Raw genomic sequence first — 52,833 nt, forward strand, 5'->3', positions numbered from 1 at the left:
CCACCCGGCCCCACCCGGCACCGGATGCCGCCGACATGAGCCCGGTCCCCGGACGAGCTCGTATCGCTCACGCCGGATGTGACGCCCGATGCCACAACAGAAGGTGCTGCGCGTACTAGGCTGAAGCTCGTCCTTTCCGCCTCCCGCGGTCCCCCGCGCAAGGAGAATCATCGTGTCTGCCACCGAGTCCTCGAAGCCGACTCCTCCCGTCCCCACTCCCCCGGCTGCGCCGCTGCCGCGGAAGCTGCCTGCAGCCGCCGCCGTCGCACCGGCTGCACCCGCGACGCCCCCGACATCGACCCCCGAAGAGGTCGCCAAGTGGGGTCGCGTCTCCGAGGACGGAACGGTCGAAGTCCTCGAAGGCGAGGCCTGGCGCGTCGTCGGCCAGTACCCGGACGGAACGCCGGAGGAAGCACTCGCCTACTTCGTGCGCAAGTACGACGACATCGCGTTCAAGGTGCACGCGCTCGAGCAGCGCCATCAGGCCGGCGGAGCGTCGGCGAGCGATCTCGCCAAGCAGGCGTCGCACGTTCTCGACGAGGCGACGGATGCTGCCGCGGTCGGAGATCTCGCCGGACTCCGTGACCGTCTGAACGCGCTCACGGCTGCTCTCTCGGAGGCGACCGCGCAGGAGGCGCAGGCGGCCAAGGAGCTCGTGGAGAAGGCGGTCGCCGAGCGCACCGCGCTCGTCGAGCGTGCTGAGGCCATCGCAGCCCGCGACCTCGGCAACGTCCAGTGGAAGCAGATCACCGCCGAACTCGGTGCACTCTTCGACGAGTGGCAGGCGCACCAGCAGAGCGCACCGCGCCTGTCGAAGGGCGTGTCGCAGCAGCTGTGGAAGCGATTCCGCGATGCCCGTGCAGTCGTCGACAAGCAGCGTCGCGCCTTCTATTCCGAACTCGACGACGCGCACAAGGCGGCTCGCGACGCGAAGACCCGCCTGGTCGAGCGTGCCGAGGCACTCGCGCCCCGTGGCGTCGACGGCATCCCTTCGTACCGCTCCCTCCTCGACGAGTGGAAGGCCGCAGGCCGCGCCGGACGCAAGGCCGACGACGCCCTGTGGGCCCGTTTCAAGGCCGCCGGCGACGCCCTCTACTCGGCACGTTCCGAACAGGCCGCCGCCGAGGAGGCGGAGTCCGCTCCCAAGATCGAGGCCCGCCGGGCGCTTCTGGAAGAGGCGAAGGCCGTCGCCGACGAGTCGAACATCAAGTCCGCTCGGGCCCTGCTCACGCGCATCCAGCGTCAGTGGGATGAGATCGGCCGCATCTTCCCCCGGGAGAAGGAGCGCGCACTCGACGACAAGCTCCGTGTCATCGAGCAGGCCCTGAAGGCTCGCGAGGACGTGGACTGGAAGAAGAACAACCCCGAGACCAAGGCGCGCGCGAATGACATGAGCTCGCAGCTGCTCGAGGCGATCGAGAAGCTCGAGTCCGAGCTCGCTGCGGCAGAGAAGTCCGGCGACAAGAAGGCCGCCAAGGCCGCGGCCGACGCTCTCGAGGCCCGTCGCGCCTGGCTCAACGCTCTGGGCGGCTGATCGGTTCTCCACAGATCACCAGCTCGCTGCTCGAACGCGGGATGCCGTGCGCCACACTGGCGTGATGCATCCCGCGTTCCTGTATCTGCCCGGTGATCGACTCACGCTCCCCGAGCTGTCGGCGGCGCGCCTGGACGGACACGTGGTCGAGCTCGGTGAGGGCTACATCCCGGCGGATCTGGTGGAGTGCGGTCCGACGCGCGCGGCATCGATCGCGTCGATCGTCCCGACGGGATGCGCAGCATCGGGTCCGACGGCCGCGTGGGTGCACGGGGCTGGTGATGCGCCTCCGATCCGATATCACGTGCGACGAGCGGTGACCCGACGCATCCGCCCGGCGCCGGATCGCCGACTGGTCTTCCATGACACGATGCTGAGGCCCGAGGCGCTGGTCATGATCGGCGGCATCCTGGTGACCGCTCCCGTTCGAACCATGATCGATCTGGCGCTCGCGAGCCTCAAGGACCCGGTGTGCCTGTCATGGATGGGCGCATTGGAGAGCGTGTGCCCAGGATGTGCTCGAGACGCGCTCACAGAGCTCGCCGCGTTGCGCCGGGTGCCGGGTGCCGCGCACGCGTCCGCAGCGCTCGCGCGCTTCGGCTCCGACACTCGCGTGCTGGGAACCCGGAGCCTGGCTCAGGACGAGGTCACGCGGTACACGTCGTAGACCGCATCGATGCGCCGCACCGCGTTGAGAACACGGTCCAGATGCACGGCGTCTCCCATCTCGAACACGAAGCGGCTGAGAGCGAGGCGTTCGTCGGTCGTCGACACCGTGGCGGAGAGGATGTTCACGTGATGCTCGCTGAGAACTCGCGTGACATCCGACAGCAGTCCTGAACGATCGAGCGCCTCCACCTGGATCTGGACGCGGAACACGCTCTTTGTCGTCGGCGCCCACGACACCTCGACGAAGCGGTCCTTGTCCTCCTCGCCGCTGAGGGCCTTGATGTTCACGCAGTCTGCGCGGTGCACCGAGACCCCGCTGCCCCGGGTGACGAAGCCGACGATCGGGTCGCCCGGCACCGGGGTGCAGCACTTCGCGAGCTTCACGAGGATGTCGGCGGCACCGCGGACGAGAACGCCGGAGTCACCGGCACGGGGCTCGCGGGTAGGTACGCTGCCCGGAAGATCGATCGCCCCGGTGTTGGTGTCGTCGGATGCGACAACGGCCGTGACCTTCTCGAGCACGGACTGCGTCGAGATGTGTCCCTCGCCGACAGCGGCGTACAGGCCGGACACGTCCTCGTACTTCAGCTGATGTGCGACCTCGGCGAAGGAGTCCTGATTCATCAGACGCTGCAGAGGCAGGTTCTGACGACGCATCGCGCGGGCGATCGCCTCCTTTCCCTGCTCGATCGCCTCTTCGCGGCGTTCCTTCGTGAACCAGCCGCGGATCTTGTTGCGCGCACGTGTGCTCTTCACGAAGCCGAGCCAGTCCTGGCTCGGACCGGCATCCGGGTTCTTCGAGGTGAACACCTCGACGACGTCACCGCTCTTCAGTTCGGACTCCAGCGGCACGAGGCGACCGTTGACCTTCGCACCCATCGTGCGGTGGCCGATCTCGGTGTGCACGGCGTAGGCGAAGTCGACCGGGGACGCTCCGGCCGGAAGACCGATCACGCGCCCCTTCGGCGTGAAGACGTACACCTCCTTGGCACCGATCTCGAAACGGAGGGAGTCGAGGAACTCGCCGGGGTCGGCCGTCTCCGCCTGCCAGTCCGAGATGTGCGCGAGCCATGCCATGTCGGCATCCGACGTGCGCACGTCGGTCTTGCCGCCGTTCATGCGCTCCTTGTACATCCAGTGCGCCGCGACGCCGTACTCGGCCTGCTGGTGCATCTCCTGCGTGCGGATCTGGATCTCCACGGTGCGACCGGCAGGACCGATCACCGTCGTGTGGAGGGACTGGTACAGGTTGAACTTCGGGGTGGCGATGTAGTCCTTGAACCGACCAGGCAGCGGGGTCCACCGTGCATGGATCGCCCCGAGCACCGCGTAGCAGTCTCGCACGGAGGCGACGATCACACGGATGCCGATGAGGTCGTAGATGTCGTCGAACTCGCGACCGCGGACCACCATCTTCTGGTAGACCGAGTACAGCTGCTTCGGCCGTCCGACGACCTTGCCGCGGATGCGCAGATCGCGCAGATCCTCGTCGATCTCCTCGACGACCTGACCGAGGTACTTCTCGCGCTGCGGGGTGCGCTGGGCGATGAGGCTGTGGATCTCGTTGTAGATCTTCGGATGCAGCACCGCGAAGGAGAGATCCTCGAGTTCCGACTTGATCGCCTGGATGCCGAGTCGATTCGCCAGCGGGGCGTATATCTCCAGCGTCTCCTTGGCCTTCTTCGCCGCCTTCTCGGGCGGGACGAATCCCCAGGTGCGCGCATTGTGCAGGCGATCGGCGAGCTTGATGAGCAGCACCCGGATGTCCTTGGACATCGCGACGATCATCTTGCGGACAGTTTCGGCCTGTGCGCTCTCGCCGTACTTGACCTTGTCGAGCTTGGTCACGCCGTCGACCAGCATGGCGACCTCGTCGCCGAACTCGGCGGTGAGATCGGCCAGGGCGTAGCCCGTGTCCTCGACGGTGTCGTGCAGCAGCGCCGCGGCGATGGCGCGCGGGCCGAGGCCGAGTTCCGCGAGGATCTGTGCGACGGCGAGGGGGTGCGTGATGTAGGGCTCGCCGCTCTGGCGCTTCTGTCCCTCGTGCTTTTCCTTGGCGACCGCGTACGCACGCTCGATCACGGCGATGTCGCCACGGGGGTGATTCGCCCGTACCGTGCGGATCAGGTTGTCGAGATCGTTGACGCGGGGCGCGCGGGAGAAGATGCGGGGAACCAGACGCCTCAGGCTCGAACCCTGCGACGATGACTGCGGTTCCGCCATCCGCCCACCTCCCCAATCAGTACATCTTACGCGCGTCCTGCGGGGCCGAGCCCCGCAGGACGCGAACGATCATGCGTCGACAGACGCCTTCTCTCGGGCTGCCAGCACCCGGGCGTCGCGCGCGGCGAGCGGCTTCTCGTTCTCGCGGAACAGCGAGTAGAGAGGGGCCGCCACGAACAGGGTCGAGTAGGTCGCCACGAGGATCCCGACGAAGATCGACAGCGAGATGTCGGTGAGCGTCTCGGCACCGAGCCAGAACGCGCCGATGAAGAGGATCGCGCCGACCGGCAGAGCAGCGACGATCGAGGTGTTGATCGAGCGCACGAGCGTCTGGTTCACGGCGAGGTTCACCGACTCCCCGAAGGTCCGCCCGGACTTCTCGCCGTCCTCGTAGGTGTTCTCTCTGACCTTGTCGAACACGACCGTGGTGTCGTAGAGCGAGTACGCGAGGATCGTGAGGAATCCGATCACGGCTGCGGGCGAGATCTCGAATCCGGCCAGCGCATACACGCCGATCGTGATCACGAGGACATCGAGCAGACCGATGATCGCAGCCGCCGACATCTTCCACGTCCGGAAGTACAGGGCGAGGATGAGGAAGGTCAGCGCGAGGAAGATCACGAGGCCCCAGAGCGACTGACGCGTGACGTTCTCGCCCCATGCCGGGCCGATGTACGAGGAGGTGACGCTGTCGGCCTTGACCTCGTAGGCCTCGGCCAGCGCGGCACCGACCTCCTGAGTCTCCGCGTCGCTCATCTGGTCGGTCTGCACCCGGATGTCGGTGCCGCTGACGACGACGACCTTGGTCGTCGCGTCGGGGACGACCGAGTGCACGGCCTCCGTCGCGGTGGACTGATCCAGACTCGCCGGGGCCTGCACCGTGAACTGGGACCCGCCGGTGAACTCGATCGAGAACTGCACGGGGCGGAAGAACGGCACGAGGGCCGATCCGACGACGAGCACGATCGCGATGATGAACCACAGCCGGCGCTTGCCGACGAACGGGAAGGAGGTCTTCCCCGAGTAGAGGTTGTTGCCGAACTCGTTCATGGAGGCCATCAGCTCTCCCCCTCACTTGCGGAGCTGGTGGGTTTGTCGCCGGCGAGGGCTTCTGCGCGCTTGCGTTCGGCGATGGTCTGGCGGCGGTCCGCCTCGCCGCGGGAGCGCGCGTTCTTGGCACCGCGCCCCGTCGACGTGGTGACGACCTCACGGAACTGCGTGCGGCTCTGGTAGACCGCGCCGAGCGCCTGCGGGTCGAGGCCCGAGAGCGGATGCCCGTTCCCGAAGAATCGCGTTCGTACGAGCAGCTGCATCACCGGGTGCGTGAAGATCACGAAGATGAAGACGTCGATCACGGTCGTGAGTCCGAGCGTGAAGGCGAATCCCTTCACCGTCGCATCGGCGAGGATGTACAGCACCACGGCGGCGAGGATGTTGATCGACTTGGAGATGTAGATCGTGCGCTTCGCTCGTCCCCAGCCGTCTTCCACGGCCGCGGTGATCGACTTGCCGTCTCGGAGCTCGTCTCGGATTCTCTCGAAGTAGACGATGAACGAGTCGGCCACGAAACCGATCGACACGATGAGTCCGGCGACTCCGGCGAGCGACAGGCGGAAGCCCATGCGCCACGCGAGGATGCAGATGACGATGTAGGTCAGCACGCCCATCACAGCGATCGAGGCGACGATCACGGCGCCGAGAGCGCGGTAGACGATCAGGGAGTAGACCGCGACGAGGGCCAGACCGATGAGGCCCGCGATGAGGCCCACCTGGAGCTGCTGGGTGCCGAGCGTCGCCGAGACGGTGCCCGAGCTCTGCACCGTGAAGCTGAGCGGCAGCGCACCGAACTTGAGCTGGTCGGCGAGGGCCGTCGCGCTCTCCTGCGTGAAACTGCCCGAGATGCTCGGGCGTCCGTCGAGGATCTGCCCGTTCATCTGCGGGGCGCTGATGACACGTCCGTCGAGCACGAAGGCGAACTGGTCGCGGGGCGTGGCTCCGGCGAGCTTGTTCTGGTAGAGGCGGGTGCTGACCTGGCCGAACTTCTCGGTGCCGTCGGCGTTCATCGTGAGCTGCACGACCCAGGCGTTGTTCTGCGGGTCGCGCCCGGCGGTCGCGTCGGTGATCGCGGTGCCGTCGAGCTCGGCCGGGCCCAGGATGTACTTCGCGGTGTTCGCGGGATCGCAGGCGATGATCGGCTCGTCCTTGGGAGCGAGAGCCGCGTCGCCGTCGTCGGCGGCGCAGTCATAGGCGAGGAACTCGGCCTGCAGTTTGTCCGTGATCCAGGCGACATCGCTCGCGTCTGTCGGCTCGGCCGTCGGAGTCGCGTTCAGGGAGTCATCCGGTGTCGGGTAGGGCGTGGTGTTCCCGTCTTCGCCGACGAAGGCGGTCGCCGCCGCAGTGGTGGCGAGAACCGCCCTGAACTCCAGCTGCGCGGTCGACGTGATGCGCTCGCGCTGTGCCGCGTCGGCCACACCGGGGATCTGGACGACGATGTTCTGGCCGCCCTCGGTGGTGATATCCGCCTCGCTCACACCCGAGGCGTCGACGCGCTGACGGATGATCGCCGCGGCCTGGTCCATCTGCTCGGAGGACGGAGCGGCGCCGCCCTCGGTCTCGGCCTGCAGGACGATCTGTGTGCCGCCCTGCAGGTCGAGCGCGAGCTCGGGGCTCCAGGAGCTCTTCTGGAAGACGGAGACGCCGAGGGCGTTGATGCCGAACAGGACGCCCGTCACCAGAAGCAGTCCGAGCAGGACCCTCCAGGCGTGACGGACCGGGGAGGAAGAGGCCACGTTGCGATCAGCTTTCTTGTAGGCCGGCGCGCCCCACGGGCGCGGATTTGCCGAAAGGAGAGGTTACTTGTCGTCCGCGTCGCGATCGAGACGCGCGCGGGTCTCTTCGGGCGTCTCGTCGATCGGAGCGGCGTCATCGGCGAGGAGCTCGTCGGAGTCCGCCTCGACGGCGTCGTCCTGGGGCTCGACGACCCGCAGGATCGCCTGGCTGTGTACGTCGATGATCGTGCCGGGCGCGATCTCGACGAGTGCGGGCTGGTCGAGGTTCTCGGGGTCGTACGCGACGATCGTCCCGTAGATGCCGCCCTGGAGCAGGACGCGAGCGCCCGGAACGGTCTTCGTCGCCTTCTCCTCCTGCTCGGCCTTCATCTGCTTCTGCCGCTTGCGGGTGTTCAGGAACATGAACACGATCAGCACCGCGAGGATCGGAAGGAGGATGAGTTCCATTAAGGAAGCCTTTCGGTGGCGCACACGCCGAGAGGGCCTGAGCATGGGGGATGAGACGGAAGTCTCCAGCGATTATAGGTTATCGAACAATGCGCCCTCGGCCTGGTGTGCGACACCCAGATGCGCGTAGGCCTCCGGCATCGCGATCCGACCGCGGGGCGTGCGCCCGAGGAAGCCGATGCGCACGAGATACGGCTCGACGACGCTCTCCACGGTCTCCGCCTCTTCGCCGACAGCGACGGCCAGGGTGCTGAGCCCGACGGGGCCGCCGCGGAAGCGCCGTACGAGGGCCTCGAGCACCGCGCGATCGAGGCGATCGAGGCCGATCGGGTCGACGTCGTAGAGGTCCAGCGCCGCGCGGACGTCGGCGATGGAGGCCGCTCCCCCGCCGTGCACGAGCGCGTAGTCCCGCACTCGTCGCAGAAGCCTGTTGGCGATACGGGGCGTCCCCCGGGAGCGGCGGGCGATCTCGGCGAGCGAATCCGCGGGCAGGTCGACGCCGAGCACCGTGGCGGAACGGGCGATGACCTGCTCGAGCTCCGACTCCTCATAGAACTCAAGGTGCCCGGTGAAGCCGAAGCGGTCGCGCAGCGGATTGGGGAGCAGGCCCGACCTGGTTGTCGCACCGACCAGCGTGAAGGGCGCGAGCTCGAGCGGGATGCTGGTGGCACCGGCGCCCTTGCCCACCATGATGTCGATGCGGAAGTCCTCCATCGCGAGGTACAGCATCTCCTCGGCGGAGCGCGCCATGCGGTGGATCTCGTCGATGAAGAGGACTTCGCCCGGTGTCAGGCTCGACAGGAGTGCGGCGAGATCGCCCGCGTGCTGGATCGCCGGCCCGCTGGAGAGTCGCAGCGGTCGACCGCTCTCGTGGGCCACGATCATCGCCAGGGTCGTCTTGCCCAGACCGGGAGGGCCGGCCAGCAGGATGTGGTCCGCCGTGCGACCCTGAATCGCGGCGGCCTCGAGCAGAAGCTGCAGCTGGCCGCGCACCTTCTGCTGACCGACGAACTCGCCGAGGCTGGTCGGCCGCAGCGCGCCTTCGATGGCGAGCTCGGTCTCGTCGACGGGCTCGGAGGCGTCGAGGGCGTCAGACACGCGCCGGTCCCAGCACGGCGAGCGTGCGGCGCAGCAGCGAGGCGACCGAGGAGCGCTCCGCTTCGGAGGCATCGGCTGCGCTCTGCGTCGCGGCCTCGACCGCGACCTTCTCGGACCAGCCAAGGCCGACCAGCGCCGCGGCGACCTGGTCGACGACATCGTCCGCGCTCGATGCACCAGACCCCGCGGGACGGCCGGAGGGCTTCACCTTGCCGGCGAGCTGGACGACGATGAGCTTCGCCGTCTTCGGGCCGATCCCCGAGACGCGGCGGAACGGTGCGTCGTCCTCCGTGGTGACCGCCTCGGCGATCTGGTCGACCGTCAGGTGCGAGAGCACGCCGAGTGCGGACTTGGGCCCGACACCGGTGACGCTGATCAGCAGACCGAAGATCTCGAGCTCGCTGCGATCGGCGAAGCCGTAGAGCGAGAGCGCGTCCTCGCGCACGATCAGGCTGGTGTGCAGCAGCACTCGCTCACCGATGCTCACCGTGTGCGCGACATCGGCAGGGACGGAGACCGAGAATCCAACGCCGCCGACCTCGATGACGACCTGATCCGACGCGGTGTGCAGCACGATGCCGTGCAGGGAGGAGATCATCGCTCCAGCCTAGACCCGTGATCGTACATACGTTCGAGCGACACGCTCGGCGTCAGCCCAGGCCTTCTGGGCAGGGGTGAGCGCGTCCGCACCTCCGGCGCCGGGGGCACCTCGACGCCAGGCGTGGCAGAGGGCAATCGCGAGAGCATCAGCGGCATCCGCCGGCTGCGGTGGGGCGTCGAGTCGCAGGATCCTGGCGATCATCGCCTGCACCTGGCGCTTGTCGGCGGAGCCGTATCCCGTCACGGCGGCCTTGACCTCGCTCGGCGTGTGGGTCGCCGCAGGAAGCCCCGCCTCCGCGGCGAGGAGAAGCGCCACTCCACTGGCCTGCGCCGTGCCCATCACCGTGTGGCTGTTCTGCTGGGCGAAGACCCGCTCGACCGCCACCGTGTCCGGTCGGTGCTCGGCGATCGCCGCACGAATGCCGGCGGCGATGAGGGCCAGGCGTTCGCCGATCGGGGCATCCACGGGTGATCGGACGACCCCCACGTGCACGAGAGTCCCTCGGCGCGACCGATCGACGTCGACGATGCCGACGCCGCACCGGGTGAGTCCGGGGTCGATTCCGAGGACACGGAGCGAGGAGGAGGTCACTCCCCCAGGCTATGCGCCGGAACGGTCACCGCCCCCTGAACGCGCCGATGCCCTCCCCTTCGAGAAAGGGAGGGCATCGGCATCCGGTTCACTCGTCGTTCTCGAGCTCCGCCTGGACCTCGGCCGTGAGGTCGAAGTTGGTGAAGACGTTCTGCACGTCTTCGCTGTCCTCCAGCGCATCGATGAGACGGAAGATCTTGCGGGCCGTGTCGGCATCGATCTCGACCTTGAGGTTCGGCACGAACTCGACGTCCGCGGACTCGTAGTCGATCCCGGCCTCCTGCAGCGCGGATCGGACGGTGACCAGATCACTCGCCTCGGTGACGATCTCGAAGCCTTCGGCGTGCGGCTCGATCTCTTCGGCGCCGGCCTCCAGAGCGGCCATCATCACGTCATCCTCGGTCGTTCCCTCCGAGCCGACCACGATGACGCCCTTGCGGCTGAAGTTGTACGCGACGCTGCCAGGATCGGCGAGTGTGCCGCCGTTGCGGCTCAACGCCGTCCGGACCTCTGCCGCCGCGCGGTTCTTGTTGTCGGTCAGACACTCGATCATGAGGGCGACGCCGTTGGGGCCATAGCCTTCGTACATGATCGACGTGTACTCGACGACCTCGCCGCCGATTCCCGCACCGCGCTTCACTGCGCGATCGATGTTGTCCTTGGGGACAGAGGTCTTCTTCGCCTTCTGAACAGCGTCGAACAGGGTCGGGTTGCCGGCGAGGTCAGCGCCGCCCAGCTTGGCCGCGACCTCGATGTTCTTGATGAGCTTCGCCCACGACTTGGCGCGGCGCGCATCGATGACGGCCTTCTTGTGCTTGGTCGTGGCCCACTTGGAATGCCCGGACATAAGTCTCCGCTCGTCGTATCGGCCCTGAGACGTATCCAGGGCGTCGTCCATTCTAAAGGACGGATGCCGTGCCGCCCCGGTCAGCCGTTCGCGTGCGCTCGCACCCAGTCGAGGAATCGCTGATGGAAGCGCACCTCTCCCGAGATCTCGGGATGGAAGCTCAGGCCCAGAAGTGCACCCTGCTCGACCGCGACCACGCGTCCGTCATCGAGTGCCGCGAGGGCGGTCGCGCCGGGCCCGACCTGCTCGATGACGGGACCGCGGATGAACGCGGCGCGCACCGGATCTCCGTCGAGGAGCGGAACGTCGAGGACCGCCTCGAAGGACTCCCGCTGTCCGCCGAAGGCGTTCCTCCGGACGTCGACGTCGAGGCCCCCGAAAGACTCCTGGCCATCGATGGAATCCAGGACACGATCGGCGAGCAGGATGAGCCCCGCGCACGTGCCGAGCACCGGCATCCCGGATCGGATCGCTTCGCGGATCGGCTCCTGCAGCCCGAACGTGCGCGACAGCTTGTCGATGGTCGTCGACTCCCCTCCAGGGATCACCAGCCCGTCGACGTGGGCGAGCTCCTCCGGGCGTCGGACACGGAGGACATCAGCCCCGAGGCGTTCGAGAAGGGAGGCATGCTCGCGCACGTCGCCCTGCAGGGCGAGCACGCCGACGCGCAGCGCTCCCGCCCTCGTCTCGGACGACTCGGCTCTCATGTCGCGCTCCGTGATTCAATGAGGCACATGGCCACTCGCTCCCTCTCTCTGCAGGACTTCGACTCCACCGTCGATGCCGACGGCATCGTGATCCTGGATTTCTGGGCCGCCTGGTGCGGTCCCTGCCGGGCCTTCGCCCCGATCTTCGAGCAGGCGTCCGAGCGGCATCCCGACATCGTCTTCGGCAAGATCGACACCGAGGCCGAGCGTGAACTCGCCGCGATGGCGCAGGTCACCTCGATCCCGACGCTGATGGTGTTCCGCGACGGGATCGGGGTGTTCTCCCAGCCCGGAGCGCTCCCGGCACCCGCCGTCGAGTCGCTGATCGAGCAGGTTCGCGCGCTCGACATGGACGAGGTCCGCGCTCAGATCGCCGCAGAGGACGCCTCGGTCTCCTGACCGCGCCTCACCAACCGCGCTCGGCGAGCCGATGCGGCGCAGGCAGATCCGAGACGTTGATGCCGACCATGGCCTCGCCGAGCCCCCGCGACACCTCCGCGATGACCTTCGGGTCGTCGTAGAAGGTCGTCGCCTTCACGATCGCCTTCGCCCGCTCCGCGGGGTTGCCGGACTTGAAGATGCCGGAGCCGACGAACACGCCGTCCGCCCCGAGCTGCATCATCATCGCCGCGTCCGCGGGCGTCGCGACGCCGCCGGCGACGAACAGGACGACCGGCAGCTTTCCCGTCTCGGCGATCTCGGCGACCAGGTCGTAGGGAGCCTGCAGCTCCTTGGCGGCGACGAAGAGCTCGTCCTTCGGCAGCGCGGTGAGCGCCGCGATCTCGCCACGGATCTTGCGGATGTGCTTCATCGCCTCCGAGACGTCGCCGGTTCCGGCCTCGCCCTTCGAGCGGATCATGGCCGCGCCCTCGTTGATGCGGCGGAGGGCCTCACCGAGGTTGGTCGCCCCGCAGACGAACGGAACGGTGAATCCGAACTTGTCGATGTGATTCACATAGTCGGCGGGCGAGAGCACCTCGGACTCGTCGATGTAGTCGACGCCGAGCTCCTGCAGGACCTGCGCCTCGACGAAGTGACCGATGCGGGCCTTCGCCATGACGGGGATCGAGACCGCGTCGATGATGCTGTCGATCATGTCGGGGTCGCTCATCCGCGACACGCCGCCCTGGGCGCGGATGTCGGCAGGGACCCGCTCGAGAGCCATGACGGCGACGGCGCCGGCGTCCTCGGCGATCTTCGCCTGGTCGGCGGTCACGACGTCCATGATGACGCCGCCCTTCAACATCTCTGCGAGACCGCGCTTGACGCGCGAGGATCCTGTGGTGACGTGCTCGGTCATGGGTGCTCCTGTCTGGACGATCACATCGGGATTTTGATCTATGTCAAACGGTAGCACTGTCCCGGACGACTACAGTGAAGACGAGGACACATGAGCGACCAGATCACAGGCAGCACGGCAGCGGAGATCTCCGACAGCGTGCGTGACCTTCGAGACCGCGGCGTGCTGCGTGCGGGAGAGGTGCTCCCCCCGGTGCGGGAGCTCGCCCTTCACCTCGGCGTCAATCGCAACACCGCCGTCGCCGCCTACCGTCAGCTCGCCCAGGCGGGAGTGGTGGTGTCGCGTGGCCGCGGCGGGACGATCATCGCGGGTGCGGAGCCCGTCGCCCAGGAGGGTTACGCGGCCGACACGGTGCTGCGTGACGTCGGCACCGGCAATCCCGACCCTCGACGAATCCCCGACCCGACCCCGGCACTCGCGACTCTCACCGGGCGTCCGGTCCTGTACGGCGAACCCGTGATCGACCGCGGACTCGAGGACTGGGCGACCGCATGGGTTGCGGCGGACCTGCCGGAGACGGACTTCCGCATCACCGTGACGAGCGGAGCCGTGGATGCCGTCGAGCGTCTGCTCGCCCAGGCCCTCACCCGAGATGACGCCGTCGCGCTGGAGGATCCGTGCTTCCTCGCCAGCATCCATACCGTCCGTCTCGGCGGATATCGGGCGATCCCCGTTCCCGTCGATGCCGAGGGCATGACCGTCGACGGTCTGCGGGCCGCGCTGGATGCCGGCGTCCGCGCGGTGATCTGCACGCCGCGGGCGCAGAACCCCACCGGATCGAGCCTGTCCGCACGCCGCGCGGCCGAGCTCAGGGCGGTCCTCTCGGAGCATCCGTACGTCCTCCTCATCGAGGACGACCATTTCTCGATGCTGTCCCGTCAGCCTTATCAGACGCTGATCGGGCCGGAGCATCGTCGTTTCGCGCTCGTGCGCTCGGTGTCGAAGTTCCTCGGACCCGACATGTGCCTCGCGGTCGCGGCGACGGATCCGACCACCGCCGAGCGTCTGGCGATGCGGCTCAGCCCGGGTACCACCTGGGTCAGCCATCTGCTGCAGCGCCTCACGCTCGCGCAGCTGACCGACGACGAGGTGCGCACCCGGATCGCGGAGGCGGCGACCCACTACGCCGCTCGCAACGACGACTTCGTCGCCCGGTTGCGCGAACACGGTCTGCAGGTCGACCCCTCAGACGGATTGAGCCTCTGGGTCGCGCTTCCGGTACCGGCACGCATCGTCACCGAACGACTCATGCGCCGGGGCTGGTTGGCTCGCACCGGCGACGAGTTCTCGCTCGACGAGCGAGCGGAACCCTCCCACCACCTGCGCCTGACGGTGCATGATCTGTCCGAGGAGGATGTGACGACGCTCGTCGCGGATCTCGTCGCAGCCGTCCGATGAACATCCACCCGCGGGCCTCGTCCCGCCTGAAGAACGAAAGGATCGAGGAATGAAGGTCCTCTCCATCCAGTCCGCCGTCGCGTACGGCCACGTCGGCAACTCCGCAGCAGTCTTTCCGCTGCAGCGCATCGGCGTGGAGGTGCTGCCGGTCTATACGGTCAACTTCTCGAACCACACCGGTTACGGTGCCTGGCGCGGGCCGCTGATCGCGCCCGCCGATGTCGCGGAGGTCATCGCAGGGATCGAGGACCGCGGCGTGTTCGGCGAGATCGACGCGGTCCTCAGCGGCTACCAGGGCGGCGAGGGCATCGGCGACGTCATCATCGACGCCGTGACCCGGGTGAAAGCGGCCAATCCGGATGCGGTGTACGCGTGCGACCCGGTGATGGGCAACGCCAAGTCGGGGTGCTTCGTGGCCCCCGCCATCCCGATCCTGCTGCGCGAGAAGGTCGTCCCAGTCGCAGACATCATCACCCCGAACCAGTTCGAACTCGGCTTCCTCACCGAGACCGAGCCAGACACTCTGGAGTCCACGCTCGCGTCGGTCGACCTCGCGATGGCGATGGGCCCGAAGACCGTGCTCGTCACCAGCGTCGAGCGCCCTGATCGCGAGGAGGGGACGATCGAGATGCTCGTGGCGGATGCCGCAGGTGCCTGGATCGTGCAGACCCCACGACTGCCCATGAAGGCAAACGGATCGGGTGACGTGACCGCGGCGCTGTTCACCGCGCACTACGTCGAGACGGGCAGCGCGAAGACGGCGCTCGAGCGCACCGCGTCGAGCGTCTTCGATCTGCTCTCGCTGACGTTGGAGTCCGGGGACCGCGAGCTCAAGCTCGTCGAGGCGCAGGAGTTCTACGCGAACCCGCGTCTGCAGTTCGAGGCCCGGCAGGTCCGCTGACCGCGCTTCGTCTCGCTCCGCTCGCTCAACGACCAGAAGAGTCCCGGTCGTTGAGCGAGGAGCGCAGCGACGGGACGAAACGCGTGCCCCTCAGGCCTTCGGCCAGGCGTTCGCGACGGCCTCTCGAACCTCACCGAGCAGCTGCGGCAGTGCCTTGGTCTTCGCGATGATCGGGAAGAAGTTCGCGTCTGACGTCCAGCGCGGCACGACGTGCTGGTGCAAGTGGGCATCGACGCCGGCACCGGCGACCGCGCCCTGGTTCATGCCCAGGTTGAAGCCGTCGCACCGCGACACCTCGCGCAGCACCCGCATCGCGGTCTGCGTGAGCGCACCGATCTCGGCGACCTCTTCAGGCGTCGCCTGGTCGTAGGTCGCGATGTGGCGGTACGGGCACACGAGCAGGTGACCGGAGTTGTACGGGAACAGGTTGAGCAGCACGTACGCCGTCTCACCGCGAGCGACCACGAGGCGCTCGGCATCAGGATGCTTCGGCGCCTCGCAGAACGGACACTCCTCGCGCAGTGGCTCCGGACCTGCCTGGATGTAGGCCATCCGGTGCGGGGTCCACAGCCGCTGGAACTCGTCGGGGACGCCGGCGAACTCGCCGGCGTCCTCCGACTCGATCCTAGTCACGCCAGATCCCCTGCCTTCAGTACAAGGGCGTGCGATGCGATCGCGGCACGGATGCGGTTCACGGCATCCGCCACCGGCACGCCGTTCTCCTGCGTGCCGTCGCGGAACCGGAACGAGACCGTGCCGGCGGCGCGGTCCTGCTCGCCGACGATGAGGATCAGCGGCACCTTGGCGGTGGTGTGGTTGCGGATCTTCTTCTGCATGCGGTCGTCCGAGTGGTCGACGTCGGCGCGCACGCCGGCCGCACGCAGTTGACCGATCACGTCGTCGAGGTAGTCGCCGTACTGCTCGGCGACCGGCACACCGACGACCTGGCTCGGTGCGAGCCACAACGGGAAATCGCCCGCGTAGTGCTCGAGCAGGATCGCGAAGAAGCGCTCCACCGATCCGAGCAGCGCGCGGTGGATCATCACCGGGCGGTGCTTCTGGCCGTCGGAGCCGGTGTACTCCAGCTCGAAGCGGTCGGGCTGGTTGAAGTCGAGCTGGATCGTCGACATCTGCCAGGTGCGGCCGATCGCATCGCGAGCCTGCACGGAGATCTTCGGACCGTAGAACGCGGCTCCACCCGGGTCGGCGACGAGCTCGAGGCCGGACTCGACGGCCACCTCACGAAGCGTGTCGATCGCGGTCGTCCACTGCTCGGGCTCGCCGAGGAACTTGGGGTTGCCCTCCTCGTTCGTCGACAGTTCGAGGTAGAAGTCGTTCAGGCCGTAGTCGCGCAGCAGGTCGAGGACGAGGTTCAGGTTGGTGGTGAGCTCCTCCTTGACCTGATCCTGCGCCACGTAGATGTGGGCGTCGTCCTGGGTCAGGCCGCGCACACGGGTGAGACCCGAGAGCGTGCCGCTCTTCTCGTAGCGGTAGACCGTGCCGAACTCCGCCAGACGCAGCGGCAGCTCGCGGTACGAGCGCCCGCGCGACCGGAAGATCAGGTTGTGGAACGGGCAGTTCATGGGCTTCAGGTAGTAGTCCTGGCCCTGACGTGTGACGTTGCCCTCGTCGTCGACGACCTCGTCGAGGTGCATCGGCGGGAACATGCCGTCGGCGTAGGTCTGCAGGTGACCCGACGTCATGAAGAGGTCCTTCTTCGTGATGTGCGGGCTGTTCACGAGGTCGTAGCCGTTGCGCAGCAGGTGCTTGCGCAGGTTCTCCTCGATCTCGTAGCGGATGATGCCGCCCTTGGGATGGAACACCGCGAGGCCGGAGCCGATCTCGTCGGGGAACGAGAACAGGTCCATCTCGCTGCCGAGCTTGCGGTGATCACGGCGCTCGGCCTCGGCGAGGCGCTCCTGATAGGCGCGCAGCTCATCCTTCGACGGCCACGCCGTTCCGTAGATGCGCTGCAGCTGCGGGTTCTTCTCGCTCCCGCGCCAGTAAGCCGCAGCGATCCGGGTCAGATCCCAACCGTTGCCGATCATGCGGGTGTTCGGCAGATGAGGCCCGCGGCAGAGGTCCTTCCAGACGACCTCGCCGTCACGGGTCGTGTTGTCGTAGATGGTCAGCTCACCCTCGCCGACCTCGACGGAGGCACCCTCGGCTGCGTCGCTCTTGCCACCCTTGAGCCCGATGAGCTCGAGCTTGAACGGCTCGTTCGCGAGCTCTGCGCGCGCCTCGTCGTCGGTGACGACCCGGCGCACGAACCGCTGGCCCTCACGCACGATGCGCTGCATCTCCTTCGAGATCGCCTTGATGTCCTCGGGTGTGAACGGCGTCTCGACGCCGAAGTCGTAGTAGAAGCCGTCGGTGACGGGCGGGCCGATGCCGAGGTTGGCCTGCGGGTTGATCCGCTGCACCGCCTGCGCGAGCACGTGCGCTGTCGAGTGACGGAGGATGCTGAGCCCGTCGGGGCTGTCGATCGTGACGGGCTCGACATCGTCGGCGTCGGTCACGGTGGCGGCGAGGTCCTTGAGCGTGCCGTTGACGCGCATGGCGACGACGGATCGGTCAGAGAACAGGGCGAAGCCGTCTTTCGGCTGGGCATCAGACACAGAGAATCTCCATCCAGGGTCGCAGTCCAGATTACTCGCTGACGCCGAGCGGCCGTCGCCGCGCCGTCACGACGGCGAGCCTGCGGCCTCGAGCGCCGGGGCGAAGATGATGATCCCGGCACCGACGAGTGCCACGGCGGAGCCGATCCAGTCCCAGGTGGTCGGAGAGAAGCCGTCGACGATGATCCCCCACGCCAACGAACCCGCGATGAAGATGCCCCCGTACGCCGCGAGTACCCTGCCGAAGTTCGCGTCCGGCTGCAGCGCCGCGATGAAGCCGTACGCGCCGAGCGCCATCACCCCGAACACGGCGAACAGCCAGCCCCTGTTCTCCTTCACGGCCTGCCAGATCAGCCAGGCTCCGCCGATCTCCGCGACTGCGGCGAGCAGGAACAGGATGCTGATGCGCAGGACCGTCATTCCTTCAGTGTGGCAGTGCGCTCGTGTCGCAGTATGCCCCGAGCGCCGTGGCAGTGCGCTCAGTCCGCGTCCGCACGGCGCCCGCGGGGACCTGCCCGATGTCGTCCGCCTCGACGGCATCCTCCTCCTCCGGAAGGAGGGGGTCGGCGCCGGATGCCGGATCCTCCTCAGGGGAGTTCGTCGAGTTCGATCGAGTCATCGTCACGTTCCTTCCGCTGTCCGTCTTCGCTGTCGGCAGGGCGATCGCCGTCGATGCTCCGAGGCGATCGTCGGCGGCTCGGAACTGCCGTCCCCGCGCGCAGGGCTGTCGTTCTCTCCTGCGGGCATTGCTCTTCCTCTCGTCGATTCCTGTCGCGATCGTGGCTGTCACTGCCGGGATCAGCCTGCGGGTCGTCGAGACGCAGGGCACGGGGCTTGACATGCCGTCGACCGCGCTGCATGGGCTCGACCACCGGCGTCGCTGCACCGCCGGGTACCGTTGCCGATATGAAGGCAGCCGCTCGCGGGGTTCTCGCGCTCCTCCTCGCCGTGGCGGGGGTCATGCATTTCACGCAGACCAGAGGCTTTCGCGTCGTGGTCCCGGACTGGGCGACCAGGGTGAGCCGTCTCGACGCAGACACGATCGTGATCGCCTCCGGAGCTGCGGAGATCGCGCTCGCCACAGGACTGGTGGCGCTCCCGAAGGAGCGCCGGCGGATCGGCTGGGCGACTGCGATCTTCTTCGCCGCCGTGTTCCCCGGCAACGTCCACCAGTGGCGTACCCGCCGCTCCGCGCCCGGTCTCGACACCGACGCACGTCGCTTCGGTCGGATCTTTCTCCAGCCCGTGCTGATCGCCTGGGCGGTCTGGTCGACCTCCGGCGCGCGTCGCTGATCCGGATGTCCCACTGTCGGAGAATGGAAACGTGACGTCCCCCTCGCTCGTCTGGTTCCGCGACGACCTCCGCCTCGCCGACAATCCCGCACTCCGGGCAGCCGTGGACCGGGGTGAGCCCGTCGTCGCTCTGTTCGTGCTCGACGAGGAGTCGCCCGGCATCCGTCCCCTCGGCGGAGCCGCCCGCTGGTGGCTGCATCACTCGCTGACATCGTTGAGCGACAGGCTCAACGAGCGCGGAGGTGCCCTGATCCTGCGCCGAGGCTCCGCATCCGAGGTCGTTCCGGCCATCGTCGCCGAGATCGGAGCCGGGGCGGTCTTCTGGAATCGCCGCTACGGCGGAGCCGAGCGCGAGGTCGACGGAGGCCTCAAGTCGTCACTGCGGGAGTCGGGCGTCGAGGTCGCCTCCTTCGCGGCATCCCTGCTCCACGAGCCGTGGACCGTCCGCACCGGAAGCGGCACGCACTTCTCCGTCTTCACCCCCTTCTGGCGTGCGTGTCTCGCCCTTCCCTCACCTCGGCGACCGCTTCCCGAGCCGAGGACCATCGACGGGTTCGCGCCGCTCCCGGCATCCGACGATCTGGGCAGCTGGGAGCTGCTCCCGACGCGGCCGGATTGGGCCGGTGGCCTGCGCGAGACATGGGAACCGGGCGAACTCGCCGCACGTCGACGTCTGCACGTGTTCCTGCACGAGGATCTGCCCGCCTACGACGAGGCCCGCGACACGCCCTCGGCCGGCGCGACATCACTCCTGTCGCCGCACCTGCGCTGGGGCGAGATCAGTCCGTTCACAGTCTGGGAGCAGGCGGTCGACGCCGACGGCGCCGGCGGGTTCCTGTCGGAGCTCGGATGGCGCGAATTCGCCTGGCACACACTGTTCCACTCCCCAGCTCTCGCGACGACCAACCTCCGCCGCGAGTACGACGCTTTCCCCTGGCCGCCTCTCGACCCCGAGCGCCTGGACGCGTGGCACCACGGCGAGACCGGCGTCCCGCTCGTCGACGCGGGAATGCGCGAACTCTGGCACACAGGATTCATGCACAATCGCGTGCGCATGGTCACCGCGTCGTTCCTCGTGAAGAACCTGCTGATCGATTGGCGGCACGGCGAGCAGTGGTTCTGGGACACGCTCGTCGACGCCGACGGTGCGAGCAACCCGTTCAACTGGCAGTGGGTCGCGGGGTCGGGTGCGGATGCCGCGCCGTACTTCCGGGTGTTCAATCCCGAGCTGCAGGCGAAGAAGTTCGACCCGCAGGGGCTATACATCTCGCAGTGGGCATCGGATGCTCCCACCGAGCCGATCGTCGACCTCGGCGAGACCCGCAAGGCCGCGCTGGCGGCGTACGAGGTCGTGAAACGCACGCCACGGGACTGACTGCCGCAGCTCAGCCGCGCAGTGCCTGAAGCGACGCTCGCGCCGCGTCCTCCTGCTCTGCAGCGCGACGAAGCTCCTCCGCTCGACGCTCCGCCTCGCCGTTCGCATCGTCGGCTGCCGTTCTCGCGGCATCCAGGGATTGCCGAGCGGTCGCGAGTTCCTGCTCCAGTTCCGCGACGCGGCGCTCGAGACTGTTCGTACGGTCGGCAGCCTCCGAGGCCGCACGCACCGCTGTGGCATGCGCACGCTCGGCGCGGACCCGCTCGCGCTCCGCATCGTGCACCGCCCGCTCGGCGCGGCGCAGCTCTCGACGCGCGGCCACCTCGTCGACCGGTGCGCTCGTCGATGCCGTTGCCGGTCCGAGATCACCGCCCGCGACCACTTCGCCTGGATCCCACGGAGCCTCCGCGCCCGGTTCGAGAGCGTGGATCAGACGTCCGGTGATGATCGCTGCGGCTGCCTGCGGATCGAAGAACGCCGCCGAGATGGTGCTGTGCACTGATTCGACAGTGGATGCCGTGACCCGCTCGCCGCGAGCCCTGGCGAGTGCCACGGCGTCCTCCGCGAGTCGTCGCGTCAGCATCCGCCGCTGCCGTCCCAGTTGCGAGAGTGCGGCGGCGTCGAGGTCGTCCTGGGCGTCGCGGAGTTCGGCGGCCAGTTGCAGTGCCTCGCCGAGTTGCGCGGCGTGCTCCTGGGCGAACACGTTCACGATCCAGGCCGCGACACTGGGCTTCCGGAGCGCCCGAACCGCAGTCGCGAGTCGCCTGTCGCTCAGCTGCGCTGCTCGCGCGTTGCGCGCAGCGGTGAACTCCGCGAGCGGGACCACATAGAGCTCGGCGGCGATGTCAGCGAGGCCGTCGGTCATGCGAGCGACCCTATCCCGGATCCGGGGTGAGGACGCACGAGAAGGTCAGCGGGGATCGATGCGCACGGTTGCCGCTCGCGTCCGGCTCGAGAGCATCGGCGGGAGGTAGGGGCTTCCTGCGTACTTCTGCGAGTAGGCCGCATCGATCCTGTCGTCGAGGTCGTCGGTCCCGTTGACGGGCGTGAAGGATACGCCGACGGTGTTGCCGTGCGAGGTGATCGTCCCTGCAGCCTGAACGGAGGCGGACCGGTACCAGCGCGAGTCGACGCCGTTGTACGCCCGCACATACACGTGCTCATCGACGACGACCGACCAGATCCAGGTCGGCGTCCCTGGTGTGCTCCCATCGTCGCGGAAGGGCGAGACGTGCAGATCGTCGTGTGTCCGGATCCAATCCAACTGCCCCGCGGTCCAGTCTCGAGGGCGATCACCGGGCGTGTGCAACGCGATGTACTCGGCATCCGACACCGGCTCCAGCCACTCGTTGCGGGCACCGTCGCCGGGAGTGATGAACGCAAGATGCGAGAACCACGAGTCGGCCTTCGCCCCGTGCCAGTGCCTTGTGCCGGCGGGCACGCGAACGACCGACCCCGGGGTCATGCTGATCGGATCCTCACCGACGGCCTGGTACCAGCCCGAACCCGCGGTGCAGAGCAGGATCTGGTCCCCTCCCCCGTCGACGCCGTGATGCACGTGCCAGTTGTTGCGGCATCCGGGTTCGAAGGTGACGTTGCTCACGGGCACGCTACCGCCGACCAGAGGCGCCAGATAGCTCTGACCGCTGAAGAAGGCAGCATACGCGTCGTTCGTCTCGCCGAGGGGGAAGATCTGGTGGAAGACGCCGTCAGTCATGGTTATTCTCCTCGGTTGCGGGAAGTGCCGTGCGAAGCGCAGCGATCGCCGCCATGGCCTTCGGCCAGCCGGCGTAGAAGGCGAGATGAGTGATCGCTTCGACGAGTTCGCCGGTGCTGACGCCGTTCTCCCGCGCGAAGGGCAGGTGGAAGGCCAGCTGCTCGGTGCTTCCGGTCGCCACCAGGGCTGCCACCGTGACCAGGCTCCGATCGCGTGCAGACAGGTCGGGCCGCGCCCGTACCTCGTCGAACAGCACCCTGTCCGTGTAGTGGGCGAGTGCGGGTGCGATGTCGCCCACCGCCCGTCGACCGCCCGTCCAGCCTTGATCCACTGCGTCCGCCATGATCGACGTCCTTTCGTCGATGACCACTCCACACCTTCGTCCCGCCGCGAGGGAGTCTCTGAGAGAGCAGGTACTGGCAGAACCTCCCTCGCGGCGGTCATCCGATCAGGGCCGTCCGGATCCCCGCCGCGTCGTACTCGTGCCGCTGATTCGCCGTGCCGATCGTCGCGATCGTCGTTGCTGCGACACCGCTGAGGATCAACGACATAGCGAGGATCGCGCCTGCCCAGCCCTGAGGCCCCCGTGCTCGCCAGAGAACCATCACCGGCAGTCGACGGGGTGGGCGTCGGAAGGTTACTGGTTCCTCCCGTGCCGGAGTCCGTGATCATCGGCGCAATGACTGCCAGTGTGGTGGTGTCGTCATCGGCTGCCTGTCATCTGACTGACATGGACTGTTGACCTGAGGGATAGGTTTCCGGCACTACTCTGAGTCTGCTCCGCCGACCTCAGCGCAGCGAACAACACGTCCGGGTACCACCCGGACTCGACAATCCTGGAGATCTTCATGTCCTTTGTGACCACGGATGACGGCACCGACATCTACTTCAAGGACTGGGGTCCCCGCGACGCCCAGCCGATCTTCTTCCACCACGGCTGGCCGCTGTCGTCGGACGACTGGGACGCCCAGATGCTGTACTTCCTCGGCAAGGGGTACCGCGTCATCGCCAGCGACCGCCGCGGTCACGGGCGTTCCTCGCAGACCAGCATCGGCCACGACATGGACCACTACGCCAGCGACGTGAACGCTGTCGTCGAGCACCTCGACCTGCACAACGCCATCCACATCGGCCATTCCACCGGTGGCGGCCAGGTCGCCCGGTACGTCGCCCAGTACGGCGAGTCCCAGGGACGGGTCGCGAAGGCCGTGCTGGTTTCCGCGGTGCCGCCCCTTATGGTGAGGACCGACGCGAACCCCGAGGGCACCCCGATCTCGGTCTTCGACGGGTTCCGTGAGGCTCTCGCGGCGAACCGCGCCGAGTTCTTCCAGGCTGTCGCCTCCGGTCCGTTCTACGGCTTCAACCGCGAGGGCGTGGAGCTCTCCGCGCCCGTCGTCGCGAACTGGTGGCGTCAGGGCATGACCGGCAGCGCGCTCGCTCACTATGAGGGCATCAAGGCGTTCTCCGAGACCGACCAGACCGAGGATCTCAAGGCCATCACCGTCCCCGTTCTCGTCCTGCAGGGCGACGACGACCAGGTCGTCCCCTACGAGGACGCCGCGCTGAAGCAGCACGAGCTCCTGCAGAACTCCGAGTTGAAGATCTACGAGGGCTACCCGCACGGCATGCTCACCACTCACGCCGACGTGATCAACCCGGACATCCTCGCCTTCATCCAGAAGTAACCCCGAAGAACCATAGGGGCGGCGGTGCCGAGAGATACTCGGAACCGCCGCCCTATCGTATGCGCTGCTCGAGCAGGTCCAACTTCTCGTCAACATACCCGCGCACGTGAACGCAGCGATGTTTCAGCAGGTTGGGAAGTGAAAGGGCGCGGACGTGCTCTGCAGCACTTACCGCGTCATGACTGTCAGTCGGTCGTCACGTTCTCGCGGCGACGGCAGACCATCACCACGACTCCGCCACCGATGCGCAGCAGGATCGCCACGGCGACGACACCGGTCCGCCCTGAGCTGGTCGGCGCTGTTGTGCGTCGCACTAGATACAGCCTCCTCGTTGACGTCCAGGAAACCTCAGAACGGCATGATGACGCCCGAGATGGACTCCGGGCGCACGTCAACACCCTTGGGATCACCCGCCCGTTGGAAGTCCGAATCCTGTCTCACATTCGAGCGTGAGCAGAGCTGACAGCTGGGGGAACACACACGAACCCTCGAACACGACGAAAGTTCAAGAAACGTCAAGTGATGTCACAAAAGTCGCCAGCAGAGTGCTGCACACCGGCGAGAAGGCCCACATATGGCCCACGGCGACACTTAATCATCCGCTATAGAACAAGAAAACCCCTGTTTATCAGGGGTTTTCTTTAAGTGCGCGATACTGGGATCGAACCAGTGACCTCTTCCGTGTCAGGGAAGCGCGCTACCGCTGCGCCAATCGCGCCCATATGGGCTATTCAGTTGAGAGAGGTGGCGACGGGATTCGAACCCGTGTAAACGGCTTTGCAGGCCGGTGCCTAGCCGCTCGGCCACGCCACCGTGTGGATTGACCCCACGTGCGTAAGGCCTTCCGAAGAAGGCCCCTGCACTTGAGCGGATGACGAGACTCGAACTCGCGACCCCAACCTTGGCAAGGTTGTGCGCTACCAACTGCGCTACATCCGCGTTGTCCCCCGGGCTTTCCGCCCCGAGCACTTGATAAACATTACCCGACGATGGGCCGATGTCAAAACCAGAACCGAATCTCGCGCGTGTCCCACCATCTGGTCATCTGGGGCTCCGAGCGTCCGGTAGTATCGGTTGACGTACCCGCAAGGTATGGGCGATTGGCGCAGTTGGTAGCGCGCTTCCTTCACACGGAAGAGGTCATCGGTTCGAGTCCGGTATCGCCCACCACACTCCCCCTCGGCCCGAGGACCCTCGCGGGCTTTGGTTTCTCGCCACTTGCCTGTGGAGTTGCGACACCGCCGAAGAACTCGTGAGGGCGGACGCGCAGCCGCTCGACGATCGCGTCTGATCGGAATGCGACCGCTTCACCGCTGGTTTCCTCCTGTCACGGAGACTCAGAGGGAGCGTGTTGCGATGCTGGCGTGGACGAGAGACGAAGCCGCAGCCGGCGGCATGAGGCTTCAGGAAGTGCCGGAGCCGATTGCGCGCCCGCATGAGCTTCTCGTGAGTGTCGAAGCCTTCGCACCCAACCCCGGAGATCTCGCGGCCCTGGCCGGAGCGGTCTCGGGGAGCATACCTGGATGGGACGGCAGCGGAGTCGTGCTCAACCCAGCCGCGGACGGGCACGGGCCGCGTGCAGGCGAGCGCGTGATGTTCATCGGCCTCGAGGCCCAGGGATGGGCGCAGCGCCGTGCCGTGCCTCACGCGCTCACTGCGGTCGCGGCGGACGACATGTCCTCGGAGCGCCTCGCCACCCTTCCCGTCGCCGCGACGAGCGCATTGCGCGCGACACGCCGCCTCGGCTCCGTACTCGGCAGAAGAGTGCTCATCGTGGGCGCGGGAGGCGCGGTCGGACGATTCGCCGTCCAGTTCGCCGCACGCTCCGGCGCCCACGTGGTGGCCATCGCGCGCAACGCCACTCAACACGGTGAGCTCCGGCGACTCGGCGCTGCGGAGACCCATACAGCCCTGGGCTCCGTCACGGCACGAGTGCACGGTGCCATCGACCTGGTCGGAGGCGAACACCTCGTCCGGGCGTACGCGCTGCTGGAGAGCGGAGCGACCGCCATCGCGCTCGGCCATTCCGCCGAATCCGACGAGCACTTCCCTTATGGCGCGTTCGTCGCGGACACGATGACGTCGAACCGCTCGATCACGAGCTTCTTCCTCGGTTCCGAACCCGACCTGGCTGCGGACATGAGCCTCATCGCCACTGATCCGACCCTGGACGTGGGAGCTCTCGACATCCGACCATGGACGGCGCTGCCCGCGTGGTTCGATGAGGGAGCGCAGCGGTCGACGGGGCGCGTCGTGTTCCGGGTCGCTGGCGCGCATGACCGGTTCCACGATCCCCTGGAGTTCGGTCGGCGCGCCGGTCAGCCGACGACACCGGTGGCCCCCACCTCCGCGAGGACATCGGGCTCGAACAGCTGATCCACGCCGATGAGCGATGCCTGAGACAGCGGAAGCGTGAGTCCGATCTCCTCCTGTGGACGACCTCACCATGGCTGGTCACGCTCAGCTTCTCGGTGCTCGGACTCGTCAAGGGCAACGGCGACGGCATCGGCTACGCGGTCTGCGCAATCGCGGGCCCAGGGTCGGATGACCCTGGGCCCGCGATCAGTGCGGCGGTGTGATCACTGGACGACGATCGCCGCCGTCACGGTGTCCTTCTCCTTCTGCGACTGCTTGACGTCGTTCACCTCGTCGAGCGAGTAGCGACGGGTCTCCTTTGCGGTCAGGGCGGAGATCACCGCGATCGCCATGAGCCCGAGACCGAGAAGGGCAGGGCCCACCCAGTCGGTGAGGTCTTCGCCGGCGAGGGCCGTCGAGGCCACCGGGCCGATCGCGCCGGCGATCGCGAAGCCGATCTGCGTGCCGATCGCGAGACCCGAGACACGCACGCGGTTCGGGAACATCTCCGCGAAGAAGGCCGGCCAGGCCGCGTTGGCGGTGGAGTAGAAGAAGCCGTTGCAGAGGATGCCGAGCACGAAGATCAGCGGCCAGTTTCCCTGGGTGATGGCCCAGAGGTAGGGAACCGTGGTGACTCCCGCGCCGACCGCGCCGATGATGAACACCGTCTTGCGGCCGATGAGGTCCGCGACGTAGCCCGCGAACGGGGTGTAGAGCAGCGCCAGCAGGCTGGCGAGAACCGGCACCCAGAGCATGGTCGTCTTCTCGAGTCCGTAGCCCGTCGTGGCGAAGGCGACCGAGAACGTCGCGAACAGGTAGCTGACTCCGGCGATCATGGCACACGCCGCGACACGGATGATCGACACCCAGTGGAAGCGAGCGGCCTGCTTGATCGGCGCGAGCTGGATCTTGACGGCCTGCGTCTCGACGAACGCGGGCGGCTCCTCGAGATTGCGCCTGATCAGGTATGCGACGACGACCACCACGGCCGACAGCCAGAACGGGACGCGCCAGCCCCAACTGAGGAGGTCTTCCTGCGGCAGCGCAGCGAACGGGATGAAGACAGCCGTTGCGAGAAGCCCGCCGGAGGCCGAGCCGCTGGTCACGAAGCTCGTGGTGAACGCGCGACGGTGTTCGGGGGCGTGCTCGAGGCTCATCGAGATCGCGCTGGCCTGTTCGCCCGAGACCGAGAGTCCCTGGATGATGCGGATGATCACCAGGAGGACCGGGGCGAGGATGCCGATCTGCTCGAACGTCGGCAGGCAGCCGATGATGAAGGTGCAGACGCCGATGCCGAACAACGTGAGCATCATGACGAACTTGCGTCCGAAACGGTCGCCGAGCGGGCCGAGGATCATCGCTCCGAGGGGGCGGACGACGTAGCCGACTGCCAGCGTCATCATGCTGAGCAGCACCCGGATCCCCTCGGGCAGCTCAGGCGGGAAGAACAACTGGTTGAGCACCAGTGCGGATGCCGTGCCGTACACGGCGAAGTCGTAGTACTCCAGCGTCGTACCGACCCAGGAGGCGATCGCCGCCTTCGCCGGTGTCTTCTTCGGGAGAGAAGTTGTGGTCATGTCGCCTCCATTGGCGGATTCTCAGCGGGCCTGTGATCGGGTGGCAGCCGGGAACCCGCTGCGGGTCTGATGTGGGGCGGCGGTGTCGCGCGCTTGCTCGAACTGTAGGGACGGGCACGTCAGCGCAACAAGCAATGTGCCAGTGATGTGCCAATCAGGCCCGATTATCCCGCGCTTTCATGGCTGGACAGCAGTTCGACGGCATCCGTTTGTGCCAACATCGTTGCCAACCGGGAGGATGCCCGCACGCTGCGCATCGGTGTGTCTCCCGGTCGCTCGCTACGGTGTGAGCATGGCCACGCGCGCACACGTCATCTCGATCCTCGACGAACTCCCCGGCCCGGTGTCCACGACGACCGCCTTCGGTGATCGGGTGTCCGTGCGCTGGCACGACGGAGCGGTGCGCGTGCTCGACGAGACGCTCGAGGAGATCGATGTCCGGCCGCTCGACGACGTCGGTGACGACGCGAGGATCCGGGCGGCGCACGGCGTGGATCTCGTGGCCATATCCTCGTCTGCCGGGCTGACGCTGATCGGCGGGCGCCGCATCACGCGCGACCGCATCACGCGCGACGACCTCCATGTCGATGCGGCGGTGTTCCTCGGCGAGCATCTGCTCGCGACCGTGCCCTCCGCCGATGGGCATCGGGTGCTCCTCATCGATCCCGCAACCGGCGCGACTCTGACCGAGCAGACGGTCGACGCCGATGATGCCACCGCTTTCCTGACCAGGCATCCGACGGAACATCTCGTCCTCGCGGAGTTCGCGATGGGCCAGGACGGCACCCGGCTCATGCGGATCGACGTCGATGGGCAGCACATGAATGCGACCGAGATCCTCACCGGACAGGATCCCGTCTTCGCGGGGTTCAGCCCGCGCGGTGATCGCATCCTGATCGCGGCGCATCCGAGCGATCCCGAGGTGATGCGCGTGCTCACCTGGCCGGAGCTCGGCGAGGTCGGACGACTCAGCGCGAGCGACCTCGACGCCGAGTACGGTCTCGGTCTCGCAGCATGCTGGGTCGATGATGAGCGGATCGCCGCCTATGCGACGCAGGACTCGCTTCTGGTGACCGACGCGAGTCTGACATGGGTGCAGCGGGTGGAACTGCCCGTCGACTTCGCCGAGGAGGGAGAGCTCGAGACCCTCACGCCCCTCGGATCCGACCGGGTGGCGGCGGGCGTCTGGACCGCGGCCGGACGTCTGACCCTGGTCATCGAGATCGCCGACGAGCGCGCATCCTGAGACCGGTACTGGCCGTACCTCCCTCCGGCGGACGGATGAGCGTAGCGTCGATCTCATGGATCACCGCAGCGAGGTCCGCGAGTTCCTCACGAGCAGGCGCGACCGCATCACCCCCGACCGCGCGGGGCTTCCTGCCTACGGCGGGAACCGCCGGGTTCCTGGTCTGCGCCGTGAAGAGGTCGCGCTGCTCGCGGGAGTGAGCGTCGACTACTACACCCGCCTCGAGCGCGGCGATCTGACCGGGGCGTCGCACAGCGTGCTCGACGGGCTCGCGCGGGCGCTTCAGCTCGACGAGGCCGAGGCCGCGCACCTTTTCGATCTCGCCCACACCGCGAACACGTCGCCGACCGCTCGCCGGCCGCGGAGGAGAGCGGATGCCGTGCGGCCCAGCGTCCAGCGGTTGCTGGACGCGATGACCGAAGCGCCGGCGATCCTGCGCAACAACTACTTCGATTACGTCGCCGCGAACAGGCTCGCCCGGGCGCTGTACTCCCCGGTCTTCACGGATCCGGCTCCGAACAGCGCCCGGTTCGCATTCCTGAACCCCGCAGCCCAGGACTTCTACCTGGACTGGGACACGAGCACCCGGGAGCTGGTGGCGACCATGCGGGGCGAAGCGGGACGCAACCCGTTCGATCGGCGCCTGACCGACCTCGTCGGCGAGCTGTCGACCAGATCCGAACGTTTCCGCACCCTCTGGGCGGCACACGACGTGAGACACCACCGCACCGGTGTGAAGAGACTGCATCATCCGGTCGTCGGCGACCTGGAACTCACGTACGAGGCCTTCGAACTCCCGGCGGACCCCGGCATGACCCTCTCGACCTACACCGCAGAGCCGGGGTCGGCCTCGGCGGACGGCCTCAGGGTGCTGGCGAGCTGGGCGGCCACCGCCGAACTGCCGGCGCCCAGCGGACACGAGATCGTCCCGCCTGCCTGAGTCGACGGGCGCCATGATAACTTAGGGTCACCTAACCAGCGTCACGATCGGAGGCTCCGTGTCGACGACGATCGACGATCCAGACGACACGATGGTCTGGCGGATCGGGACGAACACCTTCGAGCTCACCGACCGGGTCGAGTGGGAGGCGCATTCCCACCCTCACCAGCACGAGCTCCTGTGGGGGTCGAGGGGCACGCTGACCGCCGAGACCGAGGACGGATTCTTCGCGATCCCCAGCACGCTCGGGCTGTGGATCCCCGCAGGGATGAGCCACCGCGTGATCGGCACGCCCGGCACCTCGTTCCGCTGCACGTTCATCGATGCAGCGGTGTCCCCGATCGCGTCGACCACGACGGCGGTCGCGATCCCCGAAGTCGTGCGCGCCGTGCTGGACCGACTCGAAGCCCCGCCATACCTGAGCGCCACGCCGCGACTGCATGCCGAGGAACTCGCCCTCAGCCTTCTCGAGCCGGTCGAGGTGTCGACGGTCGACCTGCCGACTCCCATCGACGGACGCACTCGACTCATCGCCGACGCACTGCTCGCGAACCCCGCCGACGACCGGACGATCGAGGACTGGGGCCGCCACGTCGGCGCGAGCGCACGCAATCTCTCCCGGTTGTTCGTCGCCGAGACCGGACTCAGTTTCACCGCCTGGCGGACGCGAGCCCGCATGCGTCGCGCGACCGAGTGGCTCGCGGCAGACCATCCCGTCTCCCTCGTGAGCAGACGCTGCGGATACTCCTCACCCAGCGCGTTCGTGCAGGCGTTCCGGCGCGAGCTGGGGCGGACCCCGGGCGAGTTCGCCGCGGTACGGAACGAGGCGGCCCGGAAGTCGGCGTGAGTGCGACACCCGGTGGCCGGGGCACGACATCGGAGCCGTTCATAATTGGTTAGCCAAGCCTTAGCTAACTCCTAGCCAGACTGGTTCCTGACTGTCCCGTCATCCCACTGGAAGACCCTCCTCATGCGCACCAAGCCCCTCTTCGTCGTCGCGTTCATCGCGTCCGGACTCCTGCTCACCTCTTGCGCCGGCGCCTCGGCATCCGGTTCAGGAGGCAGTGCAGAGACCGTCGAGCTGACGACACCCACCGGCGCCGAGATCATGATGCCCGTCGAGCCGCAGTCCGCACTCGGCTTCTACACGACCGACCTCGATCTGCTCATCACACTCGGCTTCGACCTCGCCGGCACCCAGCCGATCCGTGACGACTTCACGACCTTCCCGGACTTCTTCCCGCAGGAGGAGCTCGAAGGACTCGACACGTTCGGCAACTTCCCCGAGTTCAACCTCGAGGCCGTCCTCGAGGCAGAGCCGGACTTCATCCTCAACGGCCTCGGCTACGAGAAGGACCTCGACGGCCAGCTGCAGAAGATCGCCCCGACCTACACGTACAACGCGTTCGACGGCGGCGATTGGCGCGTCGTCGCCGGGCAGATGGCGAGCGACCTCGGCCGCGAAGACGAGTGGCAGGAGTGGGTCGATCAGTACGAGGCCCGCATCGTGGACATCAAGGCCCGTCTCGATGCCGCCGACATCCACCCGGTCGTCGCCGACTCCGGATACTGGGACGGCCAGGTCACGACCTCCTGCTACGGAGTGCCGTGCCTCGTGTTCGCCGATCTCGGACTCGAGATGGCCCCGCTGATGAACGCCACAGAAGAGGGACTGCCGGCGAGCGACGAGTACGCCGAACTCAGCCCGGAGCAGCTCGGTCAGATGGACGGCATCGACGTGCTCTTCACCGGCGTCGACGAGAGTGGCACAGTGTGGGTCGAGGACGAGGAGTCGCTGCAGCAGAACCCCCTCTGGCAGAACCTCTCGTTCGTCAAGGACAAGCAGTACTTCCCGTACAACTACGAGATGATCTACGGCTCCCCCAGCGGCCAGGACGCGTTCCTCACCGTGGTCGAGAAGGCGCTTCTCGGATGACCGTCAACCTCGTCCACCGTGTCGTCGTGAGCCGCGTCGAACGACTGAGTCCCGGCATGGTCCGGGTGGTCTTCGACGGCGACGGACTCGAAGGCTTCGTCTCGAGCGGTGTCGGTGACGAGTACCTCCGGGTGTTCTTCCCGCTCGACGGGCAGACCGAGCCGAACCTCCCGTTCCCGACCGACAACGGGTACTGGGACTTCCCCGAGGGGATCGAGCCCGCCACGATGCGCACGTACACCGTGCGGGGGTGGGATGCTGCGGCGCAGGAACTCACCATCGACTTCGTCGTGCACGACGGCGGGGTCGCCGCCGCCTGGGCGCTGCGGGCGGCACCCGGTGACGTCCTGGGAGTGAACACGCCGAAGGCGCTCTATGACCCGCCTGCCGACATCGGCTGGCAGCTGCTCATCGCGGACGCGACCGGATTGCCCGCCGCCGCCCGTCTCGCCGAGAATGCACCGGCGGGCGTGCGAACCCGCGTCGTCATCGAGGTCGCATCTGCCGAGGACGAGCTCCGCATCGCTCACCCGGACGGCGTCGAACTGCACTGGGTGCACGGCGGCAACGGACACGCGCCGACCCGCATCGAGGAGATCCTGCGGGCGTCGGAGCTGCCTTCGGGCTCTGGGTACGTGTGGGTCGCCGGCGAGACGAAGGCCACACGCGGTGTGCGCAAGGTCCTGCGCAAGGAACTCGGACTCCCGGCATCCGCCTACAAGGTGATCGGGTACTGGACGGAGAATGCCGAAGCATGGCGTGAGAAGTACGACTCATTGGACGAGAGCGTGCACGCGCGTCTCATGGCGATGTGGGACGACGAGTCGCGTTCCGAGGAGGAGATCGTCGACGAGTACGAGGCCGAGCTGGAGAAACTCGGCCTGTGACCACAGTCGTCTCCCCCGCCTCGACGGAGGCGACGGTCCAGGTCTCGGCGGTGCGCCGGGGCCTGGTCGTCGTGTGCCTCGCCTCCGCTTTGGCCGTCGCGTCCGTGGCCAGCGTGTTCCTCGGGTCCCAGCGCATCGGCATCGACGAGGTCTGGGCAGGACTCACCACCGGAGCCGGCGACCCCGGCGCGATCGTGCAGGGGATGCGCATCCCACGGACATACGTCGCCCTCGCTGTCGGTGCCGCGCTCGGCATCGCCGGCGCGCTCATTCAGGGCTTCACCCGGAACCCGCTCGCCGACCCCGGCATTCTCGGTGTGAACGCCGGCGCGAGCCTCGGCGTGACCATCGGCGTCACCTTCTTCGGCCTGACCTCGGTCGGCGGGTACATCTGGTTCTCTTTCGCCGGCGCGGTCGCCGCGACCGTGCTCGTCTATCTGATCGGCTCCGCGGGGCGCACCGCCCCCGACCCGATGCGGATGACGCTCTCCGGCGTCGCGCTCGGTGCCGTCATGGGCGGCGTCGTGGCCGCCATCGGACTGCTGAACCCCCAAACCTTCCAGACGATGCGATCGTGGAACGCCGGCTCTTTGACCTCGCTGACCCCCGACGTCTTCTCGGTGCTCCCGTTCATCGGCGTCGGGCTTGCCCTCGCGTTCTGTCTCGCTCCATCGCTCAATGCTCTGGCCCTGGGCGACGACCTCGCGACCGCCCTCGGGTCCCGGGTCGCACTGACCCGCGTGCTGTCCATCGTCGCGGTCACGCTGCTCTGCGGAGCCGCCACCGCGGCCGCGGGACCGATCGCCTTCGTCGGGCTCATGGTTCCGCACGCCGTCCGATGGTTCGTGGGACCTCACCAGGGCTGGATCCTCCTCGGCACCCTGTTTGCGGCGCCGCTCCTGTTGCTCACCGCCGACGTCGTCGGCCGCCTCGTCCTGCGCACGGGCGAGATGCCGGTGTCGGTCGTGACGGCGATCATCGGCGCCCCCGTCCTCATCGCCCTCGTGCGCCGACGCAAGGCGAGCGGGCTGTGAACGTCGCGAGCGCGCTTTCGGAGGTCGATGCAGGACGACGCACGTGGACCGTGCAGACCGCGACGTTCTCTCGCCGTATCGGCGTCCGTCCGACACTCGTCGCCGCCTGTGCGCTCACCGCCGCTCTCGCCGTCGGCGTGTTCGCGCTCACCATCGGCGATGCGACCTTCACCCCGGGAGAGGTCCTCGCTACCCTCTTCGGACTCGGCGAGCCTCGCGCCGAACTGGTGATCATCGAGTGGCGACTGCCACGGGTGCTCGGGGGACTCCTGTTCGGACTGGCCCTGGGCATCGGCGGCGCGATCTTCCAGTCGCTCACGCGCAACCCGCTCGGCAGCCCCGATGTCATCGGCTTCGATGCCGGTGCCTACACGGGTGCGCTGCTGGTCATCACCACGGTCGGAGTGAGCGTCGCCTCCACCGCAGCGGCGGCGCTCATCGGCGGAGCGGTCACTGCACTGGTCGTCTACCTGCTCGCATTCCGTCGCGGGTTCACCGGGTTCCGGCTGATCATCGTCGGCATCGGCGTCGCCTCAATGCTCGCCTCCGTGAACACCTGGATAATCCTCAATGCCGATCTCAATGTCGCTCTGTTGGCGAGTGCATGGGGCGCCGGCTCTCTCAACCTGATCACCGCAGAGCAGGTGGGGGTTGCCGCGTGCGTGATCGTTCCCCTCACGATCGCCGTGGCCATGCTCGCCGATCGGATGCATCTGCTGGAGCTCGGCGACGATGCCTCGGCCGCACTCGGTGTGCGCACGGGAGGCCTCCGCCTCTCCCTCGTGATCCTCGGGGTCGGGCTCACCGCGGTCGTGACGGCCATGGCCGGCCCGATCGCGTTCATCTCGCTCGCGGCGCCGCAGGTCGCCCGGCGCCTCACGGGATCGGCGAGCGTCACCCTCACCGCGTCCGCGGCGATCGGAGCACTTCTCCTCGTCTCCAGCGATGTGCTGGCCCAGCGACTGTTCGCCCCGACCCAGATCCCCGTCGGCCTGGTCACCGTCTGCCTCGGCGGCGTGTACCTGATCTGGCTGCTCATCCAGGAAGCGAGACGCCGATGACCACTGCGACGCTCACCCAGACACGGCTCAGAGCCGAGGACATCACGATCGGCTACGACGGACGCACGGTCTCAGAACACCTCGACGTCGAGATCCCCATGGGTTCCTTCACTGTGATCGTCGGGCCGAACGCGTGCGGCAAGTCGACGCTGCTGCGCGCCTTCGCCCGTCTGCTGAAGCCGAGCGCCGGACAAGTCCTGCTGGACGGACGGGCCATCTCGGAGTTGCCGACCAAGGAGATCGCGCGACAGCTCGGTCTGCTGCCGCAGACATCCATCGCACCCGACGGCATCCGGGTCTCCGATCTCGTCGCCCGCGGGCGGCATCCGCATCAGAGCATCCTGCGCCAGTGGTCGCGCACCGATCAGGAGGCGGTGGCGTCGGCGCTCGCCGCGACGGGGACGACCGATCTTGCCGGACGCCTGGTCGATGAGCTCTCGGGCGGCCAGCGTCAGCGCGTCTGGGTGGCCATGTTGCTCGCCCAGGAGTCACCGACGATGCTGCTGGACGAGCCGACGACGTTCCTCGACATCGCGCACCAGTACGATCTGCTCCGGCTGTTCCATCGCCTGCACGACGAAGGACGCACCGTGGTCGCCGTGCTCCACGATCTGAACCAGGCGGCCCGGTTCGCCGACCACATCATCATGATGCGCGACGGCCGGGTCGTCGCGTCCGGCGAACCGGCCGAGATCGTGACGGCGCAGCGGGTCGAGGAGGTCTTCGGGCTTGAGTGCTCCGTGATCCCCGACCCGCACGCCGGCACGCCGCTGGTTGTGCCGCGCTGAGCTGAGGTGGACGCCCGGTCAGCCCATGAAGGGGCGCAGATCCGGGTAACCCGTCGCCGCCCAGGCGCCGTCGACGACGATGTTCTCACCGTTGACGTACGACGCGTCCTTCGAGGCGAGGAACAACGCGACCCCGGCGATCTCGTCGGGATCGGCGGGGCGCTTCGCCGGGATCCGCTCGAGGTACGACTCCATCACGCCGGGGGCTGCGAGCAGACCGCCGGTGAGCGGCGTCGCGACGAGACCTGGCGAGACCGCGTTGACTCGGATGCCCTGCTCCCCCAACTCGAGGGCGGCGTTCTTCGTCAGCATGACGACGCCCGCCTTCGCCGCCGAGTATCCCGCACCGAAGTGCATCGGCACCTGCGAGTTCAGCGAGGCGATGTTGACGATCGCGCCCGGCTTGCCCTCGGCGAGGAAGTGCGCCGCACCGAGCTTGGTGCCGAGGAACGCGCCGTACAGGTTGAGCTTGATGTTGAAGTCCCAGGTCGCGAGATCCATGTCGACCACACGACCGGGCTTCGACCCACCGGCGACGTTGTAGACCGCATCGATCGATCCGAAGCGCTCGACCGCCGCCGCGAACAGCGCCTCCATGGATGCCTCATCCGTGACGTCGGTGCGGAGCCCCGCGACGTTCTCACCGAACGTGGCGGATGCCGCGGCCACGGCATCCGCGTTGATGTCGGCGACGAAGACCTTCGCGCCCCGATCGACGAGCCGGCGAGTGATCGCCGCGCCGATGCCCGACACTCCACCGGTGACGACGGCGACGCTGTTCTGGAACTCTGTCATCTCTGCCTTTCCGCGCCGCCCACGATGGCGGCGTCTCCGAGGAACCCTACCCGTTATCTGACAGTTGTCGGATAGTCTGTTCGCATGGACGCACGGTCGCGACGCTCACGAGAGAGCCTTCGGCAGGCGGTCCTCGCGCTGGCGAGCCGCACCCCGATCGCCGACGTCACCGCCTCCGCGATCTGCACCGAAGCGGGAGTCACCCGCGACACCTTCTACCGGCACGCGGACAACCCGATCGATCTGCTCGCGGATGCCCTGTCCGCCGAAATCGCCGAGACGATGGAGATGCTTCCGAGCGCCGCGGCGATCGGCGAGGGCGAACGGGCACTGCTCGAGCATGTCGCCCGTCGCGCGGACGTCTACCGCGGAGCCATGCATCCGCTGCTCGCCGCTCCCCTGCGCAGCAACCTCGAGCGATCGATCAGTTCAGGGCTGGCGCTGTGGGCCGAGCTGCACCCGCGTATCGTGCCCGAGGTCTTCGCGGGCGACCCCGCCGCGATGCGCCTGGCCGTCTCCTACGCCGCAGCGGGGACGGTCGGTGCCATCGAGGAATGGCTGCGCAGCGGAGATCGGGATGTCGAACGTGCCGTGAGGTTGATCCTCGCGGCGTCACCGGAGTGGTGGCTGCGCTGACAGCCGCCGGAATGGAGAGAGAACGATGAAGGCCGCAGTGTTCCACACTCAGGAGGACCTTCGCATCGAAGAGGTTCCCGAGCCGAGTCCGCGCCCGGGTCAGGTCAAGCTCCGCAACGCCTTCGCCGGCATCTGCGGATCCGACCTGCACGTGTACTACAGCCCCGAGGCCGCGGGCCTCGACTTCGAGCATCCGCACCCGGTGACGGGGTCGACCCTTCCGCAGATCCTGGGGCACGAGTTCTCCGGCACGGTGGTCGAGCTCGGCGACGGCGTCGAAGGGGTGTCCATAGGCGATCGCGTCGCCGTCTGGCCGATCTACTACTGCGGTGAGTGCCCCGCCTGCCGCCGCGGGCTGTACAACGTCTGCCAGAAGATCGGCTTCCACGGCCTCTCGTCCGATGGCGGCGGCATGGCGGAGTTCACCACGGTCGACGCCTCGAAGCTGCACGTGCTCCCGGAGAGCGTCGACCTCCGCATGGGCGCGCTCGTCGAGCCGATGTCGGTCGCCTGGCACGCGGTGTCCCGCAGCGGCGTCGAGGCGGGCGGCTCGGCGCTGATCGCGGGCGCAGGACCGATCGGTATCGGCGTGTGGTTCGCACTCAAGGCCCGCGGCGTCGAGAACGTCCTCGTGTCCGAGCCCAGCGCGGACCGCCGTGCGATCATCGCGGCGCTCGGTGCCGAGGTCGTCGATCCTGTGAACGAGGATCTCTCGGCGGCGGTCTCGGCGATCAGCGGTGGCGACGGCGTCGATGTGGCCTTCGACGCCGCCGGCGCAGGCCCCGCGGTGACATCCGCTCTCGCAAGCCTCGTCCCGGGCGGCCGGGTGGTCGTCGTCGCGATCCACGAGCGACCGATGCAGTTCCTTCCGACGCAGTTGGTGATGGCGGAGACCGACATCGCCGGAGCGCTCGCCTACCTGCCGGAGGACTTCGACGCGGTCATCGAGGCGATGTCGCGCGGCGCCTACGACACCACCGGCTGGGTGGAGGAGATGCCGCTCGAGGGTGTCGTGGATGCGATCCACATGCTCCGCGGCGGCGCCGGCGCGAAGATCCTGGTGCGGGCGGACTGACCGCCCGGATGTGAGAGGGGATGGATTCCCTCTCACATCCGTCGTCCGGATGGCGCGGAGAGCGTGCCGGCGCTAGCGTCAAACAGGTGTCGACGCATGGGAGCGCGGCGGAACGGATGCAGCATGGAGTCGAACGAGCACGGCATCGAGTCATTCGACACGATCATCGTCGGAGCAGGGGTCTCGGGTCTCGTCGCGGCTCGGCTGCTGAAGGACGCCGGCCAGAGCGTCGTCGTGCTCGAAGCACGCGACCGCATCGGCGGACGGGTCGTGACCGATCGCAGCGATGGTCGCACGACGGATCTCGGCGCATCCTGGATCCACGGCATCGTCGACAGCCCCGTCGCACACGCCGCCCGCGCGTTCGGAATGCGCATGCACGAGTTCACCGTGGGCGGATATCAGGTCGACAGCCGCCCCATCGCGTACTACTCCCCTGACGGCGTCCGCCTCTCGGATGCCGATGCGCAGGCGTTCGCGGCCGACGTGCATGCGGTCGACGCGGCGCTCGTTGCTGCGATCGGCGACTCGGCCGACGACGCGTCGTACCGGGACGCGACGGAGGTCGCGCTGGCCGCTCAGGGCTGGGACGCGGAACGGACCCAGCGGGTGAGGGAGTACCTCGAACACCGCTCGGAGGAGCAGTACGGCGCGTGGATAGAGGACCTCGCCGCGCACGGCCTCGACGACGACTCGATCGACGGCGACGAGGTGGTCTTCCCCGACGGCTACGACGTCCTGCCTCAGCATCTGGCTTCGGAGCTCGACATCCGGCTCCAGCACGAGGTGGTGCGCGTCGACCGGTCGGCCGGCGCGGTGACCGTGACGAGCGGGCGCGGACTCGTCCGGGCGGATGCCGTCGTAGTGACTGTTCCGGTGGGAGTGCTGCAGTCGGACGCGTTCACGATCCATCCGCCCCTCCCGCAGCCGCAGGCCGGCGCGCTCGCGCGTCTGCGCATGAACGCCTTCGAGAAGGTCTTCCTGCGCTTTCCCGAACGATTCTGGGATGGCGGCGTCTACGCGATCCGGCAGCAGGGGCCCGAGGGGCATTGGTGGCACTCCTGGTACGACCTGACCGACCTGCACGGTGAGCCCGTTCTGCTGACGTTCGCCGCCGGGCCTGCGGCCCGGAGCACCAGGACCTGGTCCGATGAACAGGTGGCCGAGTCCGTACTGGTCCAGCTCCGCCGCCTCTTCGGCGACGGCGTCCCGTCGCCGACCGGGGTGCATCGCACCGCGTGGCAGGACGACCCGTTCGCACACGGGGCGTACGCCTACATGACTCTCGGTTCGGCGACGTCCGACCACGACGAGCTCGCCGAACCGGTCGACGGTATTCTCCACATCGCCGGCGAAGCCACCTGGACCGATGACCCGGCGACGGTGACCGCTGCTCTCCGGTCGGGGCACCGTGCGGCGAGCCGAATTCTGGGCAGGGATGTCGACATCGAACGCATCTGGCTCGCCTGACGCACGACGTCCCTGACCCGGGCCGCTGACGCACGACGGCTCCCCTCCGGTAGGGACGGAGGGGAGCCGCGACTGCGCGCGTCAGACTCGGGCGTCTCGCGGCAGGCTCGCCGGCTGCGGCTTCGAGAACAGCACGACGACGATCACGGCGATGCCCACGACCACGTGAGGCACCCAGACGTTCGGTGCCTCCGAGGAGAAGCCGAACAGCCACGGCGAGAGTGCGAGGAACAGGCTCGCGACGATGTCGAACACGAGATGGACGGGCATCGGGATGAACCCGAACGGACCCCACTCGTACTTCGTGAAGAGGCTGTAGACGATCAGACCGACTCCGAGGACGATGGGGATGATCACCGGAGCGCCGCCCAGATCCGCGAAGCCGAACAGCCAGGGCGCCGCGATCAGCGCGATTCCGACGATGTAGTCCAGCACGCCGTGGACCTTGGTGGGGATGAAGCGCATGATTCCTCCTTGGGGGTTCATCGCACGGGGCGACTCATGGATTGTTCGGACCGCGCGGTCGATCGGATGGGACGCGGCGGAATGGAATACTGAGGCGCATGCATCCGGGAGCCGAGCACCTCGTCCGACACGACCTTCCGGGGTTCGCTGCGGCGAACGGATGGTCGTACTCGCCGGAGGGCGTGCCACCCGCGCTCGGCGAGAGTCTGTGGGAGCAGGCGACGTCCGGCGTGGCCCGCGACCAGGTGTTCGGCCCGGACTGGGAGGCGGGCCGCATCACGGGTGGAGACCGTCGCGCGAGCTCCGTCGAGCAGCGAGGCGGCTGGACCCTGACAAAGACCGTGTCCGTGAGCACGCCGCGACGAAGCCTGGATCTCGGCTATCTCGCCATCCGGCTCCCCCGACGGATGCCGCACATCATCCTCGACGCGCGCAGGAACGATCGCGGAGCGCTCTCGAGTCTTCAGCACCGTCCCCAGGCCTCCCAGCGCATGTCCCTCGAGGGCGATTTCGATTCGCACTTCCGTCTGTACGTTCCCGAGGGATACGGACCCGATGGGCTCTACGTCTTCACTCCGGACCTCATGGCCCTGCTCGTCGATGAGACCGGCGACCTCGACGTCGAGATCCGCGACGACCGTCTGATCGTCTACCGTCCCGGCGGCTTCGACCTGCTCGACGAGCGCACCTGGCGTCGTTTCGCCGAGATCCGGGCAAGCGTGGGTGCGAAATCCTGGGACCGTACGGCGCGCTACCTCGACGATCGCTCCCCCGCGCCCGCTCTCGTGTTCGAGTCCGGCAGGCGTCTGGAGAGGCGTGTCCCCTGGTACGTCTGGCTCGCGGTCGGGATCCCGCTCGGAGTCCTGGTCCTCGTCGGCACCACGCTGGCGATCGTGTTCGGCCAGGTGTTCGGGCGATGACCTCGTCCTCAAGATCCGTTCCGCGCACAGCCCCTCCGCGCACGGACAGGGCACAGACGGCCATCGCGGTAGGGCGTGCGTTCGCGGGCGTCGTCGTGATCGGCATCCTGATCCAGACGTTCATCGCGGGGATCCCCACCCGAGGAGCGAACCCGTTCGACTACTTCGGCTACTTCACGAACCTCACGAGCCTGCTCGCGTCGCTCGTGCTGATCGTCACCGCGATGACGGCGCGTGCGATCCCCGTGCGACTGCACGAGCTGCGCGGCGTCGCCGTCGCCTGCATGATCATCGTCGCCCTGATCTACAACATCGTTGTGCCGGGCACGGGCTCCGCTCCGCCGTGGGTGAGCGCGACCCTTCACATCGTCTTCCCGGCGCTGCTGGTGCTCGATTGGACACTGGTCCTCGACCGACCCGCACTCCGCTGGAGTCGGCTGTGGATCGTGCTCCCCTACCCGCTGCTCTGGCTCGCGGTGACCCTCATACGCGGGGCGACCGACGGTTGGGTGCCGTACGGCTTCCTGCTGCCGGAGCGCGGCGGCGCTGCGCTCCTTGCCACGGTGGTCGGGCTGCTCGCAGCGCTTCTCGCCACCGCATCCGTCACGTGGCTGCTCAGCCGCGTACGTCTCCGCCGTCGCTGAGCGTGCGCGCTCAGACCGCGCTCGTCCAGCCGTACCGGGATGCCAGCGCCGTGGCGACTCGCGCATAGCGCTGTCGATCCAGGACCGCCGCCTCTCTGCGGAGGCCGTGCTCGTGGACGCTGTAGAGGAGCTCGATGTCCACCCAGGACTCCCTACCCTGCGAGTCCCACGCCCCGGTGCCGATCGAGAGGAAATCGCGATCGCCGTCATGCGGCTTGCTCGTGAGGCGCACGACGTACACCCTGTCGACGGACTGGCGACCGATCACGAGCACCGGCCTGTCCTTGCCGCGCCCGTCGTTCTCCTCGTACGGCACCCAGGTCCACACGATCTCGCCGGCATCCGGAGCGCCGTCCCGATCCGGCTCGTAGCCGATCCGGAGATCGCGGACGCGATCGGCATCGATGCGCACCGTCTCGGTGCCGGTCGTGCGACCGGGCTCGGTCTGAACCGGCGCGGATGCCGACTGCTCGGGAGCCGTACGCAACCGCGCACGAGGACGCGTGCTCGTGGTGGATGCCCCGCGCGTGCTGGTCGTGCGAGTCGGCGTTCGACGGCGGGAGCCGAGTGCCCTGATCAGGAGGTCCGCGATCGCCGCGAGGATGCCGTTGCCCGTTGCCACTCGCTCACCCTAGCCGCCCGGCGCCATGGGAACGGCGAACGGCGCCTCGGATCCAGAGATCCGAGGCGCCGTTCGACTGCCTCACGAGGTGACGATGATCACGCGTCTGCGAGCGCGTAGCCCTCCTCGCCGTGCACGACCTGGTCGACGCCGGCGATCTCGTCCTCGCTGGTGATGCGGAAGCCGATGGTCTTCTCGATCGCGAAGCCGATGATGAAGGCGACGACGAAGGAGTAGATCAGCACACCGAGCGCGGCGATCGCCTGGACCACCAGCTGGCGGTAGTCACCGCCGACGAACAGGCCGGTGCCGGTGGCGAAGAGACCCAAGTACAGGGTTCCGAACAGACCGCCGACGAGGTGGATGCCGACGACGTCGAGCGAGTCGTCGAAGCCGAGGCGGAACTTCAGCTCGACGGCCAGGGCGCAGAGGATACCGGCGAGAGCACCGAGCAGGAGCGACCAGCCGGGCGTCAGGTTCGCGCAGGCCGGGGTGATCGCGACGAGACCTGCGACGGCACCGGAGGCAGCTCCGACCGAGGTCGCCTTGCCGTCCTTGATGCGCTCGATGAGGATCCAGCCGAGGATCGCGGCAGCCGTCGCGCCGAGGGTGTTCAGACCGATGAGGCCGACGCCGCCCATGTCCTCGGCGAGCCACTCCGCACCCGCGTTGAAGCCGAACCAGCCGAACCACAGCAGCGCGGCGCCGAGCAGCGTGAGCGGCACGTTGTGCGGCTTGAGGATGCCCTTCTGGAAGCCGATGCGCTTGCCGAGGACCAGGGCGAGGGCCAGAGCCGCAGCACCTGCGTTGATGTGCACGGCCGTACCACCGGCGTAGTCGATCACGCCGATTCCGCTGTCCTCACCGAACAGCGCGGTGCCGAGGTTCATGATCCAGCCGCCACCCCAGACCCATGCGGCCACTGGGAAGTAGCCGACGGTCGCGAAGACACCCGCGAAGATCAGCCACGAGCCGAACTTCGCGCGGTCGGCGATCGCGCCGGAGATCAGGGCGACCGTGATGATCGCGAAGGTGGCGCCGTAGGCGACACCCAGGAGTGCGACGTTCGATCCTTCGCCGCTGGCGAGCGAGCTGAGACCGAAGTCGGCGAACGGGTTGCCTGCGAACTGGGTCGGGCTCTCGACGGCGCTCATCGAGAAGCCGAAGAGGATCCAGAGCACGGCGACGAGACCGATGGAGCCGAAGCTCATCATCATCATGCTCACGACACTCTTGGCCTTGACCAGACCGCCGTAGAAGAAGGCGACGCCCGGGGTCATCAGCAGGACGAGAGCCGTCGCTGTGATCGCCCAGGAGATGTTACCGGGTGCGTCCATGTTTGAAACCTCACATTCGGGAAACTGTGAGTTCAGTGTGACCATGCCCGATTTCAGGGATTCGAGAAGTTTGTTGCGCGCATGTTACGGCTGGCCCTCTCGTGTGAACATCGCGTTACGCGCAGTCAGCGTTCCGCGTGCGTCAGCGCGTTCAGACGGGAGATCGCGCGGAGGTACTTCTTGCGGTATCCGCCGCCCAGCATCTCCTCGGCGAAGACCTGGTCCAGGCTCAGCCCCGTCGCCACGATCGGGATCTGCGCGTCGTACACGCGGTCGACGAAGGCGACGAAACGCAGCGCCTCCGACTGGTCGGTCAGCTGACGCACGTCGCGCAGACCAACCAGGTCGAGACCGGCGATGAGGCGGATGTACCGCGAGGGGTGGACGCGGGCGAGGTGCGCGATGACGTCGTCGAAGACATCGTCGGATGCCGCCCCCGAGCCCGCGCCGGCGTCGACGGCCCGCACGTACTCCTCTTGCGTCGAGACCACGGCGTGACCGTCGATCGCGCGCTGACGGAAGTCGACGCCGTCGATGCGGAGGGTCTGGAAGCTGTCGGACATCGCGTGGATCTCGCGCAGGAAGTCCTGGGCGGCGAAGCGGCCTTCGCCGAGGGCGTTCGGCGGGGTGTTCGAGGTCGCCGCGAGCTTGGTGCCGGTCGGTACGAGCTCCCCGAGCAGGCGGGTCATCACCATGGTGTCGCCCGGATCGTCGAGCTCGAACTCGTCGATGCAGAGCAGATCGGCGCCCTTGAGCAGGTCGACCGTGTTCTTGTAGCCGAGTGCTCCGACCAGCGCCGTGTACTCGATGAACGATCCGAAGTACTTCCTGCGTGCGGGCATCGCGTGATAGATCGAGGCGAGCAGGTGGGTCTTGCCGACGCCGAAGCCGCCGTCCAGGTAGACGCCCGGCTTGATCTCGGGCTCCTTCTTCGCCCGGCTGAACAACCCGCCGCGCTTGATCGGAGCCCCGCGTCCGGCGAAGCGGATGAGGGTCTGCTTCGCCTCCTCTTGAGAGGGGTACTCGGCATCCACCCGATAGCTGTCGAACGTCGCCCCGTCGAACTGGGGCGGCGGGACGAGACTCGCGAGCATCTCCGGCCCGGTCACGGTCGGCTGACGCTCGGTGAGGTGCACGATGCCCGTGCCGGTGCTGGTCTCAGTCATCGTTTTCCTGTGAAGAAGTCTTACGGATCCGGCGCAACGCGAACTGCGGGGATCTATCGTCGAAGGGACGGCTCCACACTACGCCGTCGGTGCACGATCACACGCCCGCCCACCCTCTGAGGAGTTCCCCGTGGCCATCGAGTTCGATTCGTCCTCCCCCAAGTTCGCCGAGTATGCCGAACCCGGTCGTCTGGTCACCACCGAGTGGCTCGCGGCGCATCTCGGAACGCCGGGCCTCGTCGTCGTCGAATCCGATGAGGACGTTCTGCTCTACGAGACCGGACACATCCCCGGCGCCGTCAAGGTCGACTGGCACACCGAGCTCAACGACCCGGTCGTGCGCGACTACGTCGACGGCGAGGGCTTCGCCGCACTGCTCAGCCGCAAGGGAATCTCGCGCGACGACACCGTCGTCATCTACGGCGACAAGAACAACTGGTGGGCCGCGTACGCCCTCTGGGTATTTTCGCTCTTCGGTCACGAGGACGTGCGCCTGCTCGACGGCGGTCGCGACCGCTGGATCGCGGAGGGCCGTGAGATCACCCGCGATCAGACCGAACGACCCGCCACAGAGTATCCCGTCGTGGAGCGCGACGACTCGGCCATCCGCGCCTACAAGGAGGACGTGCTCGCGCACATCGGCAGCCCGCTGATCGACGTGCGCTCACCAGAGGAGTACAGCGGAGAGCGTACGACCGCTCCCGCATACCCCGAGGAGGGCACGCTGCGCGCCGGACACATCCCCACCGCGCAGAGCGTGCCGTGGGCCAAGGCGGTGGCCGAGGACGGCGGCTTCAAGTCGCGTGCCGAGCTCGATGCGATCTACCGCGACGGCGCAGGCCTGGCCGACGGCGACGACGTGGTGGCCTACTGCCGCATCGGCGAGCGGTCGAGCCACACCTGGTTCGTGCTCAAGCACCTGCTCGGCTTCGAGAACGTCCGCAACTACGACGGCTCGTGGACCGAATGGGGCAGCGCTGTGCGCGTTCCGATCGTCACGGGCTCCGAGCCGGGCTCGCTCTGAGCGTGTGACAATGACAGGGATGAGCACCAGCGACGTTCCTGACACCCTCGCCGAGATCCGCGACGCCTTCCTCGAGACGCCGGAAGCCGACCGCCTGCTGCTCCTGCTGGAGTTCGCGGACGAGCTCCCGGAGGTCTCGGCCGAGGTCGCCGCGCACCCTGAGATGTGCGAGCGCGTCGTAGAGTGCCAATCCCCCGTCTACATCTACGTCGAGGTCTCGGACGGCGTGGTCACGATGCATGCGACCGCGCCGCCCGAGGCCCCGACGACCCGCGGATTCGCGAGCATCCTCGTGCAGGGCATCAGCGGTCTGACGCCCGACGAGGTCCTCGCGATCCCGAACGACTATCCGCAGTCCATCGGGCTGACTCGGGCGGTCTCGCCGTTGCGCATCGGCGGGATGACCGGGATGCTGATGCGGGCGAAGAACCAGGTCAGGCAGAAGCGCTGAGCCCCTGCTCCCGCAGCCAGTCGGTGATCGCCGACGACCATGCCGCCTCGTCGTAGTTCCAGAGCTTCGTGTGCCGAGCGACCCGGAAGGCCGGCATCGTGACGAGATCGGGCCGCGCCGCCTGCAGCGCGTGCGAGGCATCGGCCGGCACAAAGCCGTCGTCGTCGCTGTGCAGGATGAGGATCGGAGCGGACAGCTCCTCGGCGCGCGCGACCATGTCGAGGCGGTCGAACGAGATGGCGGCGTCTGCGCCGCTCAGTCGAGCGGTCAACGGTCGCTGCAGTGCTCCCATCGCGAGGTCGGGCAACGGCGCGCGGAGTCCCGATTCCCTGGCCTGGAATCGTAGGACGGTGCGCCAGTCGACCACAGGCGACTCGAGCACGAGACCGGCGATGCGGTCACGATTCGCCGAGTTCACCGCGGTCTGCAGCGCGACCGCACCGCCCATCGACCAGCCCATCAGAACGATCTGCTCCGCCCCGTGCCGGAGCGCGTAGGAGATCGCCGCGTCGATGTCGCGCCATTCCGACGCGCCGAGGGCATAGGCGCCCGACCGCGTGCGCGGTGCCTCGCCATCGTTACGATAGGACACGACGAGGTTCGGCAGGCCGGCCGCATGCAGCACGGGCACTGCGCGAAGACACTCAGCGCGCATGGTGCCGCGTCCGTGGATCTGGACGACCCACGTGCGGGAGGCGCCGGGGAAGAACCACGCCGGGCAGGGCCCCGCAGGAGAGCCGATGAGGACGCTCTCCCATCGCAGGTGCAACTCGCTCGGCGCTGCGTAGTACCAGCCGCTGAATGATGCGCCGCCGCCGATGTCCGCGCCCGGCTCGATCTGCGTCAGCAGCTTGCGCCGCACCGTCGTCGCGTCTGCGCTGAGCACCGCGCCGAGCTTGACGTAGCCGTATGTGCCGGTGGTGAACAGGCCGTATCGGCCCGGCAACTCGGTGTCGGCCGTCCGCTGGAGCTCGATGGTCTGGGCTCCCGTGTCGACGGCTTTGATCACCGTGTCGACGGCGCGGCGTCCCGGCGTGACCACCCGGCGGGCGGTACCGAACACGAGCAGGGCGGCGGCCGCGCCGATCGCGAGGACAGCGGGGACAATGAGTGCAACGGCGTGCCTGAGACTCTTCATCGCCTCCTGACTCTAGCCTGTCACCGTGACCGTACAGCCCGATGCCGGGACCGAATTCGACGCCGCCGTGGCGGAACTGCGCGACACGTCTTTCCGCTCGGACATCGTGGTGCGCGAGATCGGCACGCCCCAGGGGCTGGCTCCCTTCGCGATCGCGCTGGCCGCCGATGTGCGCCCCGACGAGCACGGTGACTCGATCTACGGCACGGGGCGTTTCGTCCTGCTGCACGATCCCGATGAGCCGGCGGCGTGGAACGGCTCGTGGCGGATCGTGCTGTTCGCACAGGCACCGCTCGAGCACGAGATCGGCACCGATCCGCTCCTCGCGGACGTGACCTGGTCCTGGCTCGTCGATGCCCTCGACACCCACCATGCGGGCTATCACTCCGCGTCCGGCACCTCGACGACGACACTGTCGAAGGGATTCGGCGGCCTCTCCCTCGAAGGCGACGGCGCACAGATAGAATTGCGTGCGTCCTGGACGCCAGAGGGCCCGTTCCGACCGCACGTCGAAGCATGGGCTGAACTGGTCGGAATGCTGGCGGGACTTCCGCCCGGCTCCGAAGGCATCGCCGTCATCGGGGCGCGAAAGGTGGCACGTGACTGACTACGCCGTGATCTCGGAGACCGAGGAGTTCCTCGAGGCCTGCGTCGCACTCTCCGAGGGCACCGGCCCGGTGGCCGTCGACGTGGAGCGTGCCTCCGGATTCCGCTACTCGCAGCGCGCCTATCTGGTGCAGGTGTTCCGCCGCGGTGCCGGTGTCTTCCTCTTCGATCCCCCGGCGATCGGCGACTTCTCGCCGCTCCAGGATGCGATCGGTGATGCCGAGTGGGTCTTTCACGCGGCCAGCCAGGATCTGCCATCGCTGCGCGAACTCGGGCTCGAGCCCGCGACGATCTTCGACACCGAACTCGCGTCCCGACTGCTCGGTCACGAGCGCGTCGGTCTCGGCGCCGTCGTCGAAGACACCCTCGGCATCGTGCTGAAGAAGGAGCACTCGGCGGCCGATTGGTCGACCCGCCCGCTCCCGGCGGCGTGGCTCGAGTACGCCGCGCTCGACGTGCTGCACCTGATCGATGTCGAGGACGTCCTCATCGCCGAGCTGGCCGAGCAGGGGAAGAGCGAGTTCGCCGCCGAGGAGTTCGCGGCCACTCTCGCCCGAGCGCCGAAGCCCCCGCGAGAGGACCCCTGGCGGCGTCTGAGCGGGTTGCATCAGGTACGCGGCGCGCGGAACCTCGCTGTCGCCCGCGAGCTGTGGCGCGCCCGCGAGGCCTTCGCCCAGGAGCAGGACGTCTCCCCCGGCCGCCTCGTTCCGGATCGATCGCTCGTCGCGGCAGTGCTCGCGAATCCGCAGAGCAAGTCCGCACTCGCGGGCAACAAGGAGTTCCAGGGGCGCGCGAGCCGGACACAGATCGACCGCTGGTGGCAGGCGATCGTCGAGGGCCGCGCATCCGACGAGCTGCCGCGCGAAAGGGTACCCAGCGATGCCCTGCCCCCGCCTCGGGCGTGGGCGGATCGCAACCCCGAGGCGGATGCGCGACTCAAGGCCGCCCGCCCCGTCGTCGAGGCCGTCGCCGAGTCGCTCGGCATGCCCACGGAGAACCTGCTGACGCCCGACTTCCTCCGGCGCGTCGCCTGGGAACCGGCTGGATCGGATGCCGAGGCGATCGCAGCGGCGCTCACAGCTCTCGGCGCACGACCGTGGCAGATTGCACAGACCGCACAGAAGATCGCTGATGCCTTTGTAGAAGCGGCGCAAACGGCGGACGAGACGCCGTCAACGGCTTCGTAGGTTCGATCCAACCGATTCCTCCGGGTACCGCGGCATTCCTAGACTGAGTGAACCGCACCTAACTTGGAGGCAGAGTGGCCGAGATCTCGGACGTCTTCTTCGTCGATGGAGTACGCACCCCCTTCGGGCGCGCCGGCGAAAAGGGCATGTACTGGAACACCCGTGCTGATGACCTCGCCGTGAAGGCGACCATCGGACTCATGGAGCGCAATGCGGCGGTCCCGGCCGATCGCATCGACGACGTCGCGATCGCCGCGACCTCTCAGACGGGCGACCAGGGGCTCACCCTCGGTCGGTCGGTGGCGATCCTGGCCGGGCTCCCGCAGACGGTGCCAGGACTCGCGGTGGAGCGCATGTGCGCGGGCGCCATGACGAGCGTCACCACGATGGGCGCCTCGATCGGCGTGGGCATGTACGACTTCGCCCTCGCAGGCGGCGTCGAGCACATGGGCCACCACCCCATCGGCGGCAATGCCGATCCGAACCCGCGCTTCGTCGCGGAGAAGATGGTAGACCCGGGTGCGCTGAACATGGGCGTCACCGCCGAGCGCATCTTCGACCGTTTCCCGCACCTCACCAAGGAGCGCTCCGACCGCTTCGGCATGCTGAGCCAGCACAAGGTGCAGGCCGCATACGACGCGGGGAAGATCCAGCCCGATCTCGTGTCCGTCGCGATCAAGGACGCCGACGGCGCGTGGGGCCTCGCCACCGAGGACGAGGGTCGCCGCCCGCAGACCACGATGGAGGACCTCGCTGGACTCAAGACGCCGTTCCGCCCGCACGGACGCGTGACGGCCGGCACGTCGTCTCCCCTCACCGACGGTGCGACGATGTCGCTGCTCGCCGGTGGCGGAGCGGTGAAGGAGTTCGGACTCGCACCGAAGATGCGCATGGTCTCGTTCGCCTTCGCGGGCGTGCAGCCGGAGATCATGGGCATCGGACCGATCCCCTCGACGGAGAAGGCCCTCAAGAAGGCCGGGCTCACGATCGATGACATCGGTCTGTTCGAGCTCAACGAGGCATTCGCGATCCAGGTGATCTCGCTTCTCGACCACTTCGGCATCGCCGACGACGACCCCCGGGTCAACCAGTGGGGCGGCGCGATCGCTCTCGGGCATCCGCTCGCGGCATCCGGTGTCCGTCTCATGATCCAGCTCGCCGCGCAGTTCGCCGAGCGTCCCGATGTCCGCTACGGTCTCACGGCCATGTGCGTCGGGCTCGGCCAGGGCGGCTCCGTCATCTGGGAGAACCCGCACTTCGACGGGAAAAAGAGGAAGTGACCGCGATGACCGATTACGACACCATCGACTTCTCCCCGATCCAGGCGCTCACCGAGGGCGAGGTCATCACGAACTCCCCCGTTCGCGACATCCGCCTCGCCTCCGGCAAGGTCCTCTCGCTCATCACGCTCGACAACGGGCGCGACCACACTCGACCGAACACTCTCGGGCCCGCGACGCTCACCGCGCTCGGCGAGACCCTGGATGCACTCAGTGCCCGCGCCGCCGCCGGAGAGATCCAGGCCGTCGGCATCACGGGCAAGCAGTACATCCTCGCGGCGGGCGCCGACCTCTCGGACATCAGCAAGGTCGGGTCCCGGGACAACGCGCGGCTGATCGCGCAGCTCGGCCACAAGGTCCTGGGCAAGCTGGGCGACCTCGGAGTCCCCTCCTTCGCCTTCGTGAACGGCCTGGCCCTCGGCGGCGGCCTGGAGATCGCGCTCAACAGCAGCTATCGCACGGTCGATGCCTCGGCCGCGGCGGTGGCCCTGCCCGAGGTGTTCCTCGGTATCATCCCCGGCTGGGGCGGCGCGTACCTGCTGCCGAACCTCATCGGCATCGAGAACGCCCTCGAGGTGGTCATCTCGAACCCGTTGAAGCAGAATCGGATGCTGAAGCCGCAGCAGGCGTTCGACCTCGGCATCTTCGACGCGATCTTCCCGGCGGCGAACTACCTCGAGAACTCGCTCGCCTGGGCGGACTCCGTTCTCGGCGGCCGGAAGGTCGAGCGGAAGAACGAGCCGGGCAAACTCGAGCGCCTGACGAAGTGGCCCATCGCGATCAAGATGGCCCGGGGCATGCTCGAGTCCAAGATCGGCACGGTTCCGAAGTCGCCCTACGCGGCGCTGGAGCTGCTCGACAAGGCCAGGAGCGGCACGAAGGCCGAGGGCTTCGCCCGCGAAGACGAGGCACTCGCCGAACTCGTCACGGGAGACCAGTTCGCGGCGTCGATGTACGCTTTCGATCTCGTCCAGAAGCGCGCCAAGCGCCCCGTCGGCGCTCCGGACAAGGCCCTCGCGAAGAAGGTCACCAAGGTCGGCATCATCGGAGCGGGTCTCATGGCCAGCCAGTTCGCGCTGCTGTTCGTGCGCAAGCTGCAGGTGCCCGTGCTCATCACCGACCTCGACCAGGCGCGCGTCGACAAGGGCGTCGCGTACATCCACGAGGAGATCGGCAAGCTGCAGGAGAAGGGCCGAATCGACGCGGACACGGCGAACAAGCTGCGCGCGCTCGTCACGGGGACCACCGACAAGAGCCTCTACGCCGACTGCGACTTCGTGATCGAGGCGGTCTTCGAGGAGGTCGGCGTCAAGCAGCAGGTGTTCGGCGAGATCGAGCAGATCATCGCCGAGGACGCGATCCTCGCGACGAACACGTCGTCGCTGTCGGTCGAGGAGATCGGTTCGAAGCTCGCGCACCCGGAGCGCCTGGTCGGCTTCCACTTCTTCAACCCCGTCGCTGTGATGCCTCTGATCGAGATCGTGAAGACGCCGACGACCACAGATGCAGCGCTGTCGACGGCCTTCGTGGTCGCGAAGGGACTGGGCAAGAACGCGGTGCTCACCGCCGACGCGCCGGGTTTCGTCGTGAACCGGCTGCTGGCCAAGGTCATGGGCGAGGCCGCCCGGGCGGTCTACGAGGGCACGCCCGTCGCAGATGTCGAGAAGGCGTTCGCTCCGCTCGGACTGCCTATGGGGCCGTTCCAGCTCATCGATCTGGTCGGTTGGAAGGTCGCCGCTCACGTGCAGGACACCATGGTGCACGCGTTCCCGGACCGCTTCTACGCGAATGAGAACTTCCACGAGCTCGCTGCGCTGGACTCGGTCGTCGAGAAGGACAAGGGCGGGCGCGTCACCGGTTGGACCAAGCAGGCGGAGAAGGTCGTCAAGTCGGCGGTCGGCAAGAGCCCGGCTTCCGCGGCGACGATCCTGCAGCGTGTGCAGGACGGACTCGCGACCGAGATCAAGCTGATGCTGGATGAGGGAGTCGTCCCCGAGGTCGAGGACATCGATCTGTGCCTCATCCTCGGAGCCGGCTGGCCGTTCATCGACGGCGGTGCATCGCCGTACCTCGATCGCGAAGGCGCATCGGAGCGTGCCTTCGGAGGCGCCTTCCACACGCCGCAGATCCGAGGGGTCGAGCAGCGCTGATCTGATCTGCCGCAGGGGCCGTGCGCGATGCACGGCCCCTGCGGCATGTCTCGACACCTCGGCTGACGCCGCCGTTGCCCTCACGAGAACAGGTCAACCGCGTCGGCACAGGAGATCCTCACGTGGGGTGGTCCGCGTGTCGTGGAGTTGGTCCCTGTTCCTTTCGTGTCAGGCCGCGTTCGCGGCGGGTTGTGTGGTGAGCCGGGTCAGGGTCTCGGCGGGTGTCGTGTAGCCGAGGCTCTGGTGCCGG

General features: G+C 67.7%; 54 protein-coding genes and 4 tRNA genes. 29 read left to right on the top strand and 29 right to left on the bottom strand.

Annotated elements, in window-relative coordinates; all coding sequences use genetic code 11:
• The first annotated feature begins 172 nt into the window (after positions 1 to 172).
• Both ACI3KS_RS14090 and ACI3KS_RS14095 read left to right on the top strand, forming a co-directional pair.
• Complete coding sequence (locus ACI3KS_RS14090; RefSeq protein ID WP_404919171.1) at positions 173 to 1,534, top strand: DUF349 domain-containing protein; 1,362 nt, start codon at positions 173 to 175, stop codon at positions 1,532 to 1,534.
• 64 nt (positions 1,535 to 1,598) lie between these two features.
• Positions 1,599 to 2,201 (top strand): hypothetical protein, encoded by a 603-nt coding sequence (locus ACI3KS_RS14095; protein WP_404919172.1) that lies wholly within the window; start codon positions 1,599 to 1,601, stop codon positions 2,199 to 2,201.
• Here the strand turns inward: ACI3KS_RS14095 and ACI3KS_RS14100 are convergent.
• The 9 genes from ACI3KS_RS14100 to pdxT form a co-directional block, all read right to left on the bottom strand.
• Complete coding sequence (locus tag ACI3KS_RS14100) at positions 2,171 to 4,426, bottom strand: RelA/SpoT family protein (protein ID WP_404919173.1); 2,256 nt, start codon at positions 4,424 to 4,426, stop codon at positions 2,171 to 2,173. The genes ACI3KS_RS14095 and ACI3KS_RS14100 overlap by 31 nt on opposite strands.
• A gap of 69 nt (positions 4,427 to 4,495) precedes the next feature.
• Positions 4,496 to 5,485, bottom strand: coding sequence for a protein translocase subunit SecF (gene secF, locus ACI3KS_RS14105; protein WP_404919174.1), 990 nt, complete (start codon positions 5,483 to 5,485; stop codon positions 4,496 to 4,498).
• Positions 5,485 to 7,215, bottom strand: coding sequence for a protein translocase subunit SecD (gene secD / locus ACI3KS_RS14110; protein WP_404919175.1), 1,731 nt, complete (start codon positions 7,213 to 7,215; stop codon positions 5,485 to 5,487). Before secD ends, secF begins: the two co-directional genes overlap by 1 nt.
• Before the next feature lie 63 nt (positions 7,216 to 7,278).
• Positions 7,279 to 7,662 carry a preprotein translocase subunit YajC gene (gene yajC / locus ACI3KS_RS14115; protein WP_404919176.1) on the bottom strand — a complete coding sequence of 128 codons (384 nt, stop codon included), beginning with the start codon at positions 7,660 to 7,662 and terminating at the stop codon, positions 7,279 to 7,281.
• 72 nt (positions 7,663 to 7,734) lie between these two features.
• A complete protein-coding gene (gene ruvB / locus ACI3KS_RS14120) occupies positions 7,735 to 8,760 on the bottom strand; it encodes a Holliday junction branch migration DNA helicase RuvB (protein ID WP_404919177.1) in 1,026 nt (341 codons plus the stop codon).
• Positions 8,753 to 9,358, bottom strand: coding sequence for a Holliday junction branch migration protein RuvA (ruvA, locus tag ACI3KS_RS14125; protein WP_404919178.1), 606 nt, complete (start codon positions 9,356 to 9,358; stop codon positions 8,753 to 8,755). Before ruvA ends, ruvB begins: the two co-directional genes overlap by 8 nt.
• Positions 9,359 to 9,367: 9 nt before the next feature.
• Positions 9,368 to 9,952: a crossover junction endodeoxyribonuclease RuvC gene (gene ruvC, locus ACI3KS_RS14130; RefSeq protein ID WP_404919179.1), complete on the bottom strand. Its 585-nt coding sequence runs from the start codon at positions 9,950 to 9,952 to the stop codon at positions 9,368 to 9,370.
• Between the two features lie 88 nt (positions 9,953 to 10,040).
• Positions 10,041 to 10,799: a YebC/PmpR family DNA-binding transcriptional regulator gene (locus ACI3KS_RS14135; protein WP_404919180.1), complete on the bottom strand. Its 759-nt coding sequence runs from the start codon at positions 10,797 to 10,799 to the stop codon at positions 10,041 to 10,043.
• 80 nt (positions 10,800 to 10,879) lie between these two features.
• Positions 10,880 to 11,506: a pyridoxal 5'-phosphate synthase glutaminase subunit PdxT gene (gene pdxT / locus ACI3KS_RS14140; protein ID WP_404919181.1), complete on the bottom strand. Its 627-nt coding sequence runs from the start codon at positions 11,504 to 11,506 to the stop codon at positions 10,880 to 10,882.
• A gap of 27 nt (positions 11,507 to 11,533) precedes the next feature.
• Here pdxT and trxA point away from each other — a divergent pair, with 27 nt between their 5' ends.
• Positions 11,534 to 11,905: a thioredoxin gene (trxA, locus tag ACI3KS_RS14145; protein ID WP_404919182.1), complete on the top strand. Its 372-nt coding sequence runs from the start codon at positions 11,534 to 11,536 to the stop codon at positions 11,903 to 11,905.
• 7 nt (positions 11,906 to 11,912) lie between these two features.
• Here trxA and pdxS read toward each other — a convergent pair whose 3' ends face one another.
• A complete protein-coding gene (pdxS, locus tag ACI3KS_RS14150; protein WP_404919183.1) occupies positions 11,913 to 12,806 on the bottom strand; it encodes a pyridoxal 5'-phosphate synthase lyase subunit PdxS in 894 nt (297 codons plus the stop codon).
• A gap of 90 nt (positions 12,807 to 12,896) precedes the next feature.
• Here pdxS and ACI3KS_RS14155 point away from each other — a divergent pair, with 90 nt between their 5' ends.
• Positions 12,897 to 14,204: an aminotransferase class I/II-fold pyridoxal phosphate-dependent enzyme gene (locus ACI3KS_RS14155; RefSeq protein ID WP_404919184.1), complete on the top strand. Its 1,308-nt coding sequence runs from the start codon at positions 12,897 to 12,899 to the stop codon at positions 14,202 to 14,204.
• Between the two features lie 49 nt (positions 14,205 to 14,253).
• Positions 14,254 to 15,105 carry a pyridoxal kinase PdxY gene (gene pdxY, locus ACI3KS_RS14160; protein WP_404919185.1) on the top strand — a complete coding sequence of 284 codons (852 nt, stop codon included), beginning with the start codon at positions 14,254 to 14,256 and terminating at the stop codon, positions 15,103 to 15,105.
• A gap of 90 nt (positions 15,106 to 15,195) precedes the next feature.
• On the opposite strand, the gene ACI3KS_RS14165 is transcribed toward pdxY, so the two are convergent.
• From ACI3KS_RS14165 to ACI3KS_RS14180, 4 genes are all read right to left on the bottom strand, one after another.
• The gene (locus ACI3KS_RS14165; protein ID WP_404919186.1) at positions 15,196 to 15,738 is read right to left on the bottom strand and encodes an HIT family protein; all 543 of its coding nucleotides are present in this window, start codon (positions 15,736 to 15,738) and stop codon (positions 15,196 to 15,198) included.
• On the bottom strand, positions 15,735 to 17,663 hold the full coding sequence (gene thrS, locus ACI3KS_RS14170) for a threonine--tRNA ligase (protein WP_404919224.1): 1,929 nt from the start codon (positions 17,661 to 17,663) through the stop codon (positions 15,735 to 15,737). The genes ACI3KS_RS14165 and thrS overlap by 4 nt, the downstream gene beginning before the upstream one ends.
• 126 nt (positions 17,664 to 17,789) lie before the next feature.
• Positions 17,790 to 18,143, bottom strand: a complete 354-nt coding sequence (locus tag ACI3KS_RS14175) for a YnfA family protein (RefSeq protein ID WP_404919187.1) — start codon at positions 18,141 to 18,143, stop codon at positions 17,790 to 17,792.
• A 4-nt stretch (positions 18,144 to 18,147) separates the two neighbouring features.
• Positions 18,148 to 18,342: a hypothetical protein gene (locus ACI3KS_RS14180; protein WP_404919188.1), complete on the bottom strand. Its 195-nt coding sequence runs from the start codon at positions 18,340 to 18,342 to the stop codon at positions 18,148 to 18,150.
• Between the two features lie 287 nt (positions 18,343 to 18,629).
• Between ACI3KS_RS14180 and ACI3KS_RS14185 the strand changes: the two genes are divergently transcribed.
• Complete coding sequence (locus tag ACI3KS_RS14185) at positions 18,630 to 19,016, top strand: hypothetical protein (RefSeq protein WP_404919189.1); 387 nt, start codon at positions 18,630 to 18,632, stop codon at positions 19,014 to 19,016.
• A 31-nt stretch (positions 19,017 to 19,047) separates the two neighbouring features.
• A complete protein-coding gene (locus ACI3KS_RS14190) occupies positions 19,048 to 20,391 on the top strand; it encodes a cryptochrome/photolyase family protein (protein WP_404919190.1) in 1,344 nt (447 codons plus the stop codon).
• Between the two features lie 10 nt (positions 20,392 to 20,401).
• Here the strand turns inward: ACI3KS_RS14190 and ACI3KS_RS14195 are convergent, their stop codons facing one another.
• From ACI3KS_RS14195 to ACI3KS_RS14210, 4 genes are all read right to left on the bottom strand, one after another.
• Entirely contained in the window at positions 20,402 to 21,256 is an 855-nt protein-coding gene (locus tag ACI3KS_RS14195) for a transposase (protein ID WP_404919191.1), read from the bottom strand.
• A gap of 45 nt (positions 21,257 to 21,301) precedes the next feature.
• Entirely contained in the window at positions 21,302 to 22,108 is an 807-nt protein-coding gene (locus tag ACI3KS_RS14200; protein WP_404919192.1) for a DUF2255 family protein, read from the bottom strand.
• Positions 22,101 to 22,451, bottom strand: coding sequence for a carboxymuconolactone decarboxylase family protein (locus ACI3KS_RS14205; protein WP_404919193.1), 351 nt, complete (start codon positions 22,449 to 22,451; stop codon positions 22,101 to 22,103). Before ACI3KS_RS14205 ends, ACI3KS_RS14200 begins: the two co-directional genes overlap by 8 nt.
• Before the next feature lie 97 nt (positions 22,452 to 22,548).
• Complete coding sequence (locus ACI3KS_RS14210) at positions 22,549 to 22,713, bottom strand: hypothetical protein (RefSeq protein WP_404919194.1); 165 nt, start codon at positions 22,711 to 22,713, stop codon at positions 22,549 to 22,551.
• 243 nt (positions 22,714 to 22,956) lie between these two features.
• Here ACI3KS_RS14210 and ACI3KS_RS14215 point away from each other — a divergent pair, with 243 nt between their 5' ends.
• Positions 22,957 to 23,793, top strand: coding sequence for an alpha/beta fold hydrolase (locus ACI3KS_RS14215; RefSeq protein ID WP_404919195.1), 837 nt, complete (start codon positions 22,957 to 22,959; stop codon positions 23,791 to 23,793).
• A gap of 185 nt (positions 23,794 to 23,978) precedes the next feature.
• Here the strand turns inward: ACI3KS_RS14215 and ACI3KS_RS14220 are convergent, their stop codons facing one another.
• The 4 genes from ACI3KS_RS14220 to ACI3KS_RS14235 all read right to left on the bottom strand — a co-directional run bounded on the left by ACI3KS_RS14220 (position 23,979) and on the right by ACI3KS_RS14235 (position 24,732).
• Entirely contained in the window at positions 23,979 to 24,107 is a 129-nt protein-coding gene (locus tag ACI3KS_RS14220) for a hypothetical protein (protein WP_404919196.1), read from the bottom strand.
• Between the two features lie 332 nt (positions 24,108 to 24,439).
• A tRNA-Val gene (locus ACI3KS_RS14225) sits at positions 24,440 to 24,511 on the bottom strand.
• A 24-nt stretch (positions 24,512 to 24,535) separates the two neighbouring features.
• Positions 24,536 to 24,606: transfer RNA gene (locus tag ACI3KS_RS14230), tRNA-Cys, on the bottom strand.
• 53 nt (positions 24,607 to 24,659) lie between these two features.
• Positions 24,660 to 24,732, bottom strand: a tRNA-Gly gene (locus ACI3KS_RS14235).
• A 155-nt stretch (positions 24,733 to 24,887) separates the two neighbouring features.
• Between ACI3KS_RS14235 and ACI3KS_RS14240 the strand changes: the two genes are divergently transcribed.
• Positions 24,888 to 24,963, top strand: a tRNA-Val gene (locus ACI3KS_RS14240).
• 276 nt (positions 24,964 to 25,239) lie between these two features.
• Entirely contained in the window at positions 25,240 to 26,169 is a 930-nt protein-coding gene (locus ACI3KS_RS14245) for a zinc-binding dehydrogenase (RefSeq protein ID WP_404919197.1), read from the top strand.
• Between the two features lie 203 nt (positions 26,170 to 26,372).
• Here the strand turns inward: ACI3KS_RS14245 and ACI3KS_RS14250 are convergent, their stop codons facing one another.
• Positions 26,373 to 27,725: an MFS transporter gene (locus ACI3KS_RS14250; protein ID WP_404919198.1), complete on the bottom strand. Its 1,353-nt coding sequence runs from the start codon at positions 27,723 to 27,725 to the stop codon at positions 26,373 to 26,375.
• Positions 27,726 to 28,017: 292 nt separating this feature from the next.
• Here ACI3KS_RS14250 and ACI3KS_RS14255 point away from each other — a divergent pair, with 292 nt between their 5' ends.
• From ACI3KS_RS14255 to ACI3KS_RS14290, 8 genes are all read left to right on the top strand, one after another.
• On the top strand, positions 28,018 to 28,971 hold the full coding sequence (locus ACI3KS_RS14255; RefSeq protein ID WP_404919199.1) for a hypothetical protein: 954 nt from the start codon (positions 28,018 to 28,020) through the stop codon (positions 28,969 to 28,971).
• A gap of 55 nt (positions 28,972 to 29,026) precedes the next feature.
• Positions 29,027 to 29,911: a helix-turn-helix domain-containing protein gene (locus ACI3KS_RS14260; RefSeq protein WP_404919200.1), complete on the top strand. Its 885-nt coding sequence runs from the start codon at positions 29,027 to 29,029 to the stop codon at positions 29,909 to 29,911.
• A gap of 58 nt (positions 29,912 to 29,969) precedes the next feature.
• Positions 29,970 to 30,758: a helix-turn-helix domain-containing protein gene (locus ACI3KS_RS14265; protein ID WP_404919201.1), complete on the top strand. Its 789-nt coding sequence runs from the start codon at positions 29,970 to 29,972 to the stop codon at positions 30,756 to 30,758.
• 123 nt (positions 30,759 to 30,881) lie between these two features.
• Positions 30,882 to 31,847, top strand: coding sequence for an ABC transporter substrate-binding protein (locus ACI3KS_RS14270; protein WP_404919202.1), 966 nt, complete (start codon positions 30,882 to 30,884; stop codon positions 31,845 to 31,847).
• Entirely contained in the window at positions 31,844 to 32,734 is an 891-nt protein-coding gene (locus ACI3KS_RS14275) for a siderophore-interacting protein (protein ID WP_404919203.1), read from the top strand. The genes ACI3KS_RS14270 and ACI3KS_RS14275 overlap by 4 nt, the downstream gene beginning before the upstream one ends.
• A complete protein-coding gene (locus ACI3KS_RS14280; RefSeq protein ID WP_404919204.1) occupies positions 32,731 to 33,768 on the top strand; it encodes a FecCD family ABC transporter permease in 1,038 nt (345 codons plus the stop codon). Before ACI3KS_RS14275 ends, ACI3KS_RS14280 begins: the two co-directional genes overlap by 4 nt.
• Entirely contained in the window at positions 33,765 to 34,829 is a 1,065-nt protein-coding gene (locus ACI3KS_RS14285; RefSeq protein WP_404919205.1) for a FecCD family ABC transporter permease, read from the top strand. The genes ACI3KS_RS14280 and ACI3KS_RS14285 overlap by 4 nt, the downstream gene beginning before the upstream one ends.
• A complete protein-coding gene (locus ACI3KS_RS14290) occupies positions 34,826 to 35,617 on the top strand; it encodes an ABC transporter ATP-binding protein (RefSeq protein WP_404919206.1) in 792 nt (263 codons plus the stop codon). Before ACI3KS_RS14285 ends, ACI3KS_RS14290 begins: the two co-directional genes overlap by 4 nt.
• Before the next feature lie 18 nt (positions 35,618 to 35,635).
• On the opposite strand, the gene ACI3KS_RS14295 is transcribed toward ACI3KS_RS14290, so the two are convergent.
• A complete protein-coding gene (locus ACI3KS_RS14295) occupies positions 35,636 to 36,412 on the bottom strand; it encodes an SDR family NAD(P)-dependent oxidoreductase (protein ID WP_404919207.1) in 777 nt (258 codons plus the stop codon).
• Positions 36,413 to 36,496: 84 nt separating this feature from the next.
• Here ACI3KS_RS14295 and ACI3KS_RS14300 point away from each other — a divergent pair, with 84 nt between their 5' ends.
• The 3 genes from ACI3KS_RS14300 (at position 36,497) to ACI3KS_RS14310 (ending at position 39,593) form a co-directional block, all read left to right on the top strand.
• Positions 36,497 to 37,048: a hypothetical protein gene (locus ACI3KS_RS14300; RefSeq protein ID WP_404919208.1), complete on the top strand. Its 552-nt coding sequence runs from the start codon at positions 36,497 to 36,499 to the stop codon at positions 37,046 to 37,048.
• A gap of 25 nt (positions 37,049 to 37,073) precedes the next feature.
• Entirely contained in the window at positions 37,074 to 38,123 is a 1,050-nt protein-coding gene (locus ACI3KS_RS14305) for a 2,3-butanediol dehydrogenase (protein ID WP_404919209.1), read from the top strand.
• Between the two features lie 123 nt (positions 38,124 to 38,246).
• Positions 38,247 to 39,593, top strand: a complete 1,347-nt coding sequence (locus ACI3KS_RS14310) for a flavin monoamine oxidase family protein (protein ID WP_404919210.1) — start codon at positions 38,247 to 38,249, stop codon at positions 39,591 to 39,593.
• Positions 39,594 to 39,674: 81 nt separating this feature from the next.
• On the opposite strand, the gene ACI3KS_RS14315 is transcribed toward ACI3KS_RS14310, so the two are convergent.
• Positions 39,675 to 40,058, bottom strand: coding sequence for an SPW repeat protein (locus ACI3KS_RS14315; RefSeq protein WP_404919211.1), 384 nt, complete (start codon positions 40,056 to 40,058; stop codon positions 39,675 to 39,677).
• A gap of 98 nt (positions 40,059 to 40,156) precedes the next feature.
• Between ACI3KS_RS14315 and ACI3KS_RS14320 the strand changes: the two genes are divergently transcribed.
• Positions 40,157 to 40,978 (top strand): hypothetical protein, encoded by an 822-nt coding sequence (locus ACI3KS_RS14320; protein WP_404919212.1) that lies wholly within the window; start codon positions 40,157 to 40,159, stop codon positions 40,976 to 40,978.
• Positions 40,975 to 41,622 (top strand): Pr6Pr family membrane protein, encoded by a 648-nt coding sequence (locus ACI3KS_RS14325; RefSeq protein ID WP_404919213.1) that lies wholly within the window; start codon positions 40,975 to 40,977, stop codon positions 41,620 to 41,622. Before ACI3KS_RS14320 ends, ACI3KS_RS14325 begins: the two co-directional genes overlap by 4 nt.
• A 10-nt stretch (positions 41,623 to 41,632) precedes the next feature.
• On the opposite strand, the gene ACI3KS_RS14330 is transcribed toward ACI3KS_RS14325, so the two are convergent.
• The 3 genes from ACI3KS_RS14330 to zapE form a co-directional block, all read right to left on the bottom strand.
• On the bottom strand, positions 41,633 to 42,244 hold the full coding sequence (locus ACI3KS_RS14330; RefSeq protein WP_404919214.1) for a type II toxin-antitoxin system PemK/MazF family toxin: 612 nt from the start codon (positions 42,242 to 42,244) through the stop codon (positions 41,633 to 41,635).
• Between the two features lie 98 nt (positions 42,245 to 42,342).
• Positions 42,343 to 43,581 carry an ammonium transporter gene (locus ACI3KS_RS14335; RefSeq protein WP_404919215.1) on the bottom strand — a complete coding sequence of 413 codons (1,239 nt, stop codon included), beginning with the start codon at positions 43,579 to 43,581 and terminating at the stop codon, positions 42,343 to 42,345.
• Between the two features lie 125 nt (positions 43,582 to 43,706).
• Complete coding sequence (gene zapE, locus ACI3KS_RS14340) at positions 43,707 to 44,747, bottom strand: cell division protein ZapE (protein ID WP_404919216.1); 1,041 nt, start codon at positions 44,745 to 44,747, stop codon at positions 43,707 to 43,709.
• A 130-nt stretch (positions 44,748 to 44,877) separates the two neighbouring features.
• Here zapE and ACI3KS_RS14345 point away from each other — a divergent pair, with 130 nt between their 5' ends.
• Both ACI3KS_RS14345 and ACI3KS_RS14350 read left to right on the top strand, forming a co-directional pair.
• Complete coding sequence (locus tag ACI3KS_RS14345) at positions 44,878 to 45,771, top strand: sulfurtransferase (protein WP_404919217.1); 894 nt, start codon at positions 44,878 to 44,880, stop codon at positions 45,769 to 45,771.
• A gap of 19 nt (positions 45,772 to 45,790) precedes the next feature.
• Positions 45,791 to 46,222 (top strand): SufE family protein, encoded by a 432-nt coding sequence (locus ACI3KS_RS14350; RefSeq protein WP_404919218.1) that lies wholly within the window; start codon positions 45,791 to 45,793, stop codon positions 46,220 to 46,222.
• On the opposite strand, the gene ACI3KS_RS14355 is transcribed toward ACI3KS_RS14350, so the two are convergent.
• The gene (locus tag ACI3KS_RS14355) at positions 46,206 to 47,360 is read right to left on the bottom strand and encodes an alpha/beta hydrolase (RefSeq protein ID WP_404919219.1); all 1,155 of its coding nucleotides are present in this window, start codon (positions 47,358 to 47,360) and stop codon (positions 46,206 to 46,208) included. The genes ACI3KS_RS14350 and ACI3KS_RS14355 overlap by 17 nt on opposite strands.
• A gap of 25 nt (positions 47,361 to 47,385) precedes the next feature.
• Here ACI3KS_RS14355 and ACI3KS_RS14360 point away from each other — a divergent pair, with 25 nt between their 5' ends.
• From ACI3KS_RS14360 to ACI3KS_RS14375, 4 genes are all read left to right on the top strand, one after another.
• The gene (locus ACI3KS_RS14360; RefSeq protein ID WP_404919220.1) at positions 47,386 to 47,967 is read left to right on the top strand and encodes a DUF3000 domain-containing protein; all 582 of its coding nucleotides are present in this window, start codon (positions 47,386 to 47,388) and stop codon (positions 47,965 to 47,967) included.
• Positions 47,960 to 49,153: a ribonuclease D gene (locus ACI3KS_RS14365; RefSeq protein WP_404919221.1), complete on the top strand. Its 1,194-nt coding sequence runs from the start codon at positions 47,960 to 47,962 to the stop codon at positions 49,151 to 49,153. The genes ACI3KS_RS14360 and ACI3KS_RS14365 overlap by 8 nt, the downstream gene beginning before the upstream one ends.
• Before the next feature lie 74 nt (positions 49,154 to 49,227).
• The gene (locus tag ACI3KS_RS14370) at positions 49,228 to 50,433 is read left to right on the top strand and encodes a thiolase family protein (RefSeq protein WP_404919222.1); all 1,206 of its coding nucleotides are present in this window, start codon (positions 49,228 to 49,230) and stop codon (positions 50,431 to 50,433) included.
• 5 nt (positions 50,434 to 50,438) lie between these two features.
• Positions 50,439 to 52,583, top strand: a complete 2,145-nt coding sequence (locus ACI3KS_RS14375; RefSeq protein ID WP_404919223.1) for a 3-hydroxyacyl-CoA dehydrogenase NAD-binding domain-containing protein — start codon at positions 50,439 to 50,441, stop codon at positions 52,581 to 52,583.
• Positions 52,584 to 52,833: the final 250 nt, after the last annotated feature.

This window comes from Microbacterium sp. ZW T5_45 (assembly GCF_044987415.1).
In the GTDB taxonomy this organism is placed as follows: domain Bacteria; phylum Actinomycetota; class Actinomycetes; order Actinomycetales; family Microbacteriaceae; genus Microbacterium.

Bases quoted from the DNA above. Each gene is read 5' to 3' on its own strand.
- ACI3KS_RS14325 (WP_404919213.1), top strand. From the start codon at position 40,975: ATGACCTCGTCCTCAAGATCCGTTCCGCGCACAGCCCCTCCGCGCACG.
- ACI3KS_RS14175 (WP_404919187.1), bottom strand. From the start codon at position 18,143: ATGACGGTCCTGCGCATCAGCATCCTGTTCCTGCTCGCCGCAGTCGCG.
- ruvA (WP_404919178.1), bottom strand. From the start codon at position 9,358: ATGATCTCCTCCCTGCACGGCATCGTGCTGCACACCGCGTCGGATCAG.
- ACI3KS_RS14315 (WP_404919211.1), bottom strand. From the start codon at position 40,058: ATGCGCTTCATCCCCACCAAGGTCCACGGCGTGCTGGACTACATCGTC.
- ACI3KS_RS14350 (WP_404919218.1), top strand. From the start codon at position 45,791: ATGAGCACCAGCGACGTTCCTGACACCCTCGCCGAGATCCGCGACGCC.
- pdxY (WP_404919185.1), top strand. From the start codon at position 14,254: ATGAAGGTCCTCTCCATCCAGTCCGCCGTCGCGTACGGCCACGTCGGC.
- ACI3KS_RS14320 (WP_404919212.1), top strand. From the start codon at position 40,157: ATGCATCCGGGAGCCGAGCACCTCGTCCGACACGACCTTCCGGGGTTC.
- ACI3KS_RS14310 (WP_404919210.1), top strand. From the start codon at position 38,247: ATGGAGTCGAACGAGCACGGCATCGAGTCATTCGACACGATCATCGTC.
- ACI3KS_RS14300 (WP_404919208.1), top strand. From the start codon at position 36,497: ATGGACGCACGGTCGCGACGCTCACGAGAGAGCCTTCGGCAGGCGGTC.
- trxA (WP_404919182.1), top strand. From the start codon at position 11,534: ATGGCCACTCGCTCCCTCTCTCTGCAGGACTTCGACTCCACCGTCGAT.
- secF (WP_404919174.1), bottom strand. From the start codon at position 5,485: ATGGCCTCCATGAACGAGTTCGGCAACAACCTCTACTCGGGGAAGACC.
- ACI3KS_RS14270 (WP_404919202.1), top strand. From the start codon at position 30,882: ATGCGCACCAAGCCCCTCTTCGTCGTCGCGTTCATCGCGTCCGGACTC.
- ACI3KS_RS14205 (WP_404919193.1), bottom strand. From the start codon at position 22,451: ATGGCGGACGCAGTGGATCAAGGCTGGACGGGCGGTCGACGGGCGGTG.
- ACI3KS_RS14335 (WP_404919215.1), bottom strand. From the start codon at position 43,581: ATGGACGCACCCGGTAACATCTCCTGGGCGATCACAGCGACGGCTCTC.
- ACI3KS_RS14290 (WP_404919206.1), top strand. From the start codon at position 34,826: ATGACCACTGCGACGCTCACCCAGACACGGCTCAGAGCCGAGGACATC.
- pdxS (WP_404919183.1), bottom strand. From the start codon at position 12,806: ATGACCGAGCACGTCACCACAGGATCCTCGCGCGTCAAGCGCGGTCTC.
- ACI3KS_RS14375 (WP_404919223.1), top strand. From the start codon at position 50,439: ATGACCGATTACGACACCATCGACTTCTCCCCGATCCAGGCGCTCACC.
- ACI3KS_RS14210 (WP_404919194.1), bottom strand. From the start codon at position 22,713: ATGGTTCTCTGGCGAGCACGGGGGCCTCAGGGCTGGGCAGGCGCGATC.
- ACI3KS_RS14215 (WP_404919195.1), top strand. From the start codon at position 22,957: ATGTCCTTTGTGACCACGGATGACGGCACCGACATCTACTTCAAGGAC.
- yajC (WP_404919176.1), bottom strand. From the start codon at position 7,662: ATGGAACTCATCCTCCTTCCGATCCTCGCGGTGCTGATCGTGTTCATG.
- ACI3KS_RS14185 (WP_404919189.1), top strand. From the start codon at position 18,630: ATGAAGGCAGCCGCTCGCGGGGTTCTCGCGCTCCTCCTCGCCGTGGCG.
- ACI3KS_RS14095 (WP_404919172.1), top strand. From the start codon at position 1,599: ATGCATCCCGCGTTCCTGTATCTGCCCGGTGATCGACTCACGCTCCCC.
- ACI3KS_RS14100 (WP_404919173.1), bottom strand. From the start codon at position 4,426: ATGGCGGAACCGCAGTCATCGTCGCAGGGTTCGAGCCTGAGGCGTCTG.
- pdxT (WP_404919181.1), bottom strand. From the start codon at position 11,506: ATGAGAGCCGAGTCGTCCGAGACGAGGGCGGGAGCGCTGCGCGTCGGC.
- ACI3KS_RS14260 (WP_404919200.1), top strand. From the start codon at position 29,027: ATGGATCACCGCAGCGAGGTCCGCGAGTTCCTCACGAGCAGGCGCGAC.
- ACI3KS_RS14250 (WP_404919198.1), bottom strand. From the start codon at position 27,725: ATGACCACAACTTCTCTCCCGAAGAAGACACCGGCGAAGGCGGCGATC.
- ACI3KS_RS14255 (WP_404919199.1), top strand. From the start codon at position 28,018: ATGGCCACGCGCGCACACGTCATCTCGATCCTCGACGAACTCCCCGGC.
- ACI3KS_RS14295 (WP_404919207.1), bottom strand. From the start codon at position 36,412: ATGACAGAGTTCCAGAACAGCGTCGCCGTCGTCACCGGTGGAGTGTCG.
- thrS (WP_404919224.1), bottom strand. From the start codon at position 17,663: ATGCGCGTCAACGGCACGCTCAAGGACCTCGCCGCCACCGTGACCGAC.
- ACI3KS_RS14355 (WP_404919219.1), bottom strand. From the start codon at position 47,360: ATGAAGAGTCTCAGGCACGCCGTTGCACTCATTGTCCCCGCTGTCCTC.
- ACI3KS_RS14305 (WP_404919209.1), top strand. From the start codon at position 37,074: ATGAAGGCCGCAGTGTTCCACACTCAGGAGGACCTTCGCATCGAAGAG.
- ACI3KS_RS14135 (WP_404919180.1), bottom strand. From the start codon at position 10,799: ATGTCCGGGCATTCCAAGTGGGCCACGACCAAGCACAAGAAGGCCGTC.
- ACI3KS_RS14200 (WP_404919192.1), bottom strand. From the start codon at position 22,108: ATGACTGACGGCGTCTTCCACCAGATCTTCCCCCTCGGCGAGACGAAC.
- ACI3KS_RS14195 (WP_404919191.1), bottom strand. From the start codon at position 21,256: ATGACCGACGGCCTCGCTGACATCGCCGCCGAGCTCTATGTGGTCCCG.
- ACI3KS_RS14180 (WP_404919188.1), bottom strand. From the start codon at position 18,342: ATGACTCGATCGAACTCGACGAACTCCCCTGAGGAGGATCCGGCATCC.
- zapE (WP_404919216.1), bottom strand. From the start codon at position 44,747: ATGACTGAGACCAGCACCGGCACGGGCATCGTGCACCTCACCGAGCGT.
- ACI3KS_RS14155 (WP_404919184.1), top strand. From the start codon at position 12,897: ATGAGCGACCAGATCACAGGCAGCACGGCAGCGGAGATCTCCGACAGC.
- ACI3KS_RS14275 (WP_404919203.1), top strand. From the start codon at position 31,844: ATGACCGTCAACCTCGTCCACCGTGTCGTCGTGAGCCGCGTCGAACGA.